Source organism: Sphingomonas sp. DC5200-1 (assembly GCF_049897245.1).
GTDB lineage: Bacteria > Pseudomonadota > Alphaproteobacteria > Sphingomonadales > Sphingomonadaceae > Sphingomonas > Sphingomonas aquatilis.
Genome location: NZ_JAFCVW010000002.1, coordinates 1 through 53,052 on the forward strand (window position 1 = coordinate 1; position 53,052 = coordinate 53,052).

Consider the following 53,052-nt stretch of genomic DNA (forward strand, 5'->3'; position numbering starts at 1 on the left):
AGACATACGAACGGCCTATTTGCTTAACGTGCATCCCGGGCCTTGAGGACCCGAAACACACGAGCCGCCGCCCACATGTCCCTTCATCTTACCTACAATGTCAAAGAGCCGACAAAAACACCGGCACAGCTACCTTACCCCTTTTTCTCGGGGCGGTCAGCGCGCCAGGTTTTTTGTGACTGCCTCGGTGACCGTGTCGGCCACCGCTGCGGTGACACCCATCTAGGCGGGGGCGCCTGGGCCGTCAACACAAAAATTGCAGATTTTTTGCGGACACCCGAAAAAGTCGCTGAGGAGGCCTGCTGAGGCCCTCTACGCGTCGATCCGGTGTCGATCCCCGGTCTGGGGGTTCGTCGCGTCTCAACGCACCAGCGGCGGCCGGTTTCCCGGGCCGCCGCCTGACTGTCACATTCCCTTAGCGTCTTGCCCCTCGCCGGCCCGTGCCAGCAGCGCCCGCGCCTGTTTGAGATGTGGGGCATCGATCATCCGCCCATCCAGCTGCAGCGCCCCCGCTCCCGGTGCGGCCGCAAAGGCCGCCACCACCGCACGCGCGTCGGCCAGCGCCGCCTCCCCCGGCGTGAAGGCGGCGTTGATCGCGGCAACCTGGCCCGGGTGGATCGCCATCATACCCGTAAAGCCGTCGCGCGCGCCCCGGGCAGCATACGCTGCAAGCCCGTCCGCATCGCGAATCGCAGGGTAGACGGTCTCGATCGCCGCCACCCCCGCGGCATGCGCGCCCATCAAGGCGAGCGTCCGAACCACCTCATAGGGCGGCGTGTAGCGCCCATCCGATTCGCGTGCCGCACTGGCGCCGATCGCGGCAGGCAAATCTTCCGCCCCCCAGGTCAGGCCGGCGAGCCGCTCTGCCACCGTGTCATAGCCCCCGAGCGCAAAGACCGCGCGCGGCGTCTCGGTCGCCACCGGCAGGATCGGCACGATCGCATCGCCCATGCGCGCAACGAGCGCCGCAATGTCCGTTGCCCCCTCCGCCTTGGGCAGCATCACGCCATCCGCGCCGCGCGCTGCCGCAAGATCGGCGTCGAGGTCCCCGCTCCCCAGCGGATTGACGCGGACGAACCGAATCACGTCCGCCGGTTCCGCCAGATAGCGCGCCACCGCCTCGCGCGCCGCCGCCTTCGCCGGGATCGCAACCGAATCTTCCAGGTCGAGGATGATCGCATCCGCGCCGCTGGCCGCCGCCTTGGCGAATCGCTCCGGTCGGTCGCCGGGTACGAACAGCAGGGATCTCAGTCGCATCGCTCTCTCCTTAAGCGCGCCGTGCTAGCCGACGCCGCCGCCAGCGGCTACCGGCGCCGCATGACGAGCCCCGATACCTATGATGTGATCGTCCTCGGCGCCGGCGCCGCCGGACTGATGTGCGCCGCAGTAGCCGGACAACGCGGCCGCCGCATATTGCTGGTCGATCACAATGACGCGGTCGGCGCCAAGATCCTGATCTCGGGCGGCGGGCGCTGCAATTTCACCAATATCCACACGGCGCCCGACCGCTATCTGTCCGCCAACCCCCATTTCGCCAAATCGGCGCTGGGCCGCTACACGGCGGCAGACTTCGTGGCGCTCGTCGATCGCTATGGGATCGCCTGGCACGAAAAGACGCTGGGCCAATTGTTCTGCGACGGGTCGGCGAAGCAGATCGTCGCGATGTTGCGCGACGAATGTGCGGCGGGCGGCGTGGACTATGCCCTGTCGTCGCCGATCGGCGCGGTCGATCACGATGGTCAAGCGTACCGCGTCGCCCTGCCCCGCCGCACCGTGACCGCGCCGAAGCTGGTCATCGCCACCGGCGGCCCTTCCATCCCCAAATTGGGCGCGACCGGATTCGCCTATGATCTCGCCCGCCGATTCGGGTTGAAGGTGGTCGAGCCTCGGCCGGCGCTGGTGCCGCTGACGCTGGGCGGCGAGGAGGCGTTATTCGCCACGCTGTCCGGCGTCGCGTCGGAGGTGGTCGCCAGTGCCGGCAAGGCGCGGTTCCGCGAGGCCGCCCTCTTCACCCACCGCGGCCTGTCGGGTCCCGCCATCCTGCAGGTGTCGAGCTATTGGCGCCCCCGCGAATCGATCGGCATCGACTTCGTGCCCGATGCCGCGCCCGGCTGGCTGATCGAGGCGAAGCGCCAGCAACCACGCACCACCTTGCGCCGCGCGCTGGCCGCGCATCTGCCAGACCGGCTCGCCGAGGCACTGGCCGAGCGAATCGGCGTGAGCACGGAACTGGCCAACACGCCGGACCGGCGGCTGGACGAGGCGGCGCGACGCCTTGCCGACTGGCGTTTCGCGCCCAACGGCAGCGAAGGCTTTGCCAAGGCGGAGGTCACCGTCGGCGGCATCAGCACCGCCGATCTATCGTCGCAGACTCTCGAGGCGCGCCGGGTGCCGGGCCTTCACGCGATCGGCGAAGCGGTGGACGTGACCGGGTGGCTGGGCGGCTACAATTTCCAATGGGCGTGGGCGAGTGGCTGGGCTGCGGCGCAGGCGCTCTAGAGTTTGCCTCTTTCCTAGAAGCGTCACCCTATTGACCTCTAGCGCCCGCCCCGACCGGAGATCCTAGCCCACGCTAGGACGACGGCCGATTCGACCCGGGCGAATCACGTCAGCCGAGCAACACCCGCACGCCGATCGCCAGGATCAGCGCGGGCACCGTGGTCACCACACCGACGCGCAGAAACTGGAAGAAGCTGACGTCCTCGCCTTCGCGGCGAATGGCGATCAGCCACAGGATCGTCGCGAGACTGCCGGTGATCGACAGATTCGGGCCGAGGTCCACGCCGATCAGCAGCGCGTCGACGATCAGCTTGGGCGGGTGCGCCGCCGCGATCGTCTGCGCGGCGATCAGCCCGGCGGGCAGATTGTTGATCGCGTTGCTACCGACCGCAAGCAGGCCGCCTGCCGCCGCAGCGGTCGCGCGCAGGTCGGTCGCTGCGCCGTGCATCACCTGCGTGGCGAGCCATTGGATCAGCCCCGTTTCCGCCAGTGCCTCGACCATCACGAACAGCCCTGCGACGAGCAGAAGCACAGACCATGACACCCGCCGCAGCAAGGGCAGCGGCGTCTCGCCGGCCCGCGCCTGCACCGCGATCGCGGTGGCAAGGCCCGCACCAAAGGTCGGCCAGCCCAGATCCCAGCCGACCGCCGACGCGATCGTCAGTAGGGTCGCCGTCGCACCGATCCCGATCAGCGCCAGCCGGCCACCAGTCGACAGGCTCACCCCTTCGCCTTGCGCCGCCGTTCCGCTCAACGCGTCACGGAATAGGAAGCGCAGGCCCGCATAGGTCGCGACCAACGCCAACACCGACGGCAGCGCAAACGCGCCGAGCCACGCGCCCAGTCGCGGCAGGTCGCTGGCGTAGAGCACCAGATTCGCCGGATTAGAGATCGGCAGCACGAAACTCGCCGCATTGGCGACCAGCGCGCAGGCGAACAGCAGCGGCAGCGGCTTCACCTCCGCCTGTCGCGCCACGGCATAGACCGCCGGGGTCAGCACCACCGCGGTCGCGTCATTCGACAGGAAGGTCGTCACGACCACCCCGGTCAGGAACACCAATGTGAACAGGCGCGTGGCCGATCCGTTCGCGCGCGCCGCCGCGAGATTGGCGACCCAGTCGAACACGCCCTGTTCGCGCGCCGCCTCGGACAGCAGCATCATGCCGATCAAGAACAGATAGACGTCGCTGCCCTTCAGAACCGCGCCCCAAGCCGCCGCGGGTGCGATCAACCCGGTGACCAGCAGCAGCAACGCGCCGCCGACCGCCCAGATCGCCTCCGGCCAGCGGAACGGGCGCGCGATGACGCCTGCGGTGGCGCCCGCACAGATGGCGACCGTCGCGATCATGCGGCGTGCCCCTTCGCCTTGGGCGCGTGATGCTTCGGCTTCGTCTCGGGCATCGCCATCGCATAGAGCGCGAGGCCGACCGCCGCTATCGCTGCCAATGTCAGGAAGCTTACGGCATAGCCTGCCCCGACGATGATCGTGCCCGCCAGCGTCGCGCTGAGCGCTGCGCCCAGCCCCTGCGCCGTCGCGACCGCACCCTGCGCGACGTTGAAGCGGCCGGACCCCTTGGTCAGATCCGCGATCACCACCGGGAAGAGCGCGCCGAAGATGCCGGCTCCCACTCCGTCGAGCGCCTGCACCCCGACCAGCCACCAGGCGTCGTTCGACAGCGTATATAGCGCACCGCGCGCGGCCAGCACGCCGAATGCGACGAGGAACAGCGGCTTGCGACCCCAGCTATCAACGTTGCGGCCAACGATGACGGCGACCGGCACCATCACCAATTGCGCCGCGACGATGCAGGCGGCGGTCAGCGAGGTCGCCGAATCCTTGCCCACGGTCTTAGCGAGCAGCTGGCTGACCGACGTCAGCATTGCCGCATTGGCCAGGTGGAACAGGAACGCGATGGCGGCGAACAGCAGCAGCGGCCGGTTCTCGACCAGCACGCGCCAGCCGCCGGGCTGCTCGCACGTCTCGTCCGGTTCGCAATCGAGGCCGCGCGCCACCGCATTGTCGATGTCGCCGTTGCGAATCCGCAGCGCCGCAGCGACGCTTGCCACCGTCAGCGCGCCCATCAACCAGAAGACGACGACCGGGCCGAACTTCCACGCCAGCGCTCCGGCCAGCGCGGCGGATACGGCGTTTCCGGCATGGTTGAACGCCTCGTTCCGCCCGACGCGCTTCGAAAACAGCTTGGGGCCGAACAGGCCCAGCGTGATCGCGCTGATCGCCGGGGCGAAGACCGCCCCCGCCACCGCCGCGAGCGACTGGGTCGCGGTGACCATCGCGAAACCGTGGACGAAGGGCAGCGATACGCTGGTCAGCGTGACCAGCAATGCCGCGACGATGACGATCGCCGGCTTGTTACGGCTCCGGTCGATCAGGCCGCCTGCCGGCGTCTGCGATACCAGCCCGACGATGCCCGCGATCGTCAGCACCATGCCGACCGTCGCCTCGTTCCAGCCATGCGCCGGTCCGCGCATCGCGAGCAGATAGATGGCGAGATACGGGCCCAGCCCATCGCGCACATCCGCCAGGAAAAAGTTCAGCGCATCCAGCGTGCGCCCGGCGCCATGCGGTCCGCCGCGATCTCGGGGTGCGTGCCGTGGGGCCGGGGGAGCCAGTGTCGCCATGCAGTCGTCCTCACCGCGATGGTCGGCGCCGTGGCGGCCCCGTTCCAATCCGTCGCCGCCCAACGGCAGGCGCCGGGCTTTGATCCCGCATCGGACTAATAAATGTTACGGAATGTTGCAGAGCGCGTGTGGCGCCACCCGCCGATTTTTGCGCGAGTTGCGCAGCGGCGCGGTTTGGCGTAGGGAGCCCGCGCGGCCTCGCTCGGCCTCGGCTTCGCGGATTTGGCGCGCAGGCAGGGTCTCTTGGGGTTACGGCCACGGCCATGATGCGCACGCGATAAGCGCCACATTACCCGTATTGCCGCCCGCATTGGCCCGCGATTTCCATCGCGATTTTGTTGACCTGCTGCGCTCCAGCCCTGCCCTGTCGGCATGGGCTTCGGGGCCCGCTTTTATTTTAGGTTTCCCATGCCCTTTTCCTCCCTGCCCCCGCTTCTCGCTGAAGCGCTCGTCGCCCGTGGCTATGAAGCGCCTACCGCCGTCCAGGCCGCGGTAATCGAACCGGAAGCCGCCGGCCGCGATCTCGTCGTCTCCGCCCAGACCGGTTCGGGCAAGACGGTCGCCTTCGGCCTCGCCATGGCGGGCGAACTGCTCGTCGACGGCACGCTGCCGCCGCCGGGCCTCCCCCTCGCGCTGATCATCGCACCGACGCGCGAACTCGCGTTGCAGGTCAGCCGCGAGCTGATGTGGCTGTATAAGGAAGCGCATGCGCGCATCGCGACCTGCGTCGGCGGCATGGACGCCAGCAAGGAGCGTCGCTCGCTCAGCCACGGCGCGCATATCGTCGTCGGCACGCCGGGCCGCCTGCGCGATCACCTCGAACGCGGCGCGCTCGACCTCTCCGCGCTGCGCGTCGCCGTGCTCGACGAGGCGGACGAGATGCTCGACATGGGCTTCCGCGAAGACCTCGAGCAGATCCTCGATTCGTCGCCGTCCGAACGCCGCACGCTGATGTTCTCGGCGACCATGCCCAAGCCGATCGTCGCGCTCGCCAAGCGCTACCAGAATGACGCGCTGCGTATCTCGACCGTCGGTGAGACGCGTGGCCACGGCGACATCCAATATCAGGCGGTCACCGTCGCGCCCGCCGATATCGAACATGCCGTCATCAACCTGCTCCGCTTCCACGAAGCGGAAACGGCGATCCTGTTCTGTGCCACCCGCGACAACGTCCGCCACCTCCACGCCAGCCTCGTCGAGCGCGGCTTCGCAGCTGTCGCGCTGTCGGGCGAACACAGCCAGAATGAGCGCAACCAGGCGTTGCAGGCGCTGCGGGATCGCCGCGCCCGCGTCTGCGTCGCGACCGACGTCGCCGCGCGCGGCATCGACCTGCCCAGCCTGACGCTCGTGATCCACGTCGAAATGCCGCGCGACGCCGAAACGCTGCAGCACCGCTCGGGCCGCACGGGGCGCGCCGGCAAGAAGGGCACCGCGGTGCTCATCGTCCCCTACCCGCGCCGCCGCCGCGTCGACATGATGCTGAAGCAGGCCAAGATCGCCTGCGACTGGATCCCCGCCCCCAGCGCCGACGACATCCGCAAACAGGATCGCGAGCGCCTGATCGCGACGCTGCTCGAACCGATCGAGTTCGATGACGAGGATCGCGAGCTGGCGCAGCGCCTGATCGCCGAAAAGTCGCCCGAAGATATTGCCGCCGCGCTCGTCCACGCGCACCGCGCCGCGATGCCGCAGGCCGAAGACCTGCTCGATTCGGCAGCGCCGCAGCAGAGCGAGCGTCAGCAGGGTCCCCGCCCCGGCTTCGAGGATACCGTCTGGTTCCGCATGGACATCGGCCGCCGCCAGAATGCCGACCCGCGCTGGCTCTTGCCGCTGATCTGCCGCCGCGGCCATATCACCAAGGCGGAAATCGGCGCGATCCGCATCAACCCGAACGACACGTTGTTCGAAGTGCCGCGCACCGTCGCCGACCGGGTGCTCGCCAGCGTACAGCGTACCGCCAACCCGGAAAGCGACGAAGGCAGCCTGCAGATCGTCCCCTTCGCCGGCAATCCGCGCGCTGAGGGCGGTCATGGCGGCGGTCCGCGCGGTCCGCGCGCGCCGCGTGACAATGCCGGTCGCCCGCGTACCGGCGGCGCCCCCGCGCGGCATCAGGCCAAGCCCTACCGCAAGGGCCCCCGCGGTTAAGGCGCGCGACCGATGACGTCCGATCCGGCACCACGCGTCCGCATCCTCGTCGATGCGGACGCTTGTCCGGTGAAGGACGAAATCTACAAAGTCGCGTGGCGCCAGGAGGTGCCCGTGACGCTGGTCAGCAACGCGCCCTTCCGTATCCCGCAGCACCCGCTCATCACCCGCATTGTGGTAAGCGACGGCTTCGACGCCGCCGATGACTGGATCGCGGAACGCGCCGATGCCGCGGCACTGGTGATTACTGCGGACATTTTGCTGGCCGATCGCTGTCTGAAGGCGGGCGCGACGGTGCTGGCGCCTACCGGCAAGCCCTTCACGACCGCATCGATCGGTGGCGCGATCGCGACGCGGGCGATCATGGCAGACCTGCGCGCGGGCGGCGAGCAATTGGGCGGCCCCAAACCCTTCGCCGCCGCCGACCGCAGCCGCTTTCTGCAGACCCTCGACACGCTGCTGGCCAAGCTGCAACGCTGACGCCGACACCGGGTTCGGAACCGGATCTGTCGTTCACCGATTATCGCGGACAGTCCAACAAGGAGCATTCTCCATGTTTCGTCCGTTACTTATTGGTGCCGCCCTGGTGATCGCCGCCCCGGCCATCGCGCAGACCCAGAGCACCAATCCCGCCGATCAGCCCAGCACGCCGCTGCCCTATGATCCGGGTCACGACAGCAACACCCCACGCAGCAACGCGATCGCCGCCGAAAGCGCGCCGGGCGTCGCCGCCGCCAATCGCGACGTCGCGGCACAGGCCCGCATGGACGGCCATGCCGTGACCGCAGTCAACGCGGCCAATGACGCGCGCTATCAGGCCGATGTCGCCGCCTATCGCGCCGCGATGCGTGCCCGTCGTCAGACGATCGTCGCGAATGCCGCGCTGCAGGCGGACCGCGAGCGGGCTTATGCGATGGCGATGGCCGACTGGCGCGCGCAGGTCGACGCCTGCGAACGCGGCAAGACCCGCGCCTGCAACCTGCCGAGCCCGGATCCCCAGAATTATATGTAAGGCTGCGCGCCCAAGACTAAGCACAGCTTAGTCAAGGACCAGCGCCAGCCCGGCCGACGACCGGGCGAGTTCACTCTCGCCCGTGTCGATCGACGACGCGGCTTTGCCGCGGCGTGGCGCACTGAAGAACAACCTCGGCCCCATTAAACCCGTCACCCCGGACGTGTTCCGGGGTCCACCAGGCGGCCATGGGACGCCCGGAGGCTCAAAGCGCAAGCCTCGCCGCAGAGTGGACTCCGGAACACGTCCGGAGTGACGAAGAAAAAAGACACACCGAAACACGACCACGCCGCGGCAAAGCCGCGTCGTCGATCGACACGCGCGACGACGGGGTCGCGCGGTCGTCGGCCGGGCTGGCGCTGGTCCTCGGCTAAGCTTTGCTTAGCCTCGGGCGCTCAGCCTCAGCCCTCATCCCCCATCCGCAACGCCGCGATAAACGCCTCCTGCGGAATGCTCACCGAGCCATATTCGCGCATCCGGGCCTTGCCCTTCTTCTGCTTGTCGAGCAGCTTGCGCTTACGCGTCGCGTCGCCGCCATAGCATTTCGCGGTCACGTCCTTGCGCATCGCGCTGATCGTCTCGCGCGCGATGACCTTGCCGCCGATCGCCGCCTGGATCGGAATCTTGAACATGTGCCTTGGGATCAGCTCCTTCAGCCGCTCGACCATCCCACGCCCCCGCACTTCGGCGGTGCCGCGGTGGACGATCATGCTCAGTGCGTCGACCGGCTCCTCGTTCACCAGAATGCTCATCTTCACGAGGTCGCCCTCGCGATAGCCGATCTGGTGATAGTCGAAGCTGGCATAGCCCTTCGACAGCGACTTCAGGCGATCGTAGAAGTCGAACACCACTTCGTTGAGCGGCAATTCATACGTCGCCTGGGCGCGGCCCGAGACATAGGTCAGGTTCTTCTGGATACCGCGGCGGTCCTGGCACAGCTTCAGGATGCTGCCGAGATATTCGTCGGGGACGTAGATCGTCGCCTCGATCCACGGTTCGCTGATCGACTCGATCTTGTTGGGATCGGGCATGTCGGCGGGGTTGTGCAGATCGATCTGGCCGCCACCGTGCGTCAGGTCGATCTGATAGACCACCGAAGGCGCGGTCGTGATCAGGTCGAGGTCGTATTCGCGGGTCAGCCGCTCCTGGATGATCTCCAGGTGCAGCAGGCCGAGGAAGCCGCAGCGGAAGCCGAAGCCCAGCGCCGCACTCGTCTCCATCTCGAAGCTGAAGCTCGCATCGTTCAACCGCAGCTTGCTGATAGACTCGCGCAGCTTCTCGAAGTCGTTGGCGTCGACCGGGAACAGCCCGCAGAACACCACCGGCTGCACTTCCTTGAACCCCGGCAGCGGTTCGGCTGCGGGCTTCTTGGCATCGGTCAGCGTGTCGCCGACGCGCGCCTGCGCGACGTCCTTGATCTGCGCGGTGATGAATCCGATCTCGCCCGGCCCCAAATCGGTCAGCTGCTCGATCTTCGGGCGGAAGCAGCCGACGCGATCGACGAGGTGCGTCGTGCCCGCCTGCATGAAGGCGACCTGCTGCCCCTTCTTCAGCGTGCCGTCGATCACGCGGACCAGGATGACGACGCCGAGATACGGATCGTACCACGAATCGACCAGCATCGCCTTCAGCGGCGCGGTCGCATCGCCCTTGGGCGGCGGAATCTTGGTGACGATCGCGTCGAGGATGTCGTCGATGCCGATCCCAGACTTGGCGCTCGCCAACACCGCTTCCGACGCATCGAGGCCGATGACATCCTCGATCTCCTTGCGCACCTTCTCGGGTTCGGCGGCGGGCAGGTCGATCTTGTTGATGACGGGCACGATCTCATGGTCATGCTCGATCGACTGATAGACGTTGGCGAGCGTCTGCGCCTCGACGCCCTGCGCCGCGTCGACCACCAGCAGCGCGCCCTCGCACGCCGCCAGACTGCGGGAGACTTCATACGCGAAGTCGACGTGGCCCGGCGTGTCCATCAGGTTCAGCGTATAGGTGACGCCGTCCTTCGCGGGATACGACAGGCGCACCGTCTGCGCCTTGATGGTGATGCCGCGTTCCTTCTCGATGTCCATGTTGTCGAGCACCTGGCTCGACATCTCGCGGTCGGTCAGGCCGCCGGTGCGCTGGATCAGGCGGTCGGCAAGCGTCGACTTGCCATGGTCGATATGGGCGATGATCGAAAAGTTACGGATCTGCGAAAGCGGGGTCGTCATGCGCCGCCCCTAGCAGGGGACGACGGCTTTGCGCTAGTCGCGGCTCAGCGCCTCGATCGCGTGCAGCGCGTTGATGTAACGCGTCGAGCCCTGCCCGCTCACCAGCGCCCAGCGCACGCCGCGCTCCTCTAGGATTCGGCGGCTGAGATCGAAGAAACGCTGGCGTTGCGCGGGGCTGCCGAACATCCGCGTGCCATCGTCGACCCAAGGCAAATCGATATCGAACAGCAGGTAGATGTCCGCCGTATTGGTCCAGGTCGCGAACCAGGGATCGCGGCGGCCGAACATCATGTCCGCCCACACCGCCGTCATCAGCGGATCGGTGTCCAGGATCACGGGATAGCTGCGTTCTGACAGCGCGCCACGGGTCTTGCCGTCATGCCCCTTCGCGATCTCGACCAGATCGGCCATCGTCAGGTCGGTGCCGAACGCCTCGCAATAGGTGCGCCCGAATTCGGCGACATGCGGCACGCCCCCGAAATGCTGGACGAGCCGGGGGATCATCGCCGACTTGCCGGTGCTCTCCGGCCCGTGCAGGCAGATCGTTCGGGGCGTCATGCCGCCACCGCCAGCTGGCGTCGCGTCGCGGCGCGCCGCCAGTCGACGTAGCCGTAGACCGCCAGCGCGAGCAGCACGCCGTACACGCCGGCGGTAAACCACAGCCCCTTGGCGGCGTAGAGCGGCACGCTCGCCACATCGACCGCGATCCACACCCACCAGCTTTCGATGCGGCGACGCGCCTGCAACAGCTGTGCTGCCACCGACGCGATGGCGATCGCGCCGTCCCACCAGGGATAGGAGGCATCGGTGTAGCGATGCATCAGCGCGCTCCAGATCGCCCAGGCGGCGATGCCGCCCGCCAACCAGCGCGTCCGCCCCCGCGAATCGAGCGTGTCGACCACCACCTCGCCCGCCGCTTGCCGACTGCGCGACCAATTCGCCCAGCCGTACAGATTCGCCGCAAAGAAAAAGCCCTGAAGCAGCGCGTCGCTGTACAGCCGCGCCTCGAAGAACACGCTTGCGTAGATCGTCACCGCCAACAGCGCGACCGGATAGTTCCACAGGCTGCGACCTGCGACGAGCGCCACGTTCAGGATTACCAGTGCCGCAGCAAGGGCTTCGATCATGTTCACGCCCCACCTGCTACGGCGGACACGCATGATTTCGCAAGAGAGTGCATCGGGCGCTTGCATCCCGTTTCGGGCGTGGCTATAGGCGCGCCTCCAAGCACGGTCGGGTCGCCGAAAACGACCCGGACGGACTCCGTCGGGGAGTAGCTCAGCCTGGTAGAGCACTGTCTTCGGGAGGCAGGGGCCGGAGGTTCGAATCCTCTCTTCCCGACCATTCTTTCGCTGCGGGTCCCACCCGCGGCCCAAATACCCGCCGTGGCTTCTGCCATGGCCAAGCGCCCGTAGCTCAGCTGGATAGAGCATCAGACTACGAATCTGAGGGTCGGACGTTCGAATCGTTCCGGGCGCGCCATTTTCCAACCATCGATGAATGTGGCTCGGCATCTCGCCGACACGGTTCAGCCGCGCGCAAACGCGGCGGCCTCGGCGACCTGCGCATCGGTCGGCGTCACACCCGTATACAGGATGAACTGCTGCAACGCCTGCAACGTCGCCACCTCGGTGCCGGTGATGCAACGCTTGCCCGCCTCGCGCGCCGCGCGGAGGAAAGGGGTTTCGGGCGGATATTGCACGACATCGAAGGCGATCGTGCAGTCCGCGATCAGCTCGGCCGGAAAGGCGAGCGCGTCGGCATCGGCACCCGTCATGCCGAGCGGCGTCACGTTGATCAGCAGTGCCGCGCCATCCGTCAGCTCCGGCGACCAGCGATAGCCGTACAGCGTCGCGAGCGGTTCGCCCGCCGCCCGGTTGCGCGCGACGATCGTGCCGTCCGTGAAGCCGCTGTCGCGCAGCGCGGCGGCGACCGCCTTGGCCATGCCGCCCGATCCGCGCAACACGAATCGCGTGGCAGGGTCGACGTCGCGCAACAGATCCGCCACCGCGCCATAATCCGTATTGTGGCCGGTCAGCACGCCATCGTCGTTGACGATGGTGTTGACGCTGTCGATCGCCGCAGCGGAAGGCGCGAGGCCGTCGAGCAGCGCAATTACCGCCTCCTTGAACGGCATCGAGATCGCGCAGCCGCGGATGTTCAAGGCCCGAATGCCGCCGACCGCCGCGGGCAGGTCGGTCGTCGAGAAGGATTTGTAGACGAAGTCCAGCCCCGTCAGCTCGTACAGTCGGTTATGGAAGCGCGAGCCGAAATTGCCGGGACGCGCCGACAGGGACATGCACAGCCGCGTGTCGCGGCCGATGGGGGGCTTGGTCATGCCCCCTCCTCTCGCGTGTCGGCGCCCGCGTCAACGCACGCCATTTCGCGAACGGACCGTTGCCGTTTGCCGCCCTTCATCGCCTCGCCCACCCGCGCCATATTGCGGATCAACGAGGGCCGCCGGCGATCTGCCGCCCCTCATCGGGAGACGTATCATGATCGACCTCCGTCCCTTCGCGTCGCTGGGCGGTGCCAACCACGGCTGGCTCGACGCCAAGCATCATTTCAGCTTCGCCAATTACTACGATCCCAAGCGCGAAAGCTGGGGCAATCTGCGCGTCTGGAACGACGACACGATTGCGCCGCAGTCCGGATTCCCGCCGCACCCGCATCGCGACATGGAAATCATCACCTACGTCCGCGAAGGCGCAATCACGCATCAGGACAATCTGGGCAACCTCGGGCGGACAGAGGCGGGCGACGTGCAGGTGATGAGCGCGGGCACCGGCATCGCGCATGCCGAATATAATCGTGAGGATGTGACGACCAAGATCTTCCAGATCTGGATCCAGCCGACCAGCCGCGGCGAAAAGCCGAGCTGGGGCGCCCGCCCCTTCCCCAAGGGCGAGCGCGCGGGACAGTTCGTCGTGCTGGCGAGCGGTTACGAGGAGGACGGCGATGCGCTGCGTATCCGCACCGACGGCCGCGTCGTCGCAGCGACGCTGAAGGCAGGTGAAAGCGCGGACTATCCGCTGGGCAAGGACCGGCGCGGCTATCTGGTGCCGGCGACGGGTGCGGTCGAGATCGACGGCGTGCGGGTCAACGCCCGCGACGGCGCGGCGATCGCGGACCAGGACGTGTTGCGGGTGACCGCGCTGGAGGACAGCGAACTGGTGCTGGTGGACGTGGCGTAGGCGGCTCCTGCACAGCGTGCCTCACCGCCCAACACGCCGGTCATGCTGAGCTTATCGAAGCAGGGTGAGACTCACCTGCCCTTCGACAGGCTCAGGGCGAACGGTTCCTACGTGGCGGGCCCGGCGGCGGCTACTCGCCGCTGAGTGACCGGGCCGCGATCCTGCCCCGCAGGATCGCGAGTCCCGGTCACTCCCACTCGATCGTGCCGGGGGGCTTGCTGGTGTAATCGTAGACGACGCGGTTGACGCCCTTCACCTCGTTGATGATCCGGGTCGCGACCCGCGGCAGGAAGTCGCCGGGGAACTGGAACGCCTCCGCGGTCATGCCGTCGACCGAGGTGACCGCACGCAACGCCAGCACGCTGTCATAGGTACGGCCGTCGCCCATCACGCCGACCGAGCGGACCGGCAGCAGCACCGCGAACGCCTGCCAGATCGCATCGTACAGCCCGGCGTTGCGGATCTCTTCGAGATAGATCGCATCCGCCTTGCGGAGGATGTCGCAGCGTTCCTGCGTGACCTCGCCGGGGATGCGAATCGCGAGGCCCGGTCCGGGGAACGGGTGGCGGCCGACGAAGATTTCGGGCAGCCCCAGCTCGCGGCCCAGCGCGCGGACCTCGTCCTTGAACAGTTCGCGCAGCGGCTCGACGAGCTTCATGTTCATGCGCTCGGGCAGGCCGCCGACATTGTGGTGGCTCTTGATCGTCACCGACGGGCCGCCGGTAAAGCTGACGCTTTCGATGACGTCGGGATAGAGCGTGCCCTGCGCCAGGAACTCTGCCCCGCCGATCTTCTTCGCTTCCGCCTCGAAGACGTCGATGAAGGTCTTGCCGATGAACTTGCGCTTCGCCTCGGGATCGGTGACCCCGGCGAGCCCGTTCATGAACAGCGTTTGCGCCTGCACGTGGACGAGCGGGATATTGTAATGGCCCCGGAACAGGCCGACGACCTGCTCGGCCTCACCGGCCCGCAGGATGCCGCCGTCGACGAACACGCAGGTCAGCTGGTCGCCGATCGCCTCGTGGATGAGCAGTGCGGCGACCGCCGAATCGACACCACCCGACAGGCCGCAGATCACCTTGCCGCTGCCGACCTGGGCGCGGATGTCGGCGATCTTGGCCTCGCGGAACTCGGCCATCGTCCAGTCGCCCGTCAAGCCGCAGACGTGGCGGGCGAAGTTGGCGATCAGCTTGCCGCCATCGGGGGTATGGACGACCTCAGGGTGGAACTGCACACCATAGAAGCGGCGCGCCTCGTCGGCGACGATCGCGAAGGGCGCACCTTCCGATACGGCGACGGGGGTAAAGCCGGGGGCGAGCGCATCGACCTTGTCGCCGTGGCTCATCCACACCTGATGGCGCTCGCCCTCCGCCCAAAGGCCGTCGAACAGGCCGCAGCTGGTCTGCACATCGACGAAAGCCTTGCCGAACTCGCCACCGTCGCCGGAGACGACGACATGACCGCCCAACTGCGCGGTCATGACCTGCTGGCCGTAACAGATGCCCAGGATCGGCAGACCGGCGTCGAAGAAGCGCTGCGGCACGCGCGGGCTGTTCTCAGCAGTGACCGAGGCCGGACCACCCGACAGGATGATGCCGGCCGGCTTGATCCGGTCGAAGGCCTCATCGGAGGACTGGAAGGGCGCGATTTCCGAATAGACCCCCGCCTCTCGTACCCGGCGGGCGATGAGCTGCGTGACCTGGCTGCCGAAATCGACGATGAGAATGCTGTCGCTGTGCTGCATGGGCGCAGGCCTTAGCGGCGCAGCCGCAGAAGGCCAAGCCCGGCCGGGCGGGGCGAAGGCCCCGTCCGACGGCGCCGCTTTGCCGGGGTAGGCCAAGTCTCTGACAAACACGAAAAAGGCCGCACCATCGCTGGCGCGGCCTTCTTCTTGTCAGTACTTAACCTCCGCCCTGAGCTTGTCGAAGGGCATGGGAAGACCCAAGGGCTTCGACAGGCTCAGCCCGAACGGTGGTGGAGAGACTTACGCCGCCTCGTCGAAATCCTCGTCCGACATCACCGGGCCCGAATCCTGGCCCTTGGCCGAGACGTCGCGGTCGACGAATTCGATGATCGCCATCGGCGACGCGTCCGAGGCGCGGATGCCGGCCTTGATGATACGGGTGTAGCCGCCGTTACGGTCGGCATAGCGCGACGCGAGAACGTCGAACAGCTTCACCAGCTGCGCATCGTCGAGCAGGCGGGCGTGCGCCAGACGACGGTTGGACAGGCCACCCTTCTTCGCCAGCGTCACCAGCTTTTCGACGTAGGGACGCAGTTCCTTCGCCTTGGCGACGGTGGTGGTGATCTGCTCGTGCTTGATGAGCGCGGCCGACATGTTGCGGAACAGGGCCGTACGATGGGCCGAGGTACGCTGCAGCTTACGGCCGCCGACGCGATGACGCATGGGTATGTCCTTCGTTTGTCAGGGGGCCGTGTCACGGAACCCCAAGGCTGGCGGTTTGATAGCAGGGGACCGCCGTTCGCCCCTTTTGGAAAGTCACAAAAGTCACACCGAGAAGGGTGTCTTTCGGGCCGGGTGGCGGTGCGGCGAAGCCGCACCGGTCACGTCGATCGGGTTCGGGTTGCGGCGTTGCCGCTCCCCGACCCGTCGGCCGGGCTGACGCCGTCTTCGGGATAGCATCGCTATCCCGATGCAGCTTAGCCCATAATCTCCTGCTCGAGCTTCTTGGCCATCTCTTCGATGTTCTCGGGCGGCCAGCCGGGGATTTCCATACCCAGGCGGAGCCCCATCGACGAGAGCACTTCCTTGATTTCGTTCAAGGACTTGCGGCCGAAGTTCGGGGTACGCAGCATTTCGGCTTCGGTCTTGCCGACCAGATCGCCGATATAGATGATGTTGTCGTTCTTCAGGCAGTTCGCCGAACGCACCGACAGCTCCAACTCGTCGACCTTCTTAAGGAGGTAACGGTTGATCTGCTGCGTGTCGCCCGCCGTCTCGCCACCGGCTGCCGGAGCGGCCGCCTGGCCGATCGGTGCCGACGAACGCGTGATCGCCGAATCGTCGAAGTGGACGAACAGCGCCAGCTGGTCCTGAAGGATGCGGCCGGCATAGGCCACCGCGTCTTCCGGGGTCACCGTGCCGTCGGTCTCGATCGTCAGCGTCAGCTTGTCGTAATCGAGGTCCTGACCGACACGGGTCGGATCGACCTTGTACGACACCTGGCGCACCGGCGAATACAGCGCATCGACCGGGATCAGGCCGATCGGCGCGTCGGCCGGACGGTTGGCGGTCGCGGGCACGTAGCCCTTACCGATGTCGGCGGTCAGCTCCATGTTGAGCGTCGCGCCTTCGTCCAGATGGCAGATGACCAGATCGGGGTTCATCACCTCGATATCGCCCGACACGGCGATGTCGCCGGCCTTCACCTCGGCCGGGCCGGTGGCGGACAGCTGGAGACGCTTCGGGCCTTCGCCCTGCATCTTGAGCGCGATCTGCTTGACGTTCAGGACGATGTCCGTGACGTCTTCGCGCACGCCGGCAAGGCTGCTGAACTCATGCAGCACGTTCTCGATCTTGATCGAGGTGACCGCGGCGCCCTGCAGCGACGAGAGCAGCACGCGACGCAGCGCGTTGCCGAGCGTCAGGCCGAAGCCACGCTCCAGCGGCTCGGCCACGAAGGTCGCCTTGCGCTTGCCATCGCCGCCCTTCTTCTCAAGGCCGTTGGGCTTCTTCAGTTCCTGCCAGTTCTTTGCATTGACAGACACAGGTGTCCCCTAATTTGGGCCGGAACGGGGGCAGCTCCAGCCGGGAGAAAGACGCGCCGGCTCGTCAGCCGGCGCGTGGGTAATCAGACGCGGCGACGCTTCGACGGACGCACACCGTTGTGCGGGATCGAGGTGACGTCGCGGATCGAGGTGATCTGGAAACCGACCGCCTGCAGCGCGCGCAGCGCCGATTCGCGGCCCGAACCCGGACCCTTCACCTCGACCTCGAGGGTGCGGACGCCGTGCTCGGCGGCCTTCTTGCCGGCGTCTTCCGCGGCCACCTGAGCGGCGTACGGGGTCGACTTGCGGCTGCCCTTGAAGCCCATCATGCCGGCGGACGACCACGAAATGGCGTTGCCCTGCGCGTCGGTGATGGTGATCATGGTGTTGTTGAAGCTGGCGTTCACATGCGCGACGCCGGCGGTGATGTTCTTGCGTTCGCGACGGCGAAGACGCTGCGGTTCACGTGCCATGGATTATGTCCTGACCTTAACTAGCTGAAACGCCGGGCGATCGTTGCCGACCAGCTTCCGGCGGAGAAGGAAGCGCGCAGGCGCTTACTTCTTCTTCCCTGCGATCGGCTTCGCCTTGCCCTTGCGGGTGCGCGCATTGGTGTGCGTGCGCTGGCCGCGGACCGGCAGGCCCTTGCGGTGACGCAGGCCACGGTAGCAGGCGAGATCCATCAGGCGCTTGATGTTCATCGCGGTTTCGCGACGAAGGTCACCTTCCACGGTGTGATCGGCGTCGATCGTCTCGCGGATCTGCAGCACTTCCTGATCGGTCAGGTCCTGAACGCGGCGCTCGGCGGCGATGTTCAGCTTTTCCGTGATTTCCTTGGCCTTGGCCGGGCCAATGCCGTGAATGTAGGTCAGCGCGATCACCACGCGCTTGTTGGTCGGGATATTGACACCCGCGATACGTGCCATGAAACGTTTCTCCTAGCTCCACAGGGTTTGGCATGGCCGCACAAACCCCATCTCGTCGCATCTTCCGAGCAACACCTGCCCTGTACGCATGCACGCGACGCGCGCCAACAGGCGCCGCCGGGACCGGTGCTTCGGAAGGACAGGCAGGTAGGCGCGCGCAAACGCCCTGTCAAGCGAGCGGTTCCGCTTTCGCCCGCACCTTCATCAGCCCCACCCACCAGCGACGGATAGCGATCGCCGTCCAGAGCAGCTCCACCGCGCCGAACGGCCAGGCACCCTGCAGAAACCCATAGGCCGAGCTAAGCAGGCAACCGAAGGCGAAACCCAATGTCCACCACGGCGACCGCTCCTCCATGAGGTAGCACAGCAGCATGAACAGGATGGCGAACAGGCCGAACAGATTGAGCGCAGTCATGCCGATCGCTGTACCGCTTTGCGACGCCGAGGCCAGCCGTTAACCTTTTGGTGAGCATGTTGGCGGCATCGTTCCGCGGGTCAGCCCGAGGAAGATGTCATGGCCCTGTCGCAACACGCCTATCGCCGGATCGCCCAGAAGGTGCAGATGCCCGCGCCTGCTACGGTGCCCTGGTCGGCGCCCTCGATGAGCGAGCTGATCGCGCGGATTGAGGCCGCCCTCGCGATGCGCCGGGCAGCGTAAGGGCCTACTTTCCTTACCGTATATATCGCCGTTCGCCCTGAGCCTGCCGAAGGGCGCCTACCCACGAGCGATCCGCTTGCGGTGAGGCGCCCTTCGACAGGCTCAGGGCGAACGGGTTACGGGAACTGGTAGAGGACGCGGTAGCGCCCCCCTTAAAGCGGTAGCGCGCGCCCTCACACCAGCGGGAACGGCGCCTTCGCGGTGAACGCCATCAGCAGCAACATGCCCGACAGGCCGGCGGACAGGCCGACCAGCAGATAGCCGACATATTGCAGCATCGGCGGATTGGGCCGCTTCAGCTTGGCGTTCCGGGCCGCGCCCTGGAACACGAAGCTCATCAGCATGCCATAGGTGAAAACGATGGCCCCCAGCATAACGCTCCTTCTTGCCGTCTCCGGCGCAAAAGCCCCACATGCAGCCCCCCGGCCGCGTCCTGCCCGACACACTAAGCGCCGCGCCCTGACAAGTGGTTAACCATCGGCGGTGGGGAAAACGCGACGAGTGGGCGGATCGGCCCTGTGGTCAGGTCCGCGTCACCGGCAGCACGATCCGCGCGATCAGGCCCGGCGCGTTGTCGGCGAGTTCGAAACGCCCGTCGTGCAACCGTGCGACCGCCTCAATGAGCGCCATGCCGAGGCCCGCCCCCGGTGTGGTACGCGCCGCGTCCAGCCGCCCGAAGCGCTTCAGCGCCTGTTCGCGATCCGCCTCGGCAATGCCAGCGCCGCGGTCCTCGACCTGGATCGCAATTGCCGTCGCGTGCCGTTCCAGCCGCAGCGTCAGCGCGCCGCCATCGCCGGCATGTTTCAACGCATTGTCGATCAGGTTGCCGATCGCCTGGCTCAGCAATTCGCGATGGACGCGCATCACCGGCGCCGAGTCGTCGATTGCGACGGTGAAGACCAGCCCCGCGTCCTCCGCGACCGGTTCGTAGAGGTCGGCGATTTCGCGCACCAGTTCGGCGGGCGCCACCTCGATGAAGCGGTCGCGCGACACCGATTCGGATCGGCTGATCTCGATCACCATGGTCAGCATGCGCATCACGAGGTCGGTTTCGGTGAGCAGGCCGCCCAGCGCCGCCTCGCGCGCCTGCGGATCGGCGATCAGCACCGCCTGCTCGGTCTTGGTACGCAGGCGCGCGAGCGGGGACCGCAAATCATGGGCGAGGCTGTCGGTGACGACGCGCAGTTCGACCATCAGCCGTTCGAGCTTCGACAGCATCTGGTTCAACCGGTCCGCCAAGCGGTCGAAGGCATCGCGGTGGGCGGGCGTCAGCGGCACGCGCCGCGACAGATCGCCTTCGCTCACCGCCTCCACCACCGCGGCGATGCGCGTCAACCGCCGGCCGACGTAGCGGGCAAGGATCAGCGCCGCAACTACCCCGAGCAACAGCGACAGCAGCACGGCGATCACCAGCGCATCCTCGATCGCGCGCCGTTCGGTATCCACCACGTCGAGCCGGCGACCGGCGAACAGCCAATGGTCGCCGATCGGGCGCAGCACATAGCCGATGCCGTCGCGCGTGGTCGGCGAAACGACATCGCCGATCCGGAACGCGGTGGGCAGCAAGGCCGGTGACAGACCGGGGGGCAGCGCGCCCGCAACCGTCCGGCCCTTGTGATCCAACACCGCGATAAAGAAGGAACTGTCGTCACCCGTATGGGCCTGGGCGGTCGCCGCCACCACCGGCGGCAGCCCGCCGATGCGGTAGAGCGCGCGCATCGCCTCGGCATGTTCGATCGTGTCGCGACGCACCGTGTCGACGACCACCGCATCGGTCTGTTTCCAGACGAATCCGAGCAGCACGATATTGGCGGCCAGCGTCAACAGGATCGACAGCAGGGCGATACGGGCGGTGACGGACAGGCGCATGGCTCGCCCTATCGCATCCGGCGTTCAGCGGACAGTCCGCGACGGCCCCTTGCTAGGGGCAGCCGCTAACGCAGAACTCAGGCGGGATCGGCCGCCAGACGGTAGCCCGCACCGCGCACGGTATGGAGGATCGGGGTCGGGAAGCCTTCCTCCAGCTTGCGGCGGAGGCGACCGATATGGACGTCGACCACGTTGCTGCCGGGATCGAAATGGTAGTTCCAGATCTTCTCGAGCATCATCGTGCGCGTCACCACCTGCCCCGCGTGCCGCGCGAGGAATTCCAGCAGGTTGAATTCGCGCGCGCCGAGCGGAATCGACCGGCCGGCGCGGGTGACGGCGCGGGAGAGCAGGTCGATCTCCAGGTCGCCGACCGACAGGCGCGTCTTGGTCGGCTCCGCCCCGGCGCGGTCCGACCGGCGGACGAGCGCTTCGATCCGGGCCGACAGCTCGGCGAACGAAAAGGGCTTGCAAAGGTAATCGTCCGCACCCGCCTTCAGGCCGTCGACGCGGTCGTCCACCGCGCCGAGCGCCGACAGGATCAACACCGGCGTATCGAGCCCCGCCGCGCGAATCGCGCTGACCATGGCGAGGCCGTCGAGGCCCGGCAGCATGCGGTCGGCGATGATGAGGTCGAAGATACCCTCGCTGGCGAGGAACAGGCCGTCACGCCCGTCATGCGCGGCCTCGACCGCGTAGCCGGCTTCGGACAGGCCCTTGGCGAGATAGGCCGAGGTCGACGCATCGTCTTCGACCACCAGGATCTTGCGGGTCATGCGCGCTCCTTTCGCCTGTCTGCAACCGTCTGCCTTCAGACGGGAACGGCCGGCGGAAAGCAAGCCCTCCGCCGGCCGCCACGGCACCCCCGGGAGTGTCGGGCGCCGATCTCGTCGAACCGTTCGGCCGCGTGGCGACCATGGGTCCGGTGTACGGAATGCGAGGTGGAGGGGCGATGACCGCGACATGACAATTGCGTCATTTGCGGGTTCGGGGGCTGGATCGGTTGGGGTGAGCGCCCCTCCCCACCCACCCCGTCATTCCCGCGCAGGCGGGAATCCAGACGCGCTACCGTCCCGCATCCAGCCGAAACGTCAGAGGTTATGGATTCCCGCCTTCGCGGGAATGACGGGTACGTGGCGATGATAGCCGCCCAAACGAAAAAGGGCGGCCCCACCGGACCGCCCTTTCCTTATTCCAATCTAAACCCACTCACTCGCCGTCGAGGATCGTCGCGATCTCGTTCGCGACATGCTCGATGTCGGCCATGCCGTTGACCCGCTGCACCAGGCCGCGGGCCTGGTAGATCGGCAGGATCGGCGCGGTCTTGGCGCGATATTCGTTCATGCGCGTCCGCACGGTCTCGGCATTGTCGTCCGGCCGGCGCTTGAACTCGGTCGAGCCGCACACGTCGCAAACGCCCGCGACCTTGGGCAGCTTGAACCGATCATGATACCCCTCGCCGCACTTGGCGCAGGTGTAGCGACCCTCGACGCGCTCGATCAGCGCAGCCTCATCGACCTCCAGCTCGATGACGTGATCCAGCGTCATGCCGCGCGCTTCGAGCAGCGAGTCGAGCGACGCGGCCTGCGCCGCGGTGCGCGGATAGCCGTCGAAGATCGCGCCCCCGCCAACGCCCTGGTCCAGCCGCTCGCCGATCAGCGCAGAGACGATGTCGTCCGACACCAGCTCGCCCGCATCCATCACCGCCTTCGCCTGCAGCCCGACGGGCGAGCCCGCCTTCACAGCGGCGCGCAGCATGTCGCCGGTCGAGAGCTGCACCATGCCGCGCGAGGCCATCAGCCGCTGCGCCTGGGTGCCCTTGCCCGCCCCCGGCGGCCCGAGAAGGATGATGTTCACGCGTGTCCCCTTGTCGTCGGTGCAATCGTCGTCGCGGCGTTAACGCAGGCGCCCGCCCTTCAGCTTCGCCTTTTTGATGAGGTCGCCATACTGATGCGCCAGCAAATGGCTCTGGATCTGCGTCACCGTGTCCATCGTCACGTTGACGACGATCAACAGGCTCGTGCCGCCCAGGTAGAAGGGGATCGACAGTGCCGAGACCAGATATTCCGGCAGCAGGCAGATGATGACCAGATAGGCCGCGCCGATCACCGTGATGCGCGTCAGCACATAGTCGAAATAGGTCTCGGTGTTCTTGCCCGGGCGGATGCCGGGAATGAACCCGCCATAGCGCTTCAGATTGTCCGCAGTCTCTTCGGGATTGAAGACGACGGCGGTGTAGAAGAACGAGAAGAAGATGATGCCGGCAGCATAGAGCGCCATGTACACCGGCTGGCCGTGCGCCAGATACTGGTTGAGCGCGATGATGAAATCGCCCCACTTCGACTGACCCGCGACGCGCTGACCGGCGAACTGCGAGATGGTCAGCGGCATCAGCAGCAGCGACGAGGCGAAGATCGGCGGGATCACGCCCGCGGTATTGATCTTCAGCGGCAGGTGACTGCGATCCGCCTGCATGCCGCGCTGTGTCTGGCGCTTCGGGTACTGGATCAGGATGCGGCGCTGCGCGCGCTCCATGAAACAGATGAACAGGATCAGCGCGACGACCGCGACGATGATGCCGATCAGGCGCACCGCGTCGATCGAGCCCGAGCGACCGCCTTCCAGCAGGTTGACCAGCGTGGTCGGCAGGTGGGCGACGATGCCCGCCATGATGATGAGCGACACGCCGTTGCCGATGCCGCGGCTGGTGATCTGCTCACCCAGCCACATCAGGAACATCGTACCGCCGATCAGGCTGATCACCGCCGCGATGCGGAACGTCATGCCCGGCTCGATCACCGCCTGCACGCCATTGGTCGCCGACAGCGCTTCGAGGCCGACGGCGATGAAATAGCCCTGGATCGCGGTCAGCGCGACGGTGCCGTAGCGGGTGTACTGATTGAGCTTCTTGCGGCCCGATTCGCCTTCCTTCTTGATCGCGGCGAGCTGCGGCGACAGCGAGGTCGACAGCTGCACGACGATCGACGCCGTGATGTACGGCATCACGCCCAGCGCGATCAGCGACATGCGGCTGAGCGAACCGCCCGAGAAGGTGTTGAAGAAATCGAGCACGCCGCCCGTGGTGCGCTGGCTCAGCAGACCCAATGCGGTCGGATCGATGCCCGGCAGCGGCACGTAGGACAGCAGGCGGAAGACGATCAGCGCGCCGATCGTAAACCACAGCCGCTTTTTAAGGTCGGTCGCCTGCGCGAATTTCGCGAGGCTGATGCTTTGCGCCATCTGGTCGGCTGCGGATGCCATGCGTGTCGGTGTCCTGAAACGAAAACGGCGGGTAAGCGTTTGTCCGCCCCCGCCGCTCATATAGGCGCTACGCGCGCCTTGTCTAATCGCGACGCACCTCGTTTCTCATCCCTTCGTCCCCCCGGGGTCGTTGGCCCCGGGTCCATTCGCCCGCCGCAGTGTCGCCAGCGGGCCGATGGATGCCGAGCCAAGCCCGGCATGACGAAGGATGAGACGAGAGCGGCTTACGCCTTGAACGACGCCTTCTTTTCCTGGCGCGCCTTGTAAGCGACGCCCTTCTTGGCAGCGGCCTTCTCCGACGCCGGGACGACCGTCGGGATGTCGAGCGAGCCACCGGCCTTTTCGATCATCTCACGCGCACCGGCCGAAACGCCCGCGACGTGGAACGACAGCTTGGCGGTCAGGTCGCCCTTGCCCAGCACGCGCACGCCATCCTTGCCGCCGCGCACCAGACCGGCCGCCTTCAGCGCCGCCTGATCGATCGTGCCCTCAGCCGACAGCTTGCCCGAGTCGATCGCCTTCTGGATCGCGCCGGTGTTCACCGTGGCGTAGTCCTTGGCGAAGATGTTGTTGAAGCCGCGCTTCGGCAGACGCATGTGGAGCGGCATCTGACCGCCCTCGAAGCCGGCGATGCTGACGCCTTCGCGGCTCTTCTGACCCTTGACGCCGCGGCCGCCGGTCTTGCCCTTACCCGATCCGATACCGCGACCGACGCGGATCTTGGACTTGCGGGCACCCTGGTTGTCGCGGAGTTCGTTGAGCTTCATGATATGCACTCGCTTTCGCTTGTTACGCGCTGATGGATTGGAAGCCGGCGCGCATAGCGGCATCGCCCCCGCTTGTCACGTGCTTTCAGCGCGACGGCGCTCGCGGCAGCAGACGCGGAAGCCAGCGCTCCACGGCCCACGCGAGCACGACCAGCAGCACCGCCGCCAGCGCGAAGCCCCCTGCCCCCTTGGCACGCTGCCAATCGACCAACAGCGGCATGTGTAGGACATAGAGACCATAAGAGATGCTCGCGACCCCGGACCAGAGCGCCGGCGACCATGCGCTGGCGCGTGCCAACCACCGGCCGACCGGACCGAACATCACCGCGACCACGACGGCGGCCACCACGAAATGTCGCAGCGGTAAGATCGGATAAACGCCGATCCCATATCGCGGCTGCACCAGCGCCACCACCAGCGCGACGCCGCACAGCGCCAACAGCCATGCCAGCGGCACGGCGATCGCCCGGACGCTCCGCTCCCCATCGAGATAGGCCTGTGCCGCCATCGCCCCCGCCCACCACAAGGGATAATAGGCGATCACCAGCGCCAGATGGTTCGGCACCATCGCGAACAGCGCATAGGCCCCGCAGCCGATCGCGCCCACCGCATGCGTCGTCAGCGTCGGCCGCTTGGTCCACAGCACCAGTGTCGGGGGGAAGAAGATGTAGAAGGCGATCTCATACGACAGCGACCATAGCGGATCGTTGCCCAGATACGGATCGGCCCACACCCCGGGCTTCAGCGTCGACACGTCCTGCACCGCCAGCAAGGTCCCGATCAGCCGCCCCGCGTCGAAATGCCGCGCGAGCGTGCCATTGTCCCAATAGACGAGCGTCGAGACGATCATCGCCACGATCAGCGGCGGATAGATGCGCCGCACCCGTCGCCACGCATAGCCCCGCGGCGACAGCGCCCGGACACGTTCGTTCGCGAAGATCACGAAGCCGCTCAGCAGGAAAAAGACGATCACCGCCTCCTGCCCGAAGCGCAGCAGGTGCCCGGTCAGTCCGGGGAATCCATAGCCTTTGGCGACATGGTGCGCGACGACGTACAGCGCGGCGCAGGCGCGTGCGGCATCGAGCAGCGCGCGGACGCGGGGACTCAGCGCGGGGGGCTGTGGCCTGGTGGTCATCGAAGCCGGTCGCGCAAACGTCGTGCAGGGATCATGCGACTAGGTGGCACAGATCGCTGCCCTTTGCCCATAGGATGGATTGCGCGATCTCGGGCGCCAGGCGTCGAAACACAGCTGGTCGCCAATTCCACCCGTCATCCCCGCGAAGGCGGGGATCCAGACACGCTGCCCTCGCGATTACCGGACTAACGCTGGCCGCGCGAGATGCCTGTCCCGTAGCAATGCCCACGGCAGCAAGGGCCCCCGGATTGGCTACGGGCGATGGCACCATGTCCCTGAACTTGTCGGCGACCCGCGGCGGGGAAAAGTGATTGCTCAGCGCCCCCCTCCACCAAAGACAAAAAAAGGGGCCGGCGAACCGACCCCTTCTTCCTGTCCATCGAAATGCGAAGGGCTCAGCCCTGCACTTCGACCATATGCTGGACCTTGCGGATCATGCCGCGCACTTCGGGGCTGTCTTCCAGCTCCGAGACCTTGTGCATCTTGTTGAGGCCAAGGCCGATCAGCGTCGCGCGCTGATCCTTCGTGCGGCGGATCGGCGAACCGGTCTGCTTGATCTTGATCGTCGCCATGTCGCGTTACTCCGTGACGGCCGCTGCGTCCGCCTCGGCGGTCTGCGAACCACCGCGGCCGAGCAGGTCGGCGATCTTCTTGCCACGACGCTGTGCGACCGACTTCGGCGAAGTCTGCTCACCCAGCGCTTCGAACGTGGCGCGGATCATGTTGTAGGGGTTCGACGTGCCGACCGACTTGGTCACGACGTCCGCGACGCCGAGCGATTCGAAGATCGCGCGCATCGGACCGCCGGCGATGATGCCGGTGCCCTGCGGCGCCGAGCGGAGCGTCACGCGACCGGCACCGAAGTGGCCGTTGCCGTCATGATGCAGCGTACGGCCGTCCTTCAGCGGAACGCGAACCATCGCCTTCTTCGCCGATGCGGTCGCCTTCGAAATGGCTTCCGGCACTTCGCGTGCCTTGCCATGACCGAAGCCGACGCGGCCCTTGCCGTCGCCCACGACGACCAGCGCTGCGAAGCCGAAGCGCTTACCGCCCTTCACCGTCTTCGAAACGCGGTTGATGTGGACCAGCTTCTCGATCAGCTCTTCGCCGCCGTCGTCCTGGCCACCACGACGATCGTCGCGACGACCGCCACGGCCGCCGTCACGGCCACCGCGATTGCCGCCCGGACCACCGGGACCACGACCGCCGCCACGGCCGCCACGCGGACCGCGACCACCGCCCGGACCGCCGAAGCCGCCCTGGCCCTGCTGCGCGTCCTGGGGCGCGCCTTCAGCCGCTGCGGGCTGCACGTTGTTTTCGTCAGCCATCGTCAGAACTCCAATCCGGCTTCACGCGCGGCTTCCGCCAGCGCCTTGACACGGCCGTGGAACAGGAAGCCGCCGCGATCGAACACGACCTGCGTCACGCCCGCTGCCTTCGCCGCTTCCGCCACGCGGGTGCCGACTGCGGTCGCTGCCGCAATGTTGGCGCCCGAGGTGCCGCGCACGTCCTTTTCCAGCGTCGAGGCCGACGCGACGGTCTTGCCGGCGACGTCGTCGATGACCTGGGCATAGATGTGCTTGCCCGACCGATGGACCGACAGCCGCGGACGGGTGCCGGCACGCGCCTTCAGCGCGGTACGATTGCGCCGACGGCGCTTCGCGAACAGAGAAAGACCCTTGGTCATTACTTCTTCTTCCCTTCCTTGCGGAAGATGAACTCGCCGTCGTACTTGATGCCCTTGCCCTTGTACGGCTCCGGCTTGCGCCAGCGGCGGATCTCGGCGGCCAGCTGGCCGACCTTCTGCTTGTCCGCGCCGCTGATCTCGACGGTGGTGGCGTCCGGCGTCTTCACCTCGATGCCTTCCGGCACGTCGATGTTGACGTCGTGGCTGTAGCCGAGCTGCAGCTTCAGGGTACGACCCTGCGCCGCGGCGCGATAGCCGACGCCGGTGATGAGCAGCTTCTTGGTGAAGCCGTCGGTGACGCCCGTCACCAGGTTCTGCACCATCGTGCGCTGCATGCCCCAGAAGGCGCGGGCGCGCTTGGTGTCGTTGGCCGGCTGCACCGAAATGCCGCCGTCTTCGAGCGTGTAGCTGATCTCGTCACGCAGCGGCATGGTGAGGGTGCCCTTGGGGCCCTTCACGCTGATGATGCCGTCGTTGATCGTCGGGGTCACGCCAGCCGGTACGGTGACCGGCTTCTTACCGATGCGGCTCATCAGAACACCTCCGCGAGCACTTCGCCACCGACGTTCTGCTCACGCGCTTCCGCGTCCGAGAGAACGCCACGCGGCGTCGAGACGATGGTGATGCCGAGGCCGTTGCGGACGCGCGGGAGTTCCTGCGAGCCGGAATAGACGCGGCGGCCGGGCTTCGAGACGCGCGCGACGTGCTTGATCGCCGGCTGGCCTTCGAAATACTTCAGCTCGATGCGGACGCCGGCGGCCGGGCCCATCTGTTCGTCGCTGTAGCCACGGATGTAGCCTTCGCGCTGCAGCACGTCGAGGACGCGCAGACGCAGCTTCGACGCGGGCGAAAGGACGCTGTCCTTCTTCGCGCGCTGGCCGTTGCGGATGCGGGTGAGCAAATCACCCAGGGGATCGGTCACTGCCATGATAAATCCTTACCAGCTCGACTTGGTCAGGCCGGGGATCATGCCCTTGTTGGCCAGATCACGCAGCATCACGCGAGCAAGACGGAACTTGCGATAATATGCGCGCGGACGACCGGTGATCTCGCAGCGGTTGCGGATACGGGTCGGGTTCGCGTTGCGCGGCAGTTCCGCCATCTTGAGGCGAGCGATCAGACGCTCGTTCTCGTCCAGGCTCTTGTCGTTTGCCTGGGCCTTCAGCTTCGCAAGCTTGGGAGCATATTGCTTTACCAGCTTCTTGCGACGCTCGTTCTTGTTGATCGAACTCAGTTTCGCCATGGACTTAAGCTCTCTTCCTTACTTCAGGGAAGCCAGACCGCTCACGCGGCCTGCTTCTGCTGCTCAGCCTCGGGCTGAGGGAACGGGAAGCCGAACAGGCGGAGCAGCTCGCGCGCCTCGTCGTCCGTCTTCGCGGTGGTGGTGACGATCACGTCCATGCCGCGCACCTTGTCGATGCGGTCATAGTTGATCTCGGGGAAAATGATCTGTTCCTTAATGCCGCAGGCATAGTTGCCGCGACCGTCGAAGGACTTGGGGTTCAGACCACGGAAGTCGCGCACGCGGGGCAGCGCGATCGTGATGAAACGGTCCAGGAACTCGTACATGCGCTCGCGACGCAGCGTCACCTTGACGCCAATCGGCATGCCTTCACGCAGCTTGAACTGCGCGATCGACTTCTTGGCCTTGGTGATCACCGGCTTCTGGCCCGCGATCAGCTCCATTTCCGACGCGGCCTGATCGACGCGCTTCTTGTCCTGGGTCGCTTCGCCAACGCCCATGTTCAGCACGATCTTCTCGATCCGGGGGATCTCGTTGACGTTCTTGTAGCCGAACTTGTCGACCATCGCCTTGATGATCGTGTCTTCGTAAATGCCCTTCATCCGGGGCTTGTAGGCATCAGCCATCGATCTTCTCCCCGGACTTCACGGCCACGCGGACCTTCTTGCCGTCCTGCGTCTCGAAACGGACGCGGGTGGGCTTGCCGTCGGCGGTCACGTGCGCGACCTTCGAGATGTGCATCGGCGCTTCGGTGCGCTCCAGGCCACCCTGCGGGTTCGCCTGGGTCGGCTTGCGGTGACGGGTCGCGACGTTGACGCCCTCGACCACGACCTTGCCGTCCTTCGGCATGGCGACAGTCACGGTGCCGGTCTTGCCCTTGTCCTTGCCGGACAGGACGATGACGCGATCGCCCTTCTTGATCTTCGCGGCGGCCATTACAGCACCTCCGGCGCCAGAGAGATGATCTTCATGTGCTTCTTGCCACGCAGCTCGCGCACGACCGGGCCGAAGATACGGGTGCCGATCGGCTCCTCGTTCTTGTTGACTAGGACGGCGGCGTTGCCGTCGAAGCGGATGGTCGAACCATCGGCACGATGAATGTCCTTGGCGGTGCGAACGATGACCGCGCGATGCACGTCACCCTTCTTTACCTTGCCGCGGGGCTGCGCTTCCTTGATCGACACGACGATGATGTCGCCGACCGATGCCGTGCGGCGCTTCGAGCCACCCAGCACCTTGATGCACTGCACCCGCTTCGCGCCGCTGTTGTCAGCGACGTCGAGATTGGATTGCATCTGGATCATTGATCCATTTCCTTCTCGTCAATGGGGTGGATACCGACCCAACCCCGCCTAAAACAATGACCCCGGCGCAGCGGACTGCACCGGGGGAGCGGCCCTGTAACCGCTCCGCTGGCAGGACGCAAGCCCTGCCCTTGCCATCCGCCGGCACGATGGCCGGCGGCGTGACTTATGCGTCGACGTCGACCCGTTCCGGCGTCGCATGGGTGTTCACCCGATCGATCACCTTCCAGGTCTTCAGCTTCGAGATCGGCGCAGTCTCTTCGATGCGCACGGTCTCGCCCTGCTTGTACTCATTCGCCTCGTCATGGGCGTGGTACTTCTTCGAACGGCGGATGATCTTGCCGTAGAGCGGGTGCTTCACCTTACGCTCGACGTTCACAACCACCGTCTTGTCGCCCTTATCGGAGACGATCAGTCCGGTCAGCACGCGCTTCGGCATGTGCTAATTCCTTACTTGGCGGCCGCGGCGCGGGTGCGCTGCGACTGCAGGGTCTTGATCCGCGCGATGTCGCGACGGACTTCACGCACGCGGCTCGACTTTTCGAGCTGGTTCGTCGCCGCCTGGAAGCGGAGGTTGAACTGCTCGCGCTTCAGCTGGCCGAGGTTCTCGGCGAGCTGATCGTCGCTCTGGCTGACGAAATCGGTCTTGGCCATCTTACTCGCCTCCGAGGTGCGAGGTGTCGCCCAGGCGGGCAACGACCTTGGTCTTGATCGGGAGCTTCATCGCGGCGCGCTCGAACGCCTCCGCGGCGATCTTGCCCTCGACGCCGTCCAGCTCGAACAGGATCCGGCCCGGCTTGACGCGGGCGGCCCAGAATTCCGGCGAACCCTTACCCGAGCCCATGCGGACTTCGGCGGGCTTCGACGAGACCGGCACGTCCGGGAAAACGCGGATCCACAACCGGCCCTGACGGCGGATGTGACGCGTGATCGCGCGGCGGGCCGCTTCGATCTGACGGGCGGTGATCCGGTCCGGCTCCATCGCCTTCAGGCCGTACGACCCGAAGTTCAGGCTGGTGCCGCCCTTTGCATCGCCATGGATGCGGCCCTTGAAGGCCTTGCGGAATTTGGTGCGCTTTGGCTGCAACATGGTGTGTCAGTCCTTAACGACGGTCGTCACGAGCCGGACGGACGCCGGAGGTCTGAGCCTCCATCATCAGCCGGTCGGTCGCCATCGGGTCATGGCCGAGGATCTCGCCCTTGAAGACCCAGACCTTCACGCCGCACACGCCGTAAGACGTGTGGGCTTCGGCCTCGGCATAGTCGATGTTCGCGCGCAGCGTGTGCAGCGGAACGCGACCTTCGCGATAGCTCTCGGTACGAGCGATCTCGGCGCCGCCAAGACGGCCACCGCACATCACCTTGATGCCGTCGGCACCCAGGCGCATCGCCGACTGCACCGCGCGCTTCATGGCGCGGCGGAAGGCGATACGACGCTCGAGCTGGTCGGCGATGCCCTGGGCGACGAGGCGCGCGTCGATTTCCGGCTTGCGGATTTCGACGATGTTCAGCGACACGTCCGACTTGGTCATCGCGCCGAGCGTCTTGCGCAGCTTTTCGATGTCCGAGCCCTTCTTCCCGATGATCACACCGGGACGGGCAGCGAAGATCGAGATGCGGCACAGCTTGGCCGGACGCTCGATCACCACCTTCGAGATCGCCGCCTGCGGCAGCGTCTTCACGATGTACTGGCGGATCTTCAGATCCTCCAGCAGCAGCTGGCCATAGTCATGGCCCTCGGCGAACCAGCGGCTGTCCCAGGTCCGGTTGATCTGGAGCCGCATGCCGATCGGGTTGCTCTTGTGACCCATTATGCTTCTTCCTGCTCGCGCACGACGATGCGCAGACGGCTGAACGGCTTCAGGATGCGGGTGGACTTGCCACGGCCGCGGGTCGCGAAGCGCTTCATGGTGATCGACTTGCCGACCGACGCCTCGGCGACGACGAGCGCGTCGACGTCGAGGTTGTGGTTGTTTTCGGCATTGGCGATGGCCGAAGCCAGGACCTTGCGCGCGTCGACCGCCATCGCCTTCGTCGAGAAGGAGAGGATGTTCATCGCATCGCCGGCCTTCTTGCCGCGGATGAGGCCAGCGACCAGGTTCAGCTTCTGCGCCGAGCCACGGATCTGGGTGCCGACCGACAGGGCTTCCTTGTCGCCGACCTTACGGGGGGATGCAGGCTTGCTCATCAGCGCTTGCCCTTCTTGTCAGCGGCGTGACCCGGGAAGTAGCGCGTCGGCGCAAACTCACCCAGCTTCATGCCGACCATGTCTTCATTGACCGACACCGGCACGAACTTGCGGCCGTTGTAGACGTTGAACGTGAGGCCGACGAACGACGGCAGGATGGTGGAACGACGCGACCAGGTCTTGATCGGCGCGCGGCCACCGGCATCCTGCGCGGTTTCCGCCTTCTTCAGAAGGCTCAGTTCGACGAACGGGCCCTTCCAGACTGAACGAGCCATGGTTTAGCCCTTCCTCTTGGTCGAATGACGCGACCGGATGATCATCTTGTCGGTCGACTTGTTGTGACGGGTGCGCGCACCCTTCGTCGGCTTGCCCCAAGGCGTGACCGGATGACGGCCGCCCGAGGTCCGGCCTTCACCACCGCCGTGCGGGTGGTCGACCGGGTTCTTCGCGACACCGCGGGTCAGCGGACGCTTGCCCATCCAGCGCGAACGACCGGCCTTGCCCAGATTCTGGTTCTGGTTGTCCGGGTTCGACACCGCACCGACCGTCGCCATGCACTCGCCACGGATGTAGCGCTGCTCGCCCGAGTTCAGGCGGACGATGACCATGCCGCGGTCACGACCGACGACCTGCACGTAGGTGCCGGCCGAACGGGCGATCTGACCGCCCTTGCCCGGCTTCATCTCCACGTTGTGGACGATGGTGCCGACGGGGACCTGACCGATCTCCATCGCGTTGCCCGGCTTGGTGTCCGTCTTCTTGGCGGCGATGATCTTGTCGCCCGGTGCCAGACGCTGCGGCGCGATGATGTAGGCCAGCTCTTCGTCGGCATACTTCACCAGCGCGATGAACGCGGTGCGGTTGGGGTCATATTCGAGCCGCTCGACGGTGCCCTCGACGTCCCACTTGCGACGCTTGAAGTCGACGTAGCGGTACTTCTGCTTGTGACCGCCGGCGATGCCGCGCGATGTCACATGGCCCTTGTTGTTGCGACCGCCGCTCTTGCGCTTGCCTTCGGTAAGCGCCTTGACCGGCTTGCCCTTCCACAGGGAGGACTTGTCGACGAGGACGAGGCCGCGCTGCGCGGGCGTCGTCGGGTTGTAATGCTTGAGTGCCATGACCCTTAGATCCCCGTCGTCACGTCGATGGACTGGCCGTCCTTCAGGGTGACAATGGCCTTCTTCATGTCGGAGCGCTGGTACGGAGCGCCCTTCCACTTCTTGGTCTTGCCCTTCTGGACGATCGTGTTCACGCCGGTCACGGTGACATCGAAGAGCGCTTCGACGGCAGCCTTGATCTGCGGCTTGGTCGCATCGCCTGCGACCTTGAAGACGACGGCGTTATGCTCGGAGAGCAACGTCGCCTTTTCGGTGATGTGCGGCGCGACGATCACGTCATAATGACGGTTGTCGACGGCCTTCTGCTGCTTAGCCATTGAAGCGAGCCTCCAGCTTTTCGACCGCCGCGCGGGTCAGCACCAGCGTGTCAGCCTTCAGGATGTCATAGACGTTGGCACCGGCCGACGGCAGGACGTTGATGCCGTGCAGGTTGCCGGCGGCCAGCGCGAAGCTCGTCTCGACGGCGTCGCCGTCGATCACCAGCGCGGTCTTGCCGAAGCCGACCTTGGCGAGATCGCCGACCAGCGTCTTCGTCTTGCCGTTCTCCACCGCCAGGCTGTCCATGACGATCAGCGAGCCGGCCTTCGCATGGCTCGACAGAGCCATCTTGAGACCGAGGGCGCGAATCTTCTTGTTCAGCGACGGATTGAAGTCGCGGACGCGGGCGCCGTGCGCCTTACCACCACCGACGAACACCGGAGCGCGGCGATCGCCGTGACGAGCCACACCGCCGCCCTTCTGGCGACCGAGCTTCTTACCCGAACGGGCGACATCGGCGCGCTCGCGCGTGCCACGTGCCGTCTCGCGACGCTTTTCCAGCTGCCAGGTCACGACGCGGTGCAGGATGTCGGCGCGCGGATCGAGGCCGAAGACCTCGTCGTTGAGCTCGACGTCCGCCGCAGCGGTACCGGCGAAGGATTGAACCTTGACCTTCACGTTCAGCCCTCCTGGCCGTCGGTCGCTTCCGGCGCGCTCGTCTCAGCGGGCGTGTCGGCGGCGGTGTTGCTGTTGGCAGCCTGCTTCAGGCTGGCGGGATACGGGGTGTCGGCGTGCGCCTTCACCTTGACGGCGTCCTTCACGAACAGCCAGCCACCCTTCGAACCGGGCACCGAGCCCTTCACGAAGATCAGGCCGCGCTCGACGTCGGTGCCGACGACTTCCAGGTTCTGCTGGGTGCGGTTCTTGTCGCCCATGTGACCGGCCATCTTCTTGTTCTTGAAGACGCGGCCCGGATCCTGACGGTTACCCGTCGAACCGTGCGAACGGTGGCTGACCGAGACGCCGTGCGTCGCGCGCAGACCGCCGAAGTTCCAGCGCTTCATGGCGCCGGCAAAGCCCTTACCCTGGGTACGGCCCTGGATGTCGACCAGCTGGCCGGCAACGAAGTGGTCGGCGGACAGTTCGGCGCCGACGTCGAGGAGGTTGTCCTCGGTCACGCGGAACTCGCAGACGACCGCCTTGGGCTCCACTTCGGCCTTGCCGAAGTGGCCGCGCTGCGGCTTGGCGACATTCTTGGCCTTGGCGACGCCAGCACCGAGCTGGACGGCGGTGTAGCCATCACGATCCATTTCGCGACGGGCGACGACCTGAACGCCTTCGAGCTGCAGGACGGTGACGGGCACGTGGCGGCCGTCGTCCTGAAACAGGCGGGTCATCCCCATTTTCTTCGCGATCACGCCGGTACGCATGATCCTGCACTCCTTTTACAGAGGCACGCCGGGACCATTCCCGAACGTGCGTGCGACCCTTCCGAAGAAGGATCATCCAACCCGTGTGTAACTGCGTCGGCCCCGTCCCGGGCTGGATGCCCCCGTTGCCGGGGACGTGACGGGAGACGCTGGCCCGGCTCCGTAGAGCCGGCGGTATCTCGTGTCTGTCAGGGGCCCCACGAGGCGGGGTTCCCAACCGGCTGCCCCCGCATCACGCGGAAAACAGCAAACCCGCGGGACTCACGTCGACCGCGGGGATGCGGGCCATTACGCCAGCTTGATCTCGACGTCAACGCCAGCGGCGAGGTCGAGCTTCATCAGCGCATCGACCGTCTGCGGGGTCGGCTGCACGATGTCGAGCATGCGCTTGTAGGTGCGCACTTCGAACTGCTCGCGCGACTTCTTGTCGATGTGCGGGCCGCGGTTGACGGTGAACTTCTCGATGCGGGTCGGCAGCGGAATCGGGCCGCGGATGAGCGCGCCGGTGCGACGCGCGGTGTCGGCGATGTCGCCGGTCGCCTGGTCGAGAACGCGATGGTCGAACGCCTTGAGGCGAATACGGATGTTGCTGTCCATGATCCCTACCGATGCGAGGAGCACGACCCCGGCCGTCTCCACCGCGGTGATGCGGAGGACTCGTGCCGCAGGTGCTGGACCGGCGGGATGAGATCCCACTGAAACAGCGGGACGACGAGAAAGAGCCGAAACTCAATAAAACTGAAGGGCGGCCCAATACGGCGGCCCTCATAAAAAGGCAACAGCCCGACTCTCCTTTTTTAGGAGAGCCGGGCTGCTGCTGTTCCGGTCGGCGCGGGGAATACCCCCGCCCCGTCTGGTTCTTACTTGTCGATCGCGCTCACGACGCCCGCGCCGACGGTACGACCGCCCTCACGGATGGTGAAGCGCTGGCCGACGTCCATGGCGATCGGCGCGATCAGCTTGATGCCGAGCGCGATGTTGTCGCCAGGCATGACCATCTCGGTGCCCTCGGGCAGCTCGACGGTGCCGGTCACGTCCGTGGTACGGAAGTAGAACTGCGGACGATAGTTCGCGAAGAACGGGGTGTGGCGGCCGCCTTCTTCCTTCGACAGCACGTACACTTCCGACTTGAAGTCGGTGTGCGGCTTGATCGAACCCGGCTTGCAGAGCACCTGGCCACGCTCGACTTCGTCACGAGCGACGCCACGGATCAGCGCGCCGACGTTGTCGCCCGCCTGGCCCTGGTCGAGCAGCTTGCGGAACATTTCGACGCCGGTGACGGTGGTCTTGCGGACTTCCGGGTGGATGCCGACGATTTCGACTTCTTCACCGACCTTGATGATGCCGGTTTCGACACGGCCGGTGACGACGGTGCCGCGACCCGAGATCGAGAACACGTCTTCGATCGGCATCATGAACGGCTTGTCGAGCGGACGCTCCGGCTGCGGGATGTAGTCGTCGACGGCGGCCATCAGCTCGAGCACGGCTTCCTTGCCGAACTTGTCGTTCGAACCCGACAGCGCGCAGGTCGCCGAACCCTTGATGACGGGGATGTCGTCGCCCGGGAATTCGTACGAGCTGAGCAGCTCGCGGATTTCCAGCTCGACCAGCTCGAGGATTTCCTCGTCGTCGACCAGGTCGACCTTGTTCATGAACACAACCATCGCCGGCACGCCGACCTGACGGGCGAGCAGGATGTGCTCGCGGGTCTGCGGCATCGGGCCGTCGGTCGAGGACACGACCAGGATCGCGCCGTCCATCTGGGCGGCACCGGTGATCATGTTCTTCACGTAGTCGGCGTGACCCGGGCAGTCGACGTGCGCATAGTGACGGTTGGCCGTCTCATACTCGACGTGCGCGGTCGAGATGGTGATGCCGCGAGCGCGCTCTTCCGGAGCCTTGTCGATGTTTTCGAAATCGACCTTTTCCGACAGACCCTGGTCGGCCAGCACCTTCGTGATCGCTGCGGTCAGCGAGGTCTTGCCATGGTCGACGTGACCGATGGTGCCGATGTTGAGGTGCGGCTTGTTCCGCTCGAATTTTGCCTTAGCCATTTTCCTACCTTCTGATTCGAATTCGGTGCCGCCGGGGGGCTACGCGAACGCGGCCCTTTAGCGGGAGTTTGTGGGTAATGCCAGCCCCTCGTGGGAGAGGCCGACCGGGGAGTAAATCCCCGGTCGTCGGACGGGGTCGACTGCGTCGACCCGCCGGCCGGCCTTGCGGCGACTTAGGGCCAAGCGCGCTTGGCCCTATGCGCCTCAGGCCATCTTCGCCTTCACTTCGTCTGCGACGTTCTGCGGCACTTCGTCATAGTGCGAGAACTGCATCGAGTAGCTGGCGCGGCCCTGCGTGAACGAGCGCAGCGAGTTCACGTAGCCGAACATGTTCGCCAGCGGGACCATCGCGGTCACCGCCTGCGCGTTGCCGCGCGTGTCGGTGCCCTGGATCTGGCCACGACGCGAGTTCATGTCGCCGATGACGTCGCCCAGATAGTCCTCGGGGGTGACGACCTCGACCTTCATGACCGGCTCGAGCAGCGTGATGCCCGCCTTCTGGGCGCCTTCACGCATCGCACCGCGCGCGGTGATTTCGAACGCCAGCGCCGACGAGTCGACGTCGTGGTACGCGCCGTCATACAGCGTGATGTCGAAGTCGATGATCGGGAAGCCGACCAGCGAACCCGTCGCCGCCGTCTCGCGGAAGCCCTTTTCGATCGCGGGGATATATTCGCGCGGAATGTTACCGCCCTTGATCTCGTCCTTGAAGACGATGCCCGCGCCACGCTCGCCCGGCGTCAGCTTCACCTTCACGCGACCGAACTGGCCGGTGCCGCCCGACTGCTTCTTGTGCGTGTAGTCGATGTCGACGGCCTTCTTGAGGTATTCGCGATACGCCACCTGCGGCGCACCGACGTTTGCCTCGACCTTGAACTCGCGCTTCATGCGGTCGACGAGAATCTCGAGGTGGAGTTCGCCCATCCCCTTGATGATCGTCTGGCCCGATTCGTGATCGGTCGACACGCGGAACGAGGGATCCTCGGCAGCCAGGCGGTTGAGCGCGATGCCCATCTTTTCCTGGTCGGCCTTGGTCTTCGGCTCCACCGACAGTTCGATGACCGGCTCGGGGAATTCCATGCGCTCCAGGATGATCGGGTGCGCCGGATCGCAGAGCGTGTCGCCCGTCGTCGTTTCCTTGAGACCCGCCAGCGCGACGATGTCGCCCGCACGCGCCTCTTCGATGTCCTCACGCGAGTTCGCGTGCATGAGGAGCATACGGCCGATCTTTTCCTTCTTGTCCTTCACCGAGTTCAGGTAGCCGCCCTTGACCAGGACGCCCGAATAGATGCGCGCGAAGGTGAGCGAGCCGACGAACGGATCGTTCATGATCTTGAACGCCAGCGCCGAGAAGGGCGCCTCGTCCGACGACGGACGCTCGTCCGGCGTTTCGCCGTCGAGCTTGACGCCGTTGATCGCCGGCACGTCGAGCGGGCTCGGCAGATAGTCGACGACCGCGTCGAGCAGGGGCTGCACGCCCTTGTTCTTGAACGCCGAGCCGCAGACGACCGGCACGAACGCCATCGACAGCGTGCCCTTGCGGATCAGCGCCTTCAGCGTCTTCGTGTCGGGCTCGTTGCCCTCGAGGTACGCTTCCATCGCCTCGTCGTCCTGCTCGACGGCGAGTTCGATCAGGTCGTTGCGATACTTCGCCGCCTTCTCGACCATGTCGGCCGGAATATCCTGATATTCGAACTTCGCGCCCAGCGACTCTTCGAGCCAGATGATCGCGCGGTTCTCGACCAGGTCGACGAGGCCCTTGAAGCCGCCCTCGACGCCGATCGGCAGATACAGGACCGCCGGCTTCGCACCCAGACGATCGATGATCGAATTGACGCAGAAGTAGAAGTCGGCACCGGTGCGATCGAGCTTGTTGACGAAGCACATGCGCGGCACGCCGTACTTGTCGGCCTGACGCCACACGGTTTCCGACTGCGGCTCGACGCCGGCAACGCCGTCGAAGCAGGCGACCGCGCCGTCGAGAACGCGCAGCGAACGCTCGACTTCGATCGTGAAGTCGACGTGGCCCGGCGTGTCGATGATGTTGATCAGGTGCTCAGGGCCCTGACCCTCTTCGGCCTTCCACTTGCAGGTGGTGGCGGCCGACGTGATCGTGATCCCGCGCTCCTGCTCCTGCTCCATCCAGTCCATCGTCGCGGTGCCTTCGTGCACTTCGCCGATCTTGTAGGACTTGCCGGTGTAATAGAGGATGCGCTCGGTCGTGGTCGTCTTGCCGGCGTCGATGTGCGCCATGATGCCGATATTGCGATAGCGCTCGAGCGGATGGCTGCGGGCCATGATCGTGATTTCCTTAGAGATATGGGGAGCGCAGCTTTCGCCGGCTCCCCATGATATAGTTTAAAAGCGGTGCGCTTCCAAGCCTTACCAGCGGTAGTGCGAGAACGCCCGGTTCGCTTCCGCCATGCGGTGCGTGTCTTCGCGCTTCTTCACCGCGTTGCCGCGGTTGTTGGCGGCGTCCATCAGCTCGCCCGAGAGGCGGGCCGACATGGTGTTCTCGCTGCGGGCACGCGCCGCGGCGATGAGCCAGCGGATCGCGAGCGCCTGGGCGCGCTCCGGACGGACCTCGACGGGGACCTGGTAGGTCGCACCACCGACGCGGCGCGAACGCACTTCGATGCCCGGCTTGATGTTGTTCAGCGCGTCGTGGAACACGCCGATCGGCTCGCGCTTCGCGCGCTGCTCGACGGTTTCCAGAGCACCGTAGACGATGAGTTCTGCGACGGACTTCTTGCCGTCCAGCATCACCGAATTCATGAACTTCGACAGAACCTCATCCCCGAACTTGGGATCAGGCAGGATGACCCGCTTTTCGGGACGACGACGACGTGCCATTTCAAAAACCTTTCAAACTTCAGCCTTCTGGACGAGCCTCTCGGGAGGCCGACCGGCTTACTTCGGACGCTTGGCGCCGTACTTGGAGCGGGACTGGCGGCGATCCTTGACGCCCTGCGTGTCGAGCACGCCGCGCAGGACGTGGTAGCGCACGCCGGGAAGATCGCGCACACGGCCGCCGCGGATGAGCACCACCGAGTGCTCCTGCAGGTTGTGGCCTTCGCCCGGGATGTACGAAATGACTTCGCGGCTGTTGGTCAGGCGGACCTTGGCCACCTTGCGAAGCGCCGAGTTCGGCTTCTTCGGGGTCGTCGTGTAGACGCGGGTGCAGACGCCGCGCTTCTGCGGGTTCTGCTCCATCGCAGGGACCTTCGACTTGGCCTTCTGCGGGTCGCGGCCCTTGCGGACCAGCTGGTTGATCGTCGGCATGAAGCCTTCACCTCGTATATGGGTTACTTTGCTGGAGCCATCACAGCACTTCGGAATACAAAAAGGGACGCGGACGGCGAAACGCCACCCCGGCCCCACAACTTTTGCATCCAGCAATGTTCAAGCTTGCCCACCGGATCGCTCCGATGGAACGGGCGGGCCTATACGCAGAGTCGGGCCGGCGGTCAATCCGGGGCGGTCCGGCCACGCCGCCACACGTCTACGATGGCGCCTTAACCACGCGGCAACCGGTCCGGGTGCAGAACAGGCCCATGCCGCCGTTCCGACCTGCCCCTCCCCCCATGCCGGTCGCGGCGCTTGCGAGCGCGGCGGTGGTGGCGGGTCTGTTGCCCGATACCGGCTGGAGCGACGCTTTGGCATTGCTGGCCATCACCGCCGCGCTGTTCGCCGCGCACGAACGCCGCCATCGCGATATGGCGATCGCCGCGGCGCTGGGCGTCGCCTTATCCCCGGCGGGGCTGCTGCTGGCGCCGCTATACCTGGGCCTCGCCATCGGCCGCGGCGCGATCCGACACCTGCCCGTGGCCGCCGTCATCGGGCTGCTGGTCGCCACCCATTTGCCGTGGACCGCGCCGGCCGCTCAGCTGCCGAATCTGGCGTTGCTTCCCGCAGCATGGCCGGCAAGCCTCGCCTTGGTCGCCGCAATCGGCGTCGGCGCGAGCGCGTGGCTAGCGGCACGCGGATCCATCACCCGTCCGGCCGCCTTGTTCGCCGAAGCCCGCGTAGGGATCGTCGTGCTGGCCATGCTCCTGCCACTGCCGCCGGGCGTGCTCGGCTTCGTGGTGATGATCCTTGCCCTCCCCCTGTCGACCCCCGTCCGCTGCCACGCGGCGAACGACAATGTCGTCGTGCGCCGCCCGATCCGCCTCGCCGCCTGACGCATTCGCCCCCCGCGCCGTCTTTCGTCACACGAGCCGCTTGCGGTTTCGCCCGGACAGCGCTAGAGGCCGCCCCCGGCTGCAGGAGTGTAGCTCAGTTGGTAGAGCATCGGTCTCCAAAACCGAGGGCCCACGGTTCGAGTCCGTGCACTCCTGCCAGTTCGCCACCGAACGGCGAACACGCGCATCGCGACGAACACTTCGAAAAATAAGACTGACAGATGAATGATCTGTCATAATCCTTGACGAAGGTTGTTTACGCCGCCGTCGGGCATCCCTACACGCGCCCGCATCATGGATGAAGCGACCCGCCACACCCTCGTCATTGCGATCATCGCGGTTCTGCTTCTGATCGGCACGCCAGTGCTGATCCTGAAGTTGCGCAAGCGCAAGCGGGACAAGCTGCGGCGGCGCGGGATCAAACGCTACGGCCATTGATCGCGCGAGGCAGGCGGGGCGCCCTTGCGTTCGGCGCCCCGTACGGCTATTTGCGCAGGCCATCCGACAGCTGAGGACGGGCAGCGCCGGTTTCCCATCACGGGAAAGCGGCGGAAGGCTCATGCCCCGGCGGTACGGATTTTCGTGATTCCAGCGGGTTTCTGAGAAAAACAGTGGCAAAGACGACCCCCATCGAATTCATCCGCCAGGTCCAGGCCGAAACCAAGAAGGTGGTCTGGCCGACCCGGCGCGAGACGATCATGACGGGCGTCATGGTGGTCATCATGACGACCATCCTCGCGCTGTTCTTCCTGGGCGTCGATACGTTCTTCAACGCGGTCGTCCAGGCGCTGCTCAAGCTCGCGAAGTAAAGGTTCAGGCAATGGCGCGCTGGTACATCATTCACGCCTATTCGGGCTTCGAGGGCAAGGTTCGCGACGCGATCATGGCAGAGGCGACGCGCCTCGGCCTGGAGCAGCTGGTCGAGCAGATCGAAGTGCCGACCGAGACGGTGACGGAAGCCCGTCGCGGCAAGAAGATCGCGGTCGAGCGCAAGTTCATGCCGGGCTATGTGCTCGCCAAGCTGAACATGAACGACGACGTCTACCACCTCGTCAAGAACACGCCCAAGGTCACCGGCTTCCTCGGCAGCATGGGCAAGCCGCAGGCGATCAGCGAGGCGGAAGCCGCGCGCATGCTCAACAGCAAGGAAGAAGCGGCCGCCGCGCCCAAGACCAAGATCAAGGTCGATTACGAGATCGGCGATGCGGTCAAGGTGCTCGAGGGTCCGTTCGCGAGCTTCAACGGCGTCGTCGAGGAACTCGATTTCGACAAGGCGAAGGTCAAGGTGTCGGTGTCGATCTTCGGCCGCGCGACCCCGGTCGAGCTGGACTTCGAACAGGTCGAACGCAGCAAGTAAGACGTGCCGGCGCCTGACGCTGGCAATCTTGCAGAAACACACGGGAAAACCGGGGCTTAGGCTCCGGTTTTTTTGTGTTTCCGGCCGACCGGGCAGGGCCCCACGGTGGCAACCCGGCACGCGTTCGGCCATTGTGCCTGCATCACGGTCACCGGTCCAAAGGCCGGGACCGCCGCAGGAGACCCATGATGCCCCCTCACCTTCCCGTGCTGGCCCTGACGCTTGGTCTGGCCGCACCAGCGATGGCGCGTGATGTCGCGCCGGCGGTGACGATCGACCACAGCGCACAGCTCGATCATCACAGCGGCCCCGTCACCGCCCGGTATCGCGGCGCATTGGTGGTCGACCAACGTCAGATCGGCGCCGTCGCGCCCGCCGGTCGCCCCTCCAGCCTACGCTGCCACTGGACCGCCCAGCTCGCAGTCGACCGCCACGCCACCACCGCGACCGGCGCCACCACGCAGCGCAGCTTTGTCAGCGATCGGTCGCTATCCGGCCATCGTCCCGGCTGGTGCGCCGGCCAGCGCGACGCCATCGCGCGAGACGTCGTCGAGCAGTCCATCGCGCTGGACCGTCACATCCAGGCGGTCGCCCGCGAGGATCATGACGTATTGCGTGCCGAGCTCGATCGTCTGCACGGCAGCGTTGCCGCCGGATGATCGACATTCTTGCGAAAACCGCCCTCGCTGCCGGCGCACTGCTGGCGACCACGCCCGCCATCGCGCAAGTCGCGACCAGCGCCGGTATCGAGGCGACGACGGACGAGAATCGCCGCGGCATCAGCTGGAGCGAGGGGCGCGCCTCGATCGCGGGGGATGCCACGGTCAGCGGCTACGGCCTCGATCTCACCGCACGCGTCGCGGCGCTCCGCGGATCGGACCGGCACGGGGGCGCGGACGCGGTCGCCGACCTGACGCTCGGCAGCGGGTGGGACGTCGGGGCGGTGCGGCTGCGCGCGCAGGGCACCGCGCATATCTTCGGCGGCGCACGTGGCAATATGGACTATGCCGAACTCGGCGGGTCGGCGAGCTATACCTATGGCCCCGCCGATCTGACTGCAGGGGCGATCTGGGCACCCGAGCAGCGTGCGATCGGGGGCAGCAACCTGTACCTTTATGCCAATGCGAGCGCGGGCCTCCCCGGCACGCCGCTGACCGCGATCGCCGGGCTCGGCCATTCATCGGGGACGGTCACCGACCCGGTCCGCGCGCAGCGGTTGCGCCCCGGCGGCAACTACACCGATTGGCGGCTTGGCGTCGAATATCGCCGCGATCGCCTGACGCTGGGCGTCGACTATGTCGGGACGGACGTCACGCGCGCCGATGCGTTCGGGGCGTTCGCGGATGCGGGCCATGCCGGCGACAGGCTACTCGGCCGGGTCCGCTTCGACTTCTGATCCCGCGCGCCGCCACGGGACGCGATCACGCCGCCTGCGCGATCTCGTCCCGTTCCGCCGCGCGCAGTGTCAGCACCGCGGTCCCGCCCAGTCCCTTGCCGTCGCTCTCGAGACGCAGGCTGCCCTCCATCGCGGTCATCGAATTGGCGCACCAGTGCAGGCCCAGCCCGCCCGATTTGTGCGCGCGCGTCGAAAAGCCGCGCTGGAACAAGGTCGCACCCGTCGCCGCGTCGAAGCCCTCGCCATCGTCGCGAATCCGCACCACGACCTCATCGCCTTCCTCGTCGATCGTCACCCCGATCGACCCGCTCTGCCGCCCGGTCGCCGCGATCGATTCGGCCGCATTACCCAGCAAGTTGCCGATCACCTGGCTCAGGATCACGCGGTTCGCCAAGGCCAGATGCGCCTCCGCGGGGAAGCTGAACGCGATCGACGCGCTGTCCGAATAGCGCGCGATGGCCGCGTTGCGCGCGACGATCTCGCTGAGGTCGCAGCGTTCCAGACTGGGGCGCTCGTGCGCCTGCTTCTGCTGCTGGCCGATGATCTCCAGCACGTGCGCCATCGCCTCGCGCCCCACCTCCAGCTCGCGGCGCATCGCCTCGCGGCTCGCCATCTTGGCGGCGAAGGCGGCCTGGACGAAGGCGGCAAGCTTGGCACGGCGCTCGGCCGGCAGATCGTCGCGCGCGAGTTCCGCGATCGCCCGTTCCAGTGTCGCGCGATCGATCGGCGGCGCCTGCGCGATGCCCTGGCTCAGGATCGTGCTGATCGGATTGAGCGCGTTCCGCACATTGTGCATCACCGCGACCGCGCTTTCGCTGCGGCCCAGCGCGAAGCTCTGCACCTCGATCTGTTCGCGCAGGTCCTTCAGCTGCGACAGCATCGCGTTGAGGCTGCGGCCCAGCGAGCCGAATTCGTCGCGCCGCCCGTCGTCCTGGAACAGCGCCATCGATCCCGACGCACGCACCCGCTGCATATGCCGTTCGACGCGCAGCAGCGGCGCCAGCACCAGCCGCGCGATGACGCGGCGCAGGACGAGCAGCACGATCAGCAATAGCAGCGTCGACCCGGCGATGGCGAGCAGCAGCATCCGCCGTCCCAGCAGCGACACGTCGCGCACGACATGGAATCGGGCCGCGGCAACGGCATGGCCGTCGACGCCCGCGATCGGCACGGCGATCGCCATCGTGCGCTTGCCCGGCGTGACCATCGGCGCATCGCCCAGCCCGGACCGGTCGATGCGCGCATCGAGGCGGATCAGGTCGGACAGCTGACGCGACGTCACCTGCCGCGCCATCAGCACATAGCCGCGCGGGCTTCCCGTACCATCGGATCGCCGCACCTGCGCCACACCGATCGCCGCGACCACCGGCCCCAGCCGCGCATAGAAATGCCCGGAATTGTTACGCCCGATCACCCTGGCCAGATCGGCATGCGTCGCCAGCTGCACCAGCGCCGTGCGCAGCCGCGCCCGTTCGCGCCCGCTGGCAGGGTCGAGCCAGCGTGCGATCCGCAGCGTCCCCTGCGGCGTCACATAGGCCATGCCCTGCACGCCGAGGTTGGTCATCGCCAGCGGCGAGAAGCTGTCGCGTTCGAACGTCGCCGCCGCGGGCGACCCCGGCGGCGTCGCCATATAATCGTAGCTCTGCGTCCAGTCGCCATAGTCGCGCACGGCGTTTTCGACCTTGGCGGCATATTCGCCCAGCGCCGCCTGCGTCCGCTCGACATGGCCGGCGATCGCCTTGGCCTCCAGCGCCGAAAAGCTCGGCGTGATGACGCTGGCAAGCAGCAGGGTGATCCCCAGCGCACCGGCGACGCCGACCGCGGTCAGGATCAGCACCAGCTTGGCACCGAGCGAGGCAGGACCGATCGGCCGCCGGCGCCCGAAGGGCCACCGGGTCCGTAGCGCCGGGATCATCCGTGCGTGCCCGTGGCGGCTCCGGCTTCGACCAGGTCCTGGTTAAGGAACCGCTGCTCAGCCAACGCCAGCGCCGCATCGGGCGCAACAGGCCGCGAGAAGAAATAGCCCTGCAGATGGCTCGCCCCGGCGAGTCGCAGCGCCTGCACCTGCGCCTCCGTCTCGACGCCCTCGGCGATCACCTCCAGCCCCAGCGCGCGGCCCAGATGGATGATCGAATGCACGATCGCGGCACTCTCGCGCTCGCGGCCCATGCCGTCGATGAAACTGCGATCGATCTTCAGGCTGTCGAGCGCGAACTTGCGGATGTTGTAGAGCGAGGAATAGCCCGTGCCGAAATCGTCCAGAGCGATGCGGAATCCCATCTGGCGCAGCTTGTAGAGCGTTTCGGCGGCGCGTTCGGCGTCGTCGAAGATCGCAGTCTCGGTGATCTCGATCTGCACGCGGTTCGGCGTCACGCCGGCGCGCTGCACCGCCTCCATGATGTGGCCGACGAAATTGTGGCGGCGGAACTGGCGGGGGCTGAAGTTGACCGAGACATATTGGCCAGGGAAACGCGTCACCATGGCGAGCGCGGTGTCGAGGATCCAGTCGCCCAGTTCGTGGATGACGTTCGATTCCTCGGCGATCGGGATGAAGGTCGCCGGGCTGATCGGCCCATATTCCTGCGTGTTCCAGCGGACCAGCGCCTCGAAGCCCGTCACCTCCAACTGGTTGCGCGCGACGATCGGCTGATAGACGAGGCTCAGCTCGTCGCGCGCGATCGCCTGGCCCAGGCCATGTTCGATGCGGCGGCGGAAACGGATGCCCTCGTCCATACTCTCGTCGAACAGTCGGGTGACACCACGACCGGCGCGCTTGGCATCGTTGAGCGCCAGATCGGCGCGGCGCAGCGCGTCGATGGGATCGCACACCCCCGCCCCCTCGACGACGACCAGACCGGCGGAGGCGCCGCTCTGCACCGAATTGCCGAATACCTGATGCGTACCGGCACAGGCCGCGACGATGCGGTCGCAGGCCATGACCGCCGCCTCGTCGCCCGGCGCATCGAACAGCACACCGAATTCGTCGCCGCCCAGACGCGCGACGATCGCCCCCTCGGGCGCCTGCGCATGGAGGATGCTGCACACTTCGCGGATCAGCGCGTCGCCGGCCAAGTGGCCCAATGTGTCGTTGACGATCTTGAACCGGTCGAGATCGAACATCGCGGTCGCGAACAGGCCGGGCCGCTTGGCGCGATCACCCAGCGCGCGCAGGAAGGCGAGCCGATTGGGCGCATCGGTCAGCGAATCGTGCGTCGCCATATGGATCGCGCGGCTTTCGTTCGCAGCGAGTTCGGCGCTCTGCTCCTCGAGCTGGACGATCTGGGCCGCGAGCTGCTCCCGCGCGGCGGTGAGTTCGCGATCGACCTGCCAGCGATGCGCCAGCGCGGTCGCGGTCTGGACGATTTCCGCCGCTTCGAACGGCTTGGCGATATAGAAGATCTTGTCCGCCGGCCCTGCGACCTTGCTGATCTCGATCGGCGAAAAGTCGGAAAAGCCGGTGACGATGCACAGGTTGATCTCGGGATCGAGCGCGCGGATGCGGCGCGCGGTTTCACGGCCGTCGATGCCCGGCGGCATGCGCACGTCGATGAACGCGACGGCATAGGGCGTCCCCGCCGCCAGCGCCGCCTCCACCGCCGCGACCGCGTCGAGGCCCTGATGGCAATGCGTCAGGTCGAAGCTGTCGTCCGCCGCCGCATCCGCCGCCGGCGCGTCGTCGCCGAACAGCTCCGCCGCCATCGCGTCGAGCGCATTCTCCGCAGCACCGCGCTGCACCGCGAAGCAGCGGGCATAGCTGTCGTGCATGGCCGGCTCGTCATCGACGATCAGCAGGCGCTTCGAAACGGCGGCGGTCATCTGCAGCAACTTCCCTCTTATGGTTGACGAGGGAGTAAGCAGATGCGGTTAAGGCGTCGTAAACGCCCCCGCCGACGCGGCCGTGCCCATGCGTTCGGCCAGCGCCTGCTCACCGAGCACGATCGCGCCGAGCGGCCCGGCATTGCCCCCCAGCGCGGGCGGCACGATAAACGCGGGTTCGGCGATCTCGGGCAGCGCGATATAGCCGGCGAGGCTCTGCACCATCGCGTCGCGGACGCGCGGGAACAGATGGTCGTTCCCGACCATCACGCCGCCGCCCATCACGATCCGCCGCGGCACGCCGGTCAGCACCAGCGTATGGCACAATTGGCCCAGCACATGCGCGACGGGTTCCCACACCGGATGGTCCGCGGGAATGTCTTCCCCCTTGCAGCCGGCGCGCGCGCCGATCGCCGGCCCGGCGGCCAAGCCCTCCAGACAGCTGCCGTGGAACGGGCAGATGCCCATCCAGTCGTCGCCCGGCATGCGCTGCGGCCGGATATGGCCGAATTCGCTGTGCGTCAGGCCGTCGACCGGCTTGCCGCCCGCGATCAGGCCGACGCCGATGCCCGTGCCGACGGTGACATAGGCGATATCGGGCAGGCCCTTCGCCGCGCCCCAGCGCGCCTCGGCCAGCGCCGCGCCGACCACATCGGTGTGGAAACCGGTCGGCACCTGATAGCGCGCGGACAGACGGCCCGCGACGTCGGTGCCCGCCCAATGCGGCTTGGGGGTCGAGGTGACGTGACCGTAATCGGCGGCATGCCGGTCGATCGAGATCGGACCGAAGCTCGCGATACCCAGCGCCTCGAACCCGCCCCAACCGTCCAGCACGGCCTCGACTGCCGCCAGCGCCTCGTCGGGCCGGGTCGTCGGGATCTGCACGCGGTCCTGAATATCGTCCGGTCCGCGCGCGAGGATGCAGACGATCTTCGTGCCCCCCAATTCGATGCCGGCAACCAACGGGGGCACACGGTCCATTCTGTCATCCCATCCCATGAAAGCAGCGCAACGGTCGCGCGGGGCCCGCGCTTATTCCACCGTCACCGATTTGGCGAGGTTGCGCGGCTGGTCGACGTCGGTGCCCTTCGCCACCGCGACGTGATAAGCGAGCAATTGCACCGGCACCGCATAGACCAGCGGGGCGATCAGCGGATGGACCTTGGGCATCGTGATCGTCGCGACGCAATTCTCGCCCGCCGCCTGGATGCCGTCATAGTCGCTGATCAGCACGACCTTGCCGCCGCGTGCCTGCACCTCCTGCATGTTGCTGACGGTCTTTTCGAACAACGGCCCCGATGGCGCGATGACGATGACGGGGACGTTTTCGTCGATCAGCGCGATCGGCCCGTGCTTCATCTCGCCGGCGGCATAGCCCTCGGCGTGGATGTAGCTGATCTCCTTCAGCTTCAGCGCGCCTTCCAGCGCCAGCGGATAGTCGGTGCCGCGGCCCAGATACAGCACGTCGCGCGCGGCGGCGACGACGCCCGCCATTTCCTGGATCGATTCGTCATAGGCGAGCGCGGCGTTGAGCGCCGCCGGCGTCTCGGCGAGATGCTTGACGATCTCGCGTTCCTCGCCGTCCTTGAACTTGCCCTTGGCGCGGGCGAGGTTCGCAGCGAGCGCGGCGAGCACCGCGAGCTGGCAAGTGAAGGCCTTGGTCGATGCGACGCCGATCTCCGGCCCGGCGTGCGTCGGCAGCAGCAGGTCCGCCTCGCGCGCCATGCTGCTGGTCGGCACGTTGACCACCGCGGCGATCGTCTGCCCTTCGCTCTTGGCGTGGCGCAGCGCGGCGAGCGTGTCCGCCGTCTCACCCGACTGGCTGATGACGATCATCAGGCCGCCCGGCTCCATCACCGGCGCGCGGTAACGGAATTCGGACGCGACATCCAAATCGACCGGCACGCGGGCGAACTGTTCGAACCAATATTTGGCGACCATGCCGGCGTAGAAGCTGGTGCCGCACGCGACGATCGTCACGCGCTTGATGCCCGCCAGGTCGAATTCGGGGATCGGCAGCGTCACGCGATCCTCCATCCGCTGCAGGTACGACCGCAGCGTCTGGGCGACGACGATCGGCTGTTCGTAGATCTCCTTCAGCATGTAATGGCGGTGATTGCCCTTGCTGATCAGCTCGCCGGTGACGCCCGAGATGGTGATCGGCCGCTCGACCGGATGGTTGTCGCGGTCATAGACCTGCGCGCCTTCGGTCGTGCAGACGACCCAGTCGCCTTCGTCCAGATAGGCGATGCGCTGCGTCAGCGGCGCGAGCGCCAGCGCGTCCGAGCCGAGATAGGTCTCGCCCTCACCATAGCCGACCACCAGCGGCGAACCGAGGCGCGCGCCGATCAGCATGTCGGGGTGCTTGCGGAACAGAATGGCGAGCGCGAACGCGCCATGCAGGCGCGGCAACACCTCGCGCACCGCGCCGACGGGGTCGAGGCCGGCTTCCACCTTCTCGCTCACCAGATGTGCGACGACTTCGGTGTCGGTTTCGCTGGTGAACACGCGGCCGCGCGCGATCAGTTCGTCGCGGAGCGCCTTGAAGTTCTCGATGATGCCGTTGTGGACCACCGCGACCTCGTCGGTCGCGTGCGGGTGGGCGTTGTTGGTGGTCGGGCCGCCGTGGGTCGCCCAGCGGGTGTGCGCGATGCCGGTCGTGCCGGGCAGCGGCGCGGCGGCGAGTTTCTTGGCGAGGTTGACCAGCTTGCCGCTGGCGCGGCGCCGCTCGATCTGCCCGTCATGGTCGGTAGCGATGCCCGCCGAATCGTAGCCGCGATATTCCAGCCGCTTCAATCCGTCGAGCAGACGGTCGGCAACGGCCTCGGCCCCGACGATTCCAACGATGCCGCACATGTTATTTCGCTTCCTTCTTGGCGCGCATCATCGCGCGGAATTTGGTGGCCCAGCCAGGTTTGGCAATCTGCGGCGGCCGGACGAGCGCGAGCGCGCCGGCTTCGACATCCTTCGTCAGCACCGAACCCGCCGCGACGATCGCGCCTTCACCGACCGACACCGGCGCGACGAGCGCCGAGTTCGATCCAATGAAGGCGCCCGCGCCGATGCTGGTCTTATACTTGAAGAAGCCGTCGTAATTGCAGGTGATCGTACCGGCGCCGATATTGGCGTTCGCCCCCACATCGGCATCGCCGATATAGGACAGATGGTTGACCTTGGCGCCCTTGCCGATCGTCGCCTTCTTCACCTCGACGAAATTGCCGACCTTCGCCTTTTCGGCCAGGTCCGCGCCGGGGCGCAGGCGGGCATAGGGACCGACATCAGCTCTGGCGCCGACCTTTGCGCCCTCCAGATGGCTGAAGGCGCGGATCGTCGCGCCGTCCGCCACCGACACGCCGGGGCCGAAGACGACGTTGGGCTCGACCACGACATCGCGACCAATTTGCGTGTCGTGGCTGAACCACACCGTGTCGGGCGCGATCAGCGTGGCGCCGTCCGCCATCGCCCGATAGCGGCGTGCCGCCTGCCAGCCGGCCTCGACCGCGGCGAGCTCTGCGCGGCTGTTGACGCCCGCCACCTCGTCCTCGCCCGTTTCGATCACCACCGCGCGGCCGCCCTCCGCGACGGCGAGCGTGACGATGTCGGGCAGATAATATTCACCCGCCGCATTATCGTTGCCGACCGCCTCCAGCAGCCGCCACAGGTCGCGCGTGCGCACCGCGGTGACGCCCGAATTGCACAGGTCGACCGCGCGCTCCTCGGGCGACGCGTCCTTGAATTCGACCATCTTGGCGATCGCGCCGTCCGCGTCCGCGATGATCCGGCCATAGGCGCGCGCATCGGCGGGGCGGAAGCCGAGCACCGCGACCGTCGGCGCATCCTCCGCCTCCAGCCGCGCGGCGAGCCGTGCCACCGTCTCGGTTGCGAGCAAAGGCGTGTCGCCGAAGCAGACGATCGCAACGCCCTCGAAGTCGGCAAGCGCGGCCTTGGCCTGCAACGCGGCATGCGCGGTGCCCAGCTGCTCGCGCTGCCACGCGATCTCGACACCCGTGGCGGCGACCGCCGCTTCGACCTGCTCGCCGCTCGCGCCGACCACGACGACGCGGCGCGTCGCCCCGGCCTGGTTCAAACTGTCGATCAGGTGGATCAGCATCGGCCGCCCGGCGATCGGGTGCAGCACCTTGTGCAGATCGGACTTCATGCGCGTACCCTTGCCCGCGGCAAGGATGATGACGGCGAGAGGACTGGTCATGGCGACGTCGCCTGCCACGGAAGACTTGCCATTTCCATAGGGAGACGTCACCGGCGCGGCATATGACGCTAAATTCATCGCCCGATCCGTTTTTCGACATTATCGGCTTCGACCTGGACGGCACGTTGCTCGATACGAGCGGCGACCTGGCGGCGGCGGTGAACCATGCGCTCGCCTCCATCGACCGGCCGCTGCTGACCGTCGAACAGGTGAAACCCATGATCGGCGGCGGTGCGCGGCATATGCTGGCACAGGGGCTCGCCGCGACCGGTGGCTGCGACGAGGCGACGCTCGACGTGCTGCATCGGCGGCTGCTCGACCATTATGAAGCGAACATCGCGGTCTTGACGCGGCCGTACCCCGGCACGCTCGAGGCGCTCGACACATTGGCGGCGCGCGGCGTGCGGATCGCCGTCGTCACCAACAAGCTGGAATCGCTCGCCCGCAAGGTGATCGACGCGCTCGACCTGACGCGGCGCTTCGCATGCATCATCGGCGGCGACACGATGGGTCCGGGCAACGGCAAGCCCAGCCCCAAGCCGATCTATGAAATGCTGGCCCGCTGCGGCGGGGGCACCGCGGCATTCGTCGGCGATTCGATCTTCGACGTGCAGGCGGGCCATGCGGCGGGCCTGCCGACGGTGGCGTGCTCGTTTGGATTCCTGATGCAGCCGGTCGAGGAACTCGGCGCGGACGCGATCATCGACGGCTTCGACGAACTGATCCCGACGCTGGAGCGGCTGGCGGTTCGCTAAACCCCACCCA

The 53,052-nt window shown here is 66.5% G+C and carries 62 protein-coding genes and 3 tRNA genes; 16 read left to right on the top strand and 49 right to left on the bottom strand.

Annotated elements, in window-relative coordinates; genetic code table 11:
- Positions 1-405 precede the first annotated feature (405 nt).
- Entirely contained in the window at positions 406-1,257 is an 852-nt protein-coding gene (locus tag ACP7A3_RS03205; RefSeq protein WP_426255328.1) for an HpcH/HpaI aldolase/citrate lyase family protein, read from the bottom strand.
- A gap of 60 nt (positions 1,258-1,317) precedes the next feature.
- On the opposite strand from ACP7A3_RS03205, the gene ACP7A3_RS03210 reads away from it, so the two are divergent.
- Positions 1,318-2,499, top strand: coding sequence for an NAD(P)/FAD-dependent oxidoreductase (locus ACP7A3_RS03210; RefSeq protein ID WP_426255350.1), 1,182 nt, complete (start codon positions 1,318-1,320; stop codon positions 2,497-2,499).
- A 109-nt stretch (positions 2,500-2,608) separates the two neighbouring features.
- Here ACP7A3_RS03210 and ACP7A3_RS03215 read toward each other — a convergent pair whose 3' ends face one another.
- Together ACP7A3_RS03215 and ACP7A3_RS03220 are read right to left on the bottom strand one after the other, a co-directional pair.
- Positions 2,609-3,847 (bottom strand): arsenic transporter, encoded by a 1,239-nt coding sequence (locus tag ACP7A3_RS03215; protein ID WP_244055859.1) that lies wholly within the window; start codon positions 3,845-3,847, stop codon positions 2,609-2,611.
- The gene (locus tag ACP7A3_RS03220) at positions 3,844-5,139 is read right to left on the bottom strand and encodes an MFS transporter (RefSeq protein ID WP_426255327.1); all 1,296 of its coding nucleotides are present in this window, start codon (positions 5,137-5,139) and stop codon (positions 3,844-3,846) included. Before ACP7A3_RS03220 ends, ACP7A3_RS03215 begins: the two co-directional genes overlap by 4 nt.
- 408 nt (positions 5,140-5,547) lie before the next feature.
- Between ACP7A3_RS03220 and ACP7A3_RS03225 the strand changes: the two genes are divergently transcribed.
- From ACP7A3_RS03225 to ACP7A3_RS03235, 3 genes are all read left to right on the top strand, one after another.
- Entirely contained in the window at positions 5,548-7,284 is a 1,737-nt protein-coding gene (locus tag ACP7A3_RS03225) for a DEAD/DEAH box helicase (RefSeq protein ID WP_426255326.1), read from the top strand.
- Between the two features lie 12 nt (positions 7,285-7,296).
- Positions 7,297-7,764, top strand: a complete 468-nt coding sequence (locus ACP7A3_RS03230; RefSeq protein ID WP_426255325.1) for a YaiI/YqxD family protein — start codon at positions 7,297-7,299, stop codon at positions 7,762-7,764.
- A gap of 73 nt (positions 7,765-7,837) precedes the next feature.
- Positions 7,838-8,296: a hypothetical protein gene (locus ACP7A3_RS03235; protein WP_226341824.1), complete on the top strand. Its 459-nt coding sequence runs from the start codon at positions 7,838-7,840 to the stop codon at positions 8,294-8,296.
- Between the two features lie 401 nt (positions 8,297-8,697).
- Here the strand turns inward: ACP7A3_RS03235 and lepA are convergent, their stop codons facing one another.
- From lepA to pnuC, 3 genes are read right to left on the bottom strand one after another with little or no spacing between them, the layout of a single operon-like run.
- Positions 8,698-10,509, bottom strand: coding sequence for a translation elongation factor 4 (gene lepA, locus ACP7A3_RS03240; RefSeq protein WP_017979455.1), 1,812 nt, complete (start codon positions 10,507-10,509; stop codon positions 8,698-8,700).
- A 33-nt stretch (positions 10,510-10,542) separates the two neighbouring features.
- Positions 10,543-11,067, bottom strand: a complete 525-nt coding sequence (locus ACP7A3_RS03245; protein WP_426255324.1) for an AAA family ATPase — start codon at positions 11,065-11,067, stop codon at positions 10,543-10,545.
- Entirely contained in the window at positions 11,064-11,636 is a 573-nt protein-coding gene (gene pnuC, locus ACP7A3_RS03250) for a nicotinamide riboside transporter PnuC (RefSeq protein WP_331361768.1), read from the bottom strand. The genes ACP7A3_RS03245 and pnuC overlap by 4 nt, the downstream gene beginning before the upstream one ends.
- A 140-nt stretch (positions 11,637-11,776) precedes the next feature.
- On the opposite strand from pnuC, the gene ACP7A3_RS03255 reads away from it, so the two are divergent.
- Both ACP7A3_RS03255 and ACP7A3_RS03260 read left to right on the top strand, forming a co-directional pair.
- Positions 11,777-11,853 (top strand) — tRNA-Pro (locus ACP7A3_RS03255).
- Positions 11,854-11,914: 61 nt separating this feature from the next.
- A tRNA-Arg gene (locus ACP7A3_RS03260) sits at positions 11,915-11,991 on the top strand.
- Positions 11,992-12,037: 46 nt separating this feature from the next.
- Here ACP7A3_RS03260 and ACP7A3_RS03265 read toward each other — a convergent pair.
- Positions 12,038-12,847, bottom strand: coding sequence for a shikimate 5-dehydrogenase (locus tag ACP7A3_RS03265; RefSeq protein ID WP_426255323.1), 810 nt, complete (start codon positions 12,845-12,847; stop codon positions 12,038-12,040).
- Between the two features lie 157 nt (positions 12,848-13,004).
- Here ACP7A3_RS03265 and ACP7A3_RS03270 point away from each other — a divergent pair, with 157 nt between their 5' ends.
- Positions 13,005-13,703: a pirin family protein gene (locus ACP7A3_RS03270; protein WP_017979460.1), complete on the top strand. Its 699-nt coding sequence runs from the start codon at positions 13,005-13,007 to the stop codon at positions 13,701-13,703.
- A gap of 187 nt (positions 13,704-13,890) precedes the next feature.
- Here ACP7A3_RS03270 and guaA read toward each other — a convergent pair whose 3' ends face one another.
- The 6 genes from guaA to ACP7A3_RS03300 all read right to left on the bottom strand — a co-directional run bounded on the left by guaA (position 13,891) and on the right by ACP7A3_RS03300 (position 18,773).
- Positions 13,891-15,447, bottom strand: a complete 1,557-nt coding sequence (gene guaA / locus ACP7A3_RS03275; protein ID WP_426255322.1) for a glutamine-hydrolyzing GMP synthase — start codon at positions 15,445-15,447, stop codon at positions 13,891-13,893.
- Between the two features lie 240 nt (positions 15,448-15,687).
- The gene (rplQ, locus tag ACP7A3_RS03280; protein WP_043060684.1) at positions 15,688-16,110 is read right to left on the bottom strand and encodes a 50S ribosomal protein L17; all 423 of its coding nucleotides are present in this window, start codon (positions 16,108-16,110) and stop codon (positions 15,688-15,690) included.
- Positions 16,111-16,364: 254 nt separating this feature from the next.
- A complete protein-coding gene (locus ACP7A3_RS03285; protein WP_017979463.1) occupies positions 16,365-17,432 on the bottom strand; it encodes a DNA-directed RNA polymerase subunit alpha in 1,068 nt (355 codons plus the stop codon).
- An 83-nt stretch (positions 17,433-17,515) separates the two neighbouring features.
- On the bottom strand, positions 17,516-17,905 hold the full coding sequence (rpsK, locus tag ACP7A3_RS03290) for a 30S ribosomal protein S11 (RefSeq protein ID WP_017979464.1): 390 nt from the start codon (positions 17,903-17,905) through the stop codon (positions 17,516-17,518).
- An 84-nt stretch (positions 17,906-17,989) separates the two neighbouring features.
- A complete protein-coding gene (rpsM, locus tag ACP7A3_RS03295) occupies positions 17,990-18,358 on the bottom strand; it encodes a 30S ribosomal protein S13 (RefSeq protein ID WP_017979465.1) in 369 nt (122 codons plus the stop codon).
- Positions 18,359-18,527: 169 nt separating this feature from the next.
- The gene (locus tag ACP7A3_RS03300) at positions 18,528-18,773 is read right to left on the bottom strand and encodes a hypothetical protein (protein ID WP_043060686.1); all 246 of its coding nucleotides are present in this window, start codon (positions 18,771-18,773) and stop codon (positions 18,528-18,530) included.
- A 99-nt stretch (positions 18,774-18,872) separates the two neighbouring features.
- On the opposite strand from ACP7A3_RS03300, the gene ACP7A3_RS03305 reads away from it, so the two are divergent.
- Positions 18,873-19,016 (top strand): hypothetical protein, encoded by a 144-nt coding sequence (locus ACP7A3_RS03305; protein ID WP_017979467.1) that lies wholly within the window; start codon positions 18,873-18,875, stop codon positions 19,014-19,016.
- Between the two features lie 173 nt (positions 19,017-19,189).
- Here the strand turns inward: ACP7A3_RS03305 and ACP7A3_RS03310 are convergent, their stop codons facing one another.
- The 31 genes from ACP7A3_RS03310 to rpsL all read right to left on the bottom strand — a co-directional run bounded on the left by ACP7A3_RS03310 (position 19,190) and on the right by rpsL (position 40,609).
- On the bottom strand, positions 19,190-19,390 hold the full coding sequence (locus ACP7A3_RS03310; RefSeq protein ID WP_017979468.1) for a hypothetical protein: 201 nt from the start codon (positions 19,388-19,390) through the stop codon (positions 19,190-19,192).
- Positions 19,391-19,538: 148 nt separating this feature from the next.
- Positions 19,539-20,885: a sensor histidine kinase gene (locus ACP7A3_RS03315; RefSeq protein WP_426255321.1), complete on the bottom strand. Its 1,347-nt coding sequence runs from the start codon at positions 20,883-20,885 to the stop codon at positions 19,539-19,541.
- Positions 20,886-20,962: 77 nt separating this feature from the next.
- Positions 20,963-21,658, bottom strand: coding sequence for a response regulator transcription factor (locus tag ACP7A3_RS03320; RefSeq protein ID WP_017979470.1), 696 nt, complete (start codon positions 21,656-21,658; stop codon positions 20,963-20,965).
- A 433-nt stretch (positions 21,659-22,091) separates the two neighbouring features.
- Positions 22,092-22,739 carry an adenylate kinase gene (locus ACP7A3_RS03325; RefSeq protein ID WP_017979471.1) on the bottom strand — a complete coding sequence of 216 codons (648 nt, stop codon included), beginning with the start codon at positions 22,737-22,739 and terminating at the stop codon, positions 22,092-22,094.
- A gap of 39 nt (positions 22,740-22,778) precedes the next feature.
- Positions 22,779-24,143 (bottom strand): preprotein translocase subunit SecY, encoded by a 1,365-nt coding sequence (secY, locus tag ACP7A3_RS03330; RefSeq protein WP_017979472.1) that lies wholly within the window; start codon positions 24,141-24,143, stop codon positions 22,779-22,781.
- 224 nt (positions 24,144-24,367) lie between these two features.
- Positions 24,368-24,910 (bottom strand): 50S ribosomal protein L15, encoded by a 543-nt coding sequence (gene rplO / locus ACP7A3_RS03335; protein WP_017979473.1) that lies wholly within the window; start codon positions 24,908-24,910, stop codon positions 24,368-24,370.
- 85 nt (positions 24,911-24,995) lie between these two features.
- A complete protein-coding gene (locus tag ACP7A3_RS03340; RefSeq protein ID WP_426255320.1) occupies positions 24,996-26,045 on the bottom strand; it encodes an acyltransferase family protein in 1,050 nt (349 codons plus the stop codon).
- 395 nt (positions 26,046-26,440) lie between these two features.
- The gene (gene rpmD, locus ACP7A3_RS03345; RefSeq protein WP_017979476.1) at positions 26,441-26,617 is read right to left on the bottom strand and encodes a 50S ribosomal protein L30; all 177 of its coding nucleotides are present in this window, start codon (positions 26,615-26,617) and stop codon (positions 26,441-26,443) included.
- Between the two features lie 6 nt (positions 26,618-26,623).
- Complete coding sequence (rpsE, locus tag ACP7A3_RS03350; protein WP_017979477.1) at positions 26,624-27,373, bottom strand: 30S ribosomal protein S5; 750 nt, start codon at positions 27,371-27,373, stop codon at positions 26,624-26,626.
- 2 nt (positions 27,374-27,375) lie between these two features.
- Positions 27,376-27,732 (bottom strand): 50S ribosomal protein L18, encoded by a 357-nt coding sequence (rplR, locus tag ACP7A3_RS03355; protein WP_017979478.1) that lies wholly within the window; start codon positions 27,730-27,732, stop codon positions 27,376-27,378.
- The gene (rplF, locus tag ACP7A3_RS03360) at positions 27,732-28,265 is read right to left on the bottom strand and encodes a 50S ribosomal protein L6 (protein ID WP_017979479.1); all 534 of its coding nucleotides are present in this window, start codon (positions 28,263-28,265) and stop codon (positions 27,732-27,734) included. Before rplF ends, rplR begins: the two co-directional genes overlap by 1 nt.
- Entirely contained in the window at positions 28,265-28,660 is a 396-nt protein-coding gene (gene rpsH / locus ACP7A3_RS03365) for a 30S ribosomal protein S8 (RefSeq protein ID WP_017979480.1), read from the bottom strand. The genes rplF and rpsH overlap by 1 nt, the downstream gene beginning before the upstream one ends.
- A 9-nt stretch (positions 28,661-28,669) precedes the next feature.
- Entirely contained in the window at positions 28,670-28,975 is a 306-nt protein-coding gene (rpsN, locus tag ACP7A3_RS03370) for a 30S ribosomal protein S14 (RefSeq protein ID WP_017979481.1), read from the bottom strand.
- Positions 28,976-29,016: 41 nt separating this feature from the next.
- Positions 29,017-29,601 carry a 50S ribosomal protein L5 gene (gene rplE / locus ACP7A3_RS03375; protein ID WP_241891043.1) on the bottom strand — a complete coding sequence of 195 codons (585 nt, stop codon included), beginning with the start codon at positions 29,599-29,601 and terminating at the stop codon, positions 29,017-29,019.
- On the bottom strand, positions 29,594-29,911 hold the full coding sequence (gene rplX / locus ACP7A3_RS03380; RefSeq protein ID WP_017979483.1) for a 50S ribosomal protein L24: 318 nt from the start codon (positions 29,909-29,911) through the stop codon (positions 29,594-29,596). The genes rplE and rplX overlap by 8 nt, the downstream gene beginning before the upstream one ends.
- Positions 29,911-30,279 (bottom strand): 50S ribosomal protein L14, encoded by a 369-nt coding sequence (gene rplN / locus ACP7A3_RS03385; protein WP_017979484.1) that lies wholly within the window; start codon positions 30,277-30,279, stop codon positions 29,911-29,913. Before rplN ends, rplX begins: the two co-directional genes overlap by 1 nt.
- Positions 30,280-30,445: 166 nt before the next feature.
- On the bottom strand, positions 30,446-30,718 hold the full coding sequence (rpsQ, locus tag ACP7A3_RS03390) for a 30S ribosomal protein S17 (RefSeq protein ID WP_017979485.1): 273 nt from the start codon (positions 30,716-30,718) through the stop codon (positions 30,446-30,448).
- 11 nt (positions 30,719-30,729) lie between these two features.
- Entirely contained in the window at positions 30,730-30,933 is a 204-nt protein-coding gene (gene rpmC / locus ACP7A3_RS03395; RefSeq protein ID WP_017979486.1) for a 50S ribosomal protein L29, read from the bottom strand.
- Between the two features lies 1 nt (position 30,934).
- Positions 30,935-31,369 carry a 50S ribosomal protein L16 gene (gene rplP, locus ACP7A3_RS03400; protein WP_017979487.1) on the bottom strand — a complete coding sequence of 145 codons (435 nt, stop codon included), beginning with the start codon at positions 31,367-31,369 and terminating at the stop codon, positions 30,935-30,937.
- A 13-nt stretch (positions 31,370-31,382) separates the two neighbouring features.
- Positions 31,383-32,090, bottom strand: a complete 708-nt coding sequence (gene rpsC / locus ACP7A3_RS03405; protein WP_017979488.1) for a 30S ribosomal protein S3 — start codon at positions 32,088-32,090, stop codon at positions 31,383-31,385.
- Entirely contained in the window at positions 32,090-32,467 is a 378-nt protein-coding gene (gene rplV / locus ACP7A3_RS03410; protein WP_017979489.1) for a 50S ribosomal protein L22, read from the bottom strand. The genes rpsC and rplV overlap by 1 nt, the downstream gene beginning before the upstream one ends.
- Entirely contained in the window at positions 32,467-32,742 is a 276-nt protein-coding gene (rpsS, locus tag ACP7A3_RS03415; protein WP_017979490.1) for a 30S ribosomal protein S19, read from the bottom strand. The genes rplV and rpsS overlap by 1 nt, the downstream gene beginning before the upstream one ends.
- Positions 32,743-32,745: 3 nt before the next feature.
- Positions 32,746-33,585 (bottom strand): 50S ribosomal protein L2, encoded by an 840-nt coding sequence (gene rplB, locus ACP7A3_RS03420; RefSeq protein WP_017979491.1) that lies wholly within the window; start codon positions 33,583-33,585, stop codon positions 32,746-32,748.
- Positions 33,586-33,590: 5 nt separating this feature from the next.
- Positions 33,591-33,902: a 50S ribosomal protein L23 gene (locus ACP7A3_RS03425; protein WP_017979492.1), complete on the bottom strand. Its 312-nt coding sequence runs from the start codon at positions 33,900-33,902 to the stop codon at positions 33,591-33,593.
- The gene (gene rplD, locus ACP7A3_RS03430) at positions 33,895-34,521 is read right to left on the bottom strand and encodes a 50S ribosomal protein L4 (protein WP_017979493.1); all 627 of its coding nucleotides are present in this window, start codon (positions 34,519-34,521) and stop codon (positions 33,895-33,897) included. Before rplD ends, ACP7A3_RS03425 begins: the two co-directional genes overlap by 8 nt.
- Positions 34,522-34,523: 2 nt before the next feature.
- On the bottom strand, positions 34,524-35,273 hold the full coding sequence (rplC, locus tag ACP7A3_RS03435; protein WP_018250686.1) for a 50S ribosomal protein L3: 750 nt from the start codon (positions 35,271-35,273) through the stop codon (positions 34,524-34,526).
- 288 nt (positions 35,274-35,561) lie between these two features.
- Entirely contained in the window at positions 35,562-35,870 is a 309-nt protein-coding gene (rpsJ, locus tag ACP7A3_RS03440) for a 30S ribosomal protein S10 (RefSeq protein WP_007406109.1), read from the bottom strand.
- A gap of 263 nt (positions 35,871-36,133) precedes the next feature.
- Positions 36,134-37,327: an elongation factor Tu gene (gene tuf / locus ACP7A3_RS03445; protein WP_017979495.1), complete on the bottom strand. Its 1,194-nt coding sequence runs from the start codon at positions 37,325-37,327 to the stop codon at positions 36,134-36,136.
- 204 nt (positions 37,328-37,531) lie between these two features.
- Positions 37,532-39,625 (bottom strand): elongation factor G, encoded by a 2,094-nt coding sequence (gene fusA, locus ACP7A3_RS03450; protein WP_043060690.1) that lies wholly within the window; start codon positions 39,623-39,625, stop codon positions 37,532-37,534.
- 84 nt (positions 39,626-39,709) lie between these two features.
- Positions 39,710-40,180, bottom strand: a complete 471-nt coding sequence (gene rpsG, locus ACP7A3_RS03455; RefSeq protein ID WP_017979497.1) for a 30S ribosomal protein S7 — start codon at positions 40,178-40,180, stop codon at positions 39,710-39,712.
- A gap of 57 nt (positions 40,181-40,237) precedes the next feature.
- Positions 40,238-40,609, bottom strand: a complete 372-nt coding sequence (gene rpsL, locus ACP7A3_RS03460) for a 30S ribosomal protein S12 (protein ID WP_010185487.1) — start codon at positions 40,607-40,609, stop codon at positions 40,238-40,240.
- Positions 40,610-40,881: 272 nt separating this feature from the next.
- Here rpsL and ACP7A3_RS03465 point away from each other — a divergent pair, with 272 nt between their 5' ends.
- The 7 genes from ACP7A3_RS03465 (at position 40,882) to ACP7A3_RS03495 (ending at position 44,261) form a co-directional block, all read left to right on the top strand.
- Entirely contained in the window at positions 40,882-41,508 is a 627-nt protein-coding gene (locus ACP7A3_RS03465; protein ID WP_426255319.1) for a hypothetical protein, read from the top strand.
- Between the two features lie 83 nt (positions 41,509-41,591).
- Positions 41,592-41,667, top strand: a tRNA-Trp gene (locus ACP7A3_RS03470).
- A 135-nt stretch (positions 41,668-41,802) separates the two neighbouring features.
- Positions 41,803-41,946 (top strand): hypothetical protein, encoded by a 144-nt coding sequence (locus ACP7A3_RS03475; RefSeq protein ID WP_167509723.1) that lies wholly within the window; start codon positions 41,803-41,805, stop codon positions 41,944-41,946.
- A gap of 173 nt (positions 41,947-42,119) precedes the next feature.
- Positions 42,120-42,317: a preprotein translocase subunit SecE gene (gene secE / locus ACP7A3_RS03480; protein ID WP_017979500.1), complete on the top strand. Its 198-nt coding sequence runs from the start codon at positions 42,120-42,122 to the stop codon at positions 42,315-42,317.
- Positions 42,318-42,328: 11 nt separating this feature from the next.
- Positions 42,329-42,865 (top strand): transcription termination/antitermination protein NusG, encoded by a 537-nt coding sequence (gene nusG, locus ACP7A3_RS03485; protein ID WP_017979501.1) that lies wholly within the window; start codon positions 42,329-42,331, stop codon positions 42,863-42,865.
- 188 nt (positions 42,866-43,053) lie between these two features.
- Complete coding sequence (locus ACP7A3_RS03490) at positions 43,054-43,524, top strand: hypothetical protein (RefSeq protein ID WP_426257135.1); 471 nt, start codon at positions 43,054-43,056, stop codon at positions 43,522-43,524.
- On the top strand, positions 43,521-44,261 hold the full coding sequence (locus ACP7A3_RS03495) for a TorF family putative porin (protein WP_426255317.1): 741 nt from the start codon (positions 43,521-43,523) through the stop codon (positions 44,259-44,261). The genes ACP7A3_RS03490 and ACP7A3_RS03495 overlap by 4 nt, the downstream gene beginning before the upstream one ends.
- 25 nt (positions 44,262-44,286) lie before the next feature.
- Here the strand turns inward: ACP7A3_RS03495 and ACP7A3_RS03500 are convergent, their stop codons facing one another.
- From ACP7A3_RS03500 to glmU, 5 genes are read right to left on the bottom strand one after another with little or no spacing between them, the layout of a single operon-like run.
- Positions 44,287-46,176, bottom strand: coding sequence for an ATP-binding protein (locus ACP7A3_RS03500; RefSeq protein ID WP_426255316.1), 1,890 nt, complete (start codon positions 46,174-46,176; stop codon positions 44,287-44,289).
- On the bottom strand, positions 46,173-48,077 hold the full coding sequence (locus tag ACP7A3_RS03505) for an EAL domain-containing protein (protein WP_426255315.1): 1,905 nt from the start codon (positions 48,075-48,077) through the stop codon (positions 46,173-46,175). Before ACP7A3_RS03505 ends, ACP7A3_RS03500 begins: the two co-directional genes overlap by 4 nt.
- 48 nt (positions 48,078-48,125) lie before the next feature.
- Positions 48,126-49,058 carry an ROK family protein gene (locus ACP7A3_RS03510; RefSeq protein WP_017979506.1) on the bottom strand — a complete coding sequence of 311 codons (933 nt, stop codon included), beginning with the start codon at positions 49,056-49,058 and terminating at the stop codon, positions 48,126-48,128.
- A 51-nt stretch (positions 49,059-49,109) separates the two neighbouring features.
- Positions 49,110-50,933: a glutamine--fructose-6-phosphate transaminase (isomerizing) gene (glmS, locus tag ACP7A3_RS03515; protein ID WP_063685721.1), complete on the bottom strand. Its 1,824-nt coding sequence runs from the start codon at positions 50,931-50,933 to the stop codon at positions 49,110-49,112.
- 1 nt (position 50,934) lies between these two features.
- Positions 50,935-52,287 carry a bifunctional UDP-N-acetylglucosamine diphosphorylase/glucosamine-1-phosphate N-acetyltransferase GlmU gene (gene glmU / locus ACP7A3_RS03520; RefSeq protein ID WP_426255314.1) on the bottom strand — a complete coding sequence of 451 codons (1,353 nt, stop codon included), beginning with the start codon at positions 52,285-52,287 and terminating at the stop codon, positions 50,935-50,937.
- A gap of 62 nt (positions 52,288-52,349) precedes the next feature.
- On the opposite strand from glmU, the gene ACP7A3_RS03525 reads away from it, so the two are divergent.
- The gene (locus ACP7A3_RS03525; RefSeq protein WP_426255313.1) at positions 52,350-53,042 is read left to right on the top strand and encodes an HAD-IA family hydrolase; all 693 of its coding nucleotides are present in this window, start codon (positions 52,350-52,352) and stop codon (positions 53,040-53,042) included.
- Positions 53,043-53,052: the final 10 nt, after the last annotated feature.

Bases quoted from the DNA above. Each gene is read 5' to 3' on its own strand.
- rpsS (WP_017979490.1), bottom strand. From the start codon at position 32,742: ATGGCTCGTTCAGTCTGGAAGGGCCCGTTCGTCGAACTGAGCCTTCTG.
- ACP7A3_RS03320 (WP_017979470.1), bottom strand. From the start codon at position 21,658: ATGACCCGCAAGATCCTGGTGGTCGAAGACGATGCGTCGACCTCGGCC.
- lepA (WP_017979455.1), bottom strand. From the start codon at position 10,509: ATGACGACCCCGCTTTCGCAGATCCGTAACTTTTCGATCATCGCCCAT.
- rplQ (WP_043060684.1), bottom strand. From the start codon at position 16,110: ATGCGTCATCGCGTCGGCGGCCGTAAGCTGCAGCGTACCTCGGCCCAT.
- ACP7A3_RS03465 (WP_426255319.1), top strand. From the start codon at position 40,882: ATGCCGCCGTTCCGACCTGCCCCTCCCCCCATGCCGGTCGCGGCGCTT.
- rplC (WP_018250686.1), bottom strand. From the start codon at position 35,273: ATGCGTACCGGCGTGATCGCGAAGAAAATGGGGATGACCCGCCTGTTT.
- ACP7A3_RS03495 (WP_426255317.1), top strand. From the start codon at position 43,521: ATGATCGACATTCTTGCGAAAACCGCCCTCGCTGCCGGCGCACTGCTG.
- rplE (WP_241891043.1), bottom strand. From the start codon at position 29,601: ATGGCTGATGCCTACAAGCCCCGGATGAAGGGCATTTACGAAGACACG.
- ACP7A3_RS03500 (WP_426255316.1), bottom strand. From the start codon at position 46,176: ATGATCCCGGCGCTACGGACCCGGTGGCCCTTCGGGCGCCGGCGGCCG.
- rpmD (WP_017979476.1), bottom strand. From the start codon at position 26,617: ATGGCGACGATCAAGATCAAGCAGACCGGTTCGCCGATCCGCCGCACG.
- ACP7A3_RS03210 (WP_426255350.1), top strand. From the start codon at position 1,318: ATGACGAGCCCCGATACCTATGATGTGATCGTCCTCGGCGCCGGCGCC.
- ACP7A3_RS03505 (WP_426255315.1), bottom strand. From the start codon at position 48,077: ATGACCGCCGCCGTTTCGAAGCGCCTGCTGATCGTCGATGACGAGCCG.
- pnuC (WP_331361768.1), bottom strand. From the start codon at position 11,636: ATGATCGAAGCCCTTGCTGCGGCACTGGTAATCCTGAACGTGGCGCTC.
- glmU (WP_426255314.1), bottom strand. From the start codon at position 52,287: ATGACCAGTCCTCTCGCCGTCATCATCCTTGCCGCGGGCAAGGGTACG.
- rplP (WP_017979487.1), bottom strand. From the start codon at position 31,369: ATGTTGCAGCCAAAGCGCACCAAATTCCGCAAGGCCTTCAAGGGCCGC.
- rpsN (WP_017979481.1), bottom strand. From the start codon at position 28,975: ATGGCGAAACTGAGTTCGATCAACAAGAACGAGCGTCGCAAGAAGCTG.
- fusA (WP_043060690.1), bottom strand. From the start codon at position 39,625: ATGGCCCGCAGCCATCCGCTCGAGCGCTATCGCAATATCGGCATCATG.
- rpsM (WP_017979465.1), bottom strand. From the start codon at position 18,358: ATGGCACGTATCGCGGGTGTCAATATCCCGACCAACAAGCGCGTGGTG.
- glmS (WP_063685721.1), bottom strand. From the start codon at position 50,933: ATGTGCGGCATCGTTGGAATCGTCGGGGCCGAGGCCGTTGCCGACCGT.
- ACP7A3_RS03205 (WP_426255328.1), bottom strand. From the start codon at position 1,257: ATGCGACTGAGATCCCTGCTGTTCGTACCCGGCGACCGACCGGAGCGA.
- ACP7A3_RS03310 (WP_017979468.1), bottom strand. From the start codon at position 19,390: ATGCTGGGGGCCATCGTTTTCACCTATGGCATGCTGATGAGCTTCGTG.
- ACP7A3_RS03475 (WP_167509723.1), top strand. From the start codon at position 41,803: ATGGATGAAGCGACCCGCCACACCCTCGTCATTGCGATCATCGCGGTT.
- rplV (WP_017979489.1), bottom strand. From the start codon at position 32,467: ATGAGCAAGCCTGCATCCCCCCGTAAGGTCGGCGACAAGGAAGCCCTG.
- ACP7A3_RS03525 (WP_426255313.1), top strand. From the start codon at position 52,350: ATGACGCTAAATTCATCGCCCGATCCGTTTTTCGACATTATCGGCTTC.
- ACP7A3_RS03315 (WP_426255321.1), bottom strand. From the start codon at position 20,885: ATGCGCCTGTCCGTCACCGCCCGTATCGCCCTGCTGTCGATCCTGTTG.
- ACP7A3_RS03510 (WP_017979506.1), bottom strand. From the start codon at position 49,058: ATGGACCGTGTGCCCCCGTTGGTTGCCGGCATCGAATTGGGGGGCACG.
- ACP7A3_RS03230 (WP_426255325.1), top strand. From the start codon at position 7,297: ATGACGTCCGATCCGGCACCACGCGTCCGCATCCTCGTCGATGCGGAC.
- guaA (WP_426255322.1), bottom strand. From the start codon at position 15,447: ATGCAGCACAGCGACAGCATTCTCATCGTCGATTTCGGCAGCCAGGTC.
- rplN (WP_017979484.1), bottom strand. From the start codon at position 30,279: ATGATCCAGATGCAATCCAATCTCGACGTCGCTGACAACAGCGGCGCG.
- ACP7A3_RS03225 (WP_426255326.1), top strand. From the start codon at position 5,548: ATGCCCTTTTCCTCCCTGCCCCCGCTTCTCGCTGAAGCGCTCGTCGCC.
- rpsC (WP_017979488.1), bottom strand. From the start codon at position 32,090: ATGGGTCACAAGAGCAACCCGATCGGCATGCGGCTCCAGATCAACCGG.
- ACP7A3_RS03245 (WP_426255324.1), bottom strand. From the start codon at position 11,067: ATGACGCCCCGAACGATCTGCCTGCACGGGCCGGAGAGCACCGGCAAG.
- rplB (WP_017979491.1), bottom strand. From the start codon at position 33,585: ATGGCACTCAAGCATTACAACCCGACGACGCCCGCGCAGCGCGGCCTC.
- ACP7A3_RS03425 (WP_017979492.1), bottom strand. From the start codon at position 33,902: ATGGCTAAGCAGCAGAAGGCCGTCGACAACCGTCATTATGACGTGATC.
- rpsK (WP_017979464.1), bottom strand. From the start codon at position 17,905: ATGGCACGTGAACCGCAGCGTCTTCGCCGTCGCGAACGCAAGAACATC.
- rplR (WP_017979478.1), bottom strand. From the start codon at position 27,732: ATGACCAAGGGTCTTTCTCTGTTCGCGAAGCGCCGTCGGCGCAATCGT.
- rplO (WP_017979473.1), bottom strand. From the start codon at position 24,910: ATGAAGCTCAACGAACTCCGCGACAACCAGGGTGCCCGCAAGTCCAAG.
- ACP7A3_RS03490 (WP_426257135.1), top strand. From the start codon at position 43,054: ATGCCCCCTCACCTTCCCGTGCTGGCCCTGACGCTTGGTCTGGCCGCA.
- rpsH (WP_017979480.1), bottom strand. From the start codon at position 28,660: ATGGCAGTGACCGATCCCCTGGGTGATTTGCTCACCCGCATCCGCAAC.
- nusG (WP_017979501.1), top strand. From the start codon at position 42,329: ATGGCGCGCTGGTACATCATTCACGCCTATTCGGGCTTCGAGGGCAAG.
- ACP7A3_RS03215 (WP_244055859.1), bottom strand. From the start codon at position 3,847: ATGATCGCGACGGTCGCCATCTGTGCGGGCGCCACCGCAGGCGTCATC.
- ACP7A3_RS03270 (WP_017979460.1), top strand. From the start codon at position 13,005: ATGATCGACCTCCGTCCCTTCGCGTCGCTGGGCGGTGCCAACCACGGC.
- rplF (WP_017979479.1), bottom strand. From the start codon at position 28,265: ATGAGCCGCATCGGTAAGAAGCCGGTCACCGTACCGGCTGGCGTGACC.
- ACP7A3_RS03265 (WP_426255323.1), bottom strand. From the start codon at position 12,847: ATGACCAAGCCCCCCATCGGCCGCGACACGCGGCTGTGCATGTCCCTG.
- secY (WP_017979472.1), bottom strand. From the start codon at position 24,143: ATGGCATCCGCAGCCGACCAGATGGCGCAAAGCATCAGCCTCGCGAAA.
- ACP7A3_RS03340 (WP_426255320.1), bottom strand. From the start codon at position 26,045: ATGACCACCAGGCCACAGCCCCCCGCGCTGAGTCCCCGCGTCCGCGCG.
- rplX (WP_017979483.1), bottom strand. From the start codon at position 29,911: ATGGCCGCCGCGAAGATCAAGAAGGGCGATCGCGTCATCGTCCTGTCC.
- rpsL (WP_010185487.1), bottom strand. From the start codon at position 40,609: ATGCCGACGATCAACCAGCTGGTCCGCAAGGGCCGCGACCCGCAGAAG.
- tuf (WP_017979495.1), bottom strand. From the start codon at position 37,327: ATGGCTAAGGCAAAATTCGAGCGGAACAAGCCGCACCTCAACATCGGC.
- ACP7A3_RS03300 (WP_043060686.1), bottom strand. From the start codon at position 18,773: ATGACTGCGCTCAATCTGTTCGGCCTGTTCGCCATCCTGTTCATGCTG.
- rpsE (WP_017979477.1), bottom strand. From the start codon at position 27,373: ATGGCTGACGAAAACAACGTGCAGCCCGCAGCGGCTGAAGGCGCGCCC.
- ACP7A3_RS03235 (WP_226341824.1), top strand. From the start codon at position 7,838: ATGTTTCGTCCGTTACTTATTGGTGCCGCCCTGGTGATCGCCGCCCCG.
- rpsG (WP_017979497.1), bottom strand. From the start codon at position 40,180: ATGGCACGTCGTCGTCGTCCCGAAAAGCGGGTCATCCTGCCTGATCCC.
- rpsJ (WP_007406109.1), bottom strand. From the start codon at position 35,870: ATGGACAGCAACATCCGTATTCGCCTCAAGGCGTTCGACCATCGCGTT.
- ACP7A3_RS03305 (WP_017979467.1), top strand. From the start codon at position 18,873: ATGGCCCTGTCGCAACACGCCTATCGCCGGATCGCCCAGAAGGTGCAG.
- ACP7A3_RS03220 (WP_426255327.1), bottom strand. From the start codon at position 5,139: ATGGCGACACTGGCTCCCCCGGCCCCACGGCACGCACCCCGAGATCGC.
- rpmC (WP_017979486.1), bottom strand. From the start codon at position 30,933: ATGGCCAAGACCGATTTCGTCAGCCAGAGCGACGATCAGCTCGCCGAG.
- rpsQ (WP_017979485.1), bottom strand. From the start codon at position 30,718: ATGCCGAAGCGCGTGCTGACCGGACTGATCGTCTCCGATAAGGGCGAC.